Raw genomic sequence first — 56,684 nt, 5'->3', positions numbered from 1 at the left:
CGTCGACCTCCGACGGGGGAAGGCCGACGGAGTCGAGTCGACCGTCGGGCAAGGACGCCACAGGGTTGACGGCGATGATCGGCACCTCTGTCGTCCCGTACGCCGGGAGCCAGCTCACGCCGATCCGCGAGCTCACCTGCTCGGCGATGTCGCGGTTGACCGGGGTGGCTGACCAGTTCAGGTAGCGCAGGGAGGAGAGGTCGAACTCCTCGAGGTCAGGCATCGCGGCAAGCGCTGCCGCGATCGGGGCAACGGTCATGCCGATCGTGATGCGGTCGTCCTGGAAGCTCTCGACCATGCTCCGCGGGGTGAACTTGGGGAAGAGGCGGATCGTCGCCTCGCCGACGAACGTGGCGCCGATGTTGACGATCCCGAGGATGTGCGCGAGCGGGGTGAGGGCCTGGAGACGGTCGTCCTCAGTGATGTCCAGGGACTCGCGCCACTGGTGGGTCGCGACGACGAGGCTGCGATGGGTGTGGCGGACCGCCTTCGGCATCCCGGTCGTCCCGGAGCTGAACGGCAGGGCGAGCTCCCGGTCGCTCGGATCGAGGTCCAGGACCTCGGCCGGGAGCGCAGGCGCCGATTCAGAGAGCAGGTCGGCGATCTCGATCCAGCCCTCGAGGGTGTCGCCCGGGCCGGCCACCACCGAGAGTCCCGGGCGCTCGACCTCGTCGAAGATCGGGGCGACGGTGCGACTGGCCACCACGGCGCTGGGCCGGGTGAGCTCGAACGCGTGCCGGATCTCTGCCGCACGCCAGGCGCTCGGCAGCATGACGGCGCTGGCCCGCAGGCGGCACAGGGCGAAGAAGACGAAGACCCACTCCGGCTGGTTGCCCAGGCAGAGCGCGACCCGGTCGCCCGGGCGTACCCCGCGGGCGTGCAACGCCGCTGCGATCGCGTTCGCTGCCCCGCGGATCTCGGCGTAGGTGATCTGCCAGTCGCCGGCGAGCAGTCCGACGCGGTCCGGTGATCGCTCGGCCGTGTCGTCGAGGATGTCGGAGTAGTCGAAGGTCATGAACCCCACCGCCTGTGCTGAGATTTTTCCGCAGGCTATTACGTACGAAGTGCGGACACAATAGCCCGGAGCAATCTGTGCGCCGTTCCAGCACTTCCGTCTCAAACGGCTTGACAGTGACGTGAGCCACACCTACTTTGACACCGACGTCGAAATTAATAAGTGCGGCGGAACCATCAGGGAGAGGTCATGAGATCAATGCACGTGACACGAGTGACGGCCGTGGTGGCCTCGTTCGTGCTCGCCGCGGCTGTCGCGGGGTGCGGGGGCGGCGACGGCGGCGGCGCCGCGCAGGGAGATGCCGACGGCCCGTACAAGTGGGGGATCAACGCCGAGTTGTCCGGCCCGGTCGCCTTCTACGGGGAGTCGCTCCAGGCGGGCGTCCAGGCCTACGTCGACCAGGCGAACGCCGACGGCGGGATCGACGGCCACAAGATCGAGGTCACGTCGCTCGACAACGCCGGCGACTCGTCCCGGTCGGCGACGAACGCCACCCAGCTGGCGACCTCCGACCAGGTCAATGCGATCTTCGGGTTCGTCCTGAGCGCCAACTGCTCGGCCGCCACCCCTGTCGTGGAGCGCTACAAGGTGCCGCTCGCCTGCCTGTCGGTCGCCGAGCCGAACGACTACGTCTACAACCTCGGACCGAACAGCACCCGGATGGCCGGCGCGCTGCTCGGCGCCGCGAAGGAGGTCAGCGGGAAGGAAGACCCGAAGGCGGCGCTCGTGCACCTCAACACCCTGACCGTCCTGGCGCTCGCCGATGCCGTGAAGGAGCAGGCCGAGGGTGCAGGGGTGGACCTCGTGACCTCTCAGGAGCTCGACCTCGCTGCGACGGACGTCTCCCCGCAGGTCGCGAAGGTGGTGGCCGCCAAGCCGGACGTCATCATCGTGAGCAATTTCGGCCCCGGGTTCCTCGCGGTGCTCAAGGCGGTCCGCTCAGCCGGGCTCGACGTCCCGGTCGTCTGGGCCGACGGCACCGGCAACCTGACCTCGCTGGAGGAGTCGACCGACGAGAACGTCTACGCGATGACAGCGTACGAGCTCGTCGACCCGGACAACGCGACCGGCGCAGCCGCCGACTACATCGAGGCGATCTCGCCGTCGCTCGACACGGTCGACGCGGTGACGCTCAATGCCGGCTACACGGCGATGGCCTACATCACGGCGAACGCCTTCGGGCAGGCGCTCGGCTCGTGCGGCTACCCGTGTGGGGGTGAGGACCTCGCGGAGGTCCTGAGCACGGAGGACTTCGACCTCGAGGGGCTGGTTTCGGGGTTCTCGTACAAGGACGGGCACTATCCGTTCCCGGACTGGTACCTCTACAAGGTCGTCGGTCCGAAGTACGAGAAGGTCAGCACCTTCGACGCCGACTGATCTGCGCCCACGCGAGCCGGGTGCGTCCGAGCTTCCGTCGGGCGTGCCCGGCTCGTCGGGCTGCCGGCGAGCGTGCGTAGGATCGAGCCTATTGCGGACGGCCAGCGTACGTAATAGTCTGCGGGCGAGGCCTTCGTCACGGCCTCGCCCCATGAGCCAGGAGGGACCTTGACGACACAGGCCGTGTCCACCGCCGCCGCGGAGGGAGGTCTCGAGGAGTTCCGGGAGCAGGTCCGCTCCTTCCTCGCGGAGGCCCTTCCCGAGGACTTCCGCGGCGTGGCGGCGCTCGAACCGACGGCGCGCGAACGTTTCCTCGGCCCCTGGCGCGAGGCTCTCGTCCGCACCGGCTACCTCGCCCCCGAGTGGCCGGTCGAGTACGGCGGTGCAGGGCTGTCCGAGGCGAAGCGGATCGTCCTCGACGAGGAGCTCGCCCGCGTGGGCGCTCCGCTCTGGCCCCTGCCGACCGACCCGATCGGGATGGCGCTCCTCGGACCGATCGTGCTCCTGTGGGGCACACCCGAGCAGAAGCGGGAGCTGCTGCCGAGGCTCGTCGCGGGCGAGCACCGATGGGCCCAGGGATTCTCGGAGCCCGAGGCGGGCAGCGACCTGTTCAACCTGCGGACGCGGGCGGTCCGCGACGGCGACGACTGGGTGGTCGACGGTCACAAGGTCTGGCAGACCCAGGGACACCACGCGAACTGGATCTTCCTGCTCGCGCGCACCGACCAGGAAGCCCGCAACCGCGACGCGCTCTCGTTCCTCCTCGTCCCGCTCGACCAGCCCGGTGTCGTGGTCAGCCCCCTCCGCACGATGACCGGCGAGACCGAGTTCGCGGAGGTGCGATTCGACGGTGCGCGGACGGCTGCCGCCAACGTCGTCGGGGCGCCCGGTCGGGGGGCGCAGGTCGCGCTGAGCCTGCTCGGTCTGGAGAGGTCGTCGCTCGGCGTCGCACACCTGCACTACCGCGCCGAGCTCGAGCGGCTCGTCGAGCTCGCGCGGACGCAGGGCCTCAACGCCGATCTGGGGATCCGGCGCCGCCTGGCCGAGTGCCGGATCAAGATCGAGATGATGCGCATGATGTCGCTGCAAGCCCGGGAGCAGGCGGCGGCAGGTGCGGCGCCCGGGCCGGAGTCCTCGGTGTTCAAGCTGTTCGAGACGACCTTCGACCTGCAGCTGACGAACCTCGCGATGGACCTCCTGGGGATGGCGGGAACCGTCACGACCGGGCCTGCCTCGGCCACCGTTCTCGGCCCCGACCCGGTGGGCACCCCGAACTCGTCAGCGGCGTGGCAGGCGGCGTACCTGCGTTCGCGAGCGGCCGTGATCTACGGCGGATCGAGCCAGATCCAACGCAGCACGCTCGGCGAGCAGGTCCTCGGCCTGCCACGCGAGCCGCGTCCGGGCGGAGTCCGTGCATGAGCAGGATGGCAGACCTTGCGCAGGTCGAGGACCAGGACCACCGCGACTTCCGGCGCAGCCTGCGGGCCTACCTCGAGCAGCGGCTTCCGGTGAGCCGCGTCCGTGAGCTGGTGGTGGACGGGGAGGACGTGGGCGACGCGACGCAGCGTCGGGCCTTGTGGAGACACCTGTGCGGCGAGCTCGGCGTCGCCGGGTTGTGCGTTCCCGAGCAGTACGGCGGTCAGGGTGCACCTTCGACGTACGAGGCGGTCGTGATGGAGGAGCTCGGGCGTTCGCTCGCTCCGCTGCCGATGATCTCGACGGCTGTCCTCACGGTGGCCGCCCTCCTGGCGGCCGACGACGAGGACGCGTGCCGCCGGTGGCTGCCGCCGATCGCGCGCGGCGACCTCGTCGCGACGGTCGCGGCTGCGGAGCGCCCGCACGACTGGGACCTCCAGGCGATCGAGACGACGGCCGTGTGGAACGGGGCGCAGTGGCGGATCACGGGGACGAAGCCGTGGGTGGTCGACGGTGACTGCGCCGACGTCGTGCTCGTCCTGGCCGGCACCGAGGATGGCCCGGGACTGCTCGCCGTGGACCTGACGGACGAGACGGTACGACGCGAGGCCGGTGCGACCCTCGATCCCACGCGCCCGGTGGCGGTCCTGCGGTTCGTGGACGCTCCTGCGGAGCTCGTGGGCGCGCTCGGTCGCGGGCGGGACATCCTGGACGCGTCGTTCCGGCGGGCAGCCGTGGCGCTCGGCGCAGAGCAGCTCGGTGTCGCCGCGCGTGCACTCGAGATGGCCGTCGACCACGCCACCCAGCGGGTGCAGTTCGGGCGGCCGATCGGGTCGTTCCAGGCGATCAAGCACCTCCTGGCCGACCGATACGTGGAGATCGAGGGGCTCCGGGCCTCGGTGCGTCATGCGGCGCGTGCTCTGGACGACGACCCCGAGCAGGTTCCGCTGCTCGCGCACCTCTGCCAGGCAGTCGGGTCGGAGGCGGCACTCGAGGCGGCGGGTGCCACCATCCAGGTGCACGGCGGCATCGGCTTCACGTGGGACCACGACGCGCACCTCTACTTCAAGCGGGCGACGGTGAGTCGCCAGTGGTTCGGGACTCCCGAGCACCACCGAGACAAGGTCGCCGCGCTGATGCTGGGTGCGACCGCGTGACACAGGAGGAACCCATGGAACCCGTCGACATCGGCTTCCGCCCGACGATCGGAGACGCCGTCCGGCGCGCTGCCGACGAGTTCGGGGGACGTGACTACGTCGTGACCCTCGAGGACCGGCTGACCTACGCCGACGCGGAGGCCGCGTCGGCGAGTCTGGCCCGCCGGATGCTGGCCCGCGGCGTCGGCAAAGGAACCCGGGTAGGGCTGTTCTACCCCAACGGGACCGACTGGGTCGTCGCGTGGCTGGCGGCATCGCGGATCGGTGCCGTCGTCCTTCCGCTCAGCACGTTGTACGCCCCTGGTGAGCTCAGGAAGGTGCTGCGTCTCGGCGACGTCGACGTCTTGCTGGCGCCCGCGACCGTCCTCAAGGTCGACGTACCGGCCTTCCTCGAGGAGGCTCTGCCCGGGCTCGCCGCACACGCCGGGCCGGAGCTGGGCCTCGTGGATGCGCCGTACCTGCGACGCGTCTGGCTCGACGGCACCGATGACGTCCCAGCATGGGCGGTGCCGTTCGGGCTCCGCGATGAGACGAACGATTCAGACGTCGGCCCGGAGATCCTCGCCGCGGTCGAGGCGGAGGTGACGCCGGCGGACCCGGCGATCATCATCCACACGTCCGGGACGACCGCCGACCCGAAGGGCGTGGTCCACTCCCACGCGGTGCTGATGCGGCAGTCGGCGATCATCGCGCCGATCATGCGGGAGGTGGCGCCGGACGGACTGGAGCCCAAGTACTTCTGCGCCATGCCGTTCTTCTGGATCGGCGGGATCCTGGGCGTGACGGGCACGCTCCACGCCCCGGTCGCGCTGCTCGTGATGGCGCGACTCGAGCCCGGCGGCGCCCTCGAGCTGATCGAGCGGGAACGAGGGACCTCGGTCGCCGGGTGGCCGACGTTCACGCAGCGGATGCGGCTGCATCCCGACTTCGCGAGGCGCGACCTGTCCAGCGCTCCGACCCTGCTCGAGGGGCCCGCTGACCTCGCGCTCATGGGCGCGCCGGACACCGTGCCCCGCCATCGCAGCATGACCGAGACGGGGGGCAGCTTCCTGACGACCGACATCCTCGTCGTGGACGAGGACGGCAAGGAGGTGCCGATCGGCGAGGAGGGCGAGCTGCTGGTCCGCGGGCCGGGCTTCATGCTCGGCTACAACAAGCGCGAGGACTGGGAGGTCGTCGACGTCGACGGATGGTTGCACACCGGAGACCGGGTGTTCCTGCGCGAGGACGATCCCGCCGTCTACTTCGCCGGGCGGTTCACCGAGCTGATCAAGACCTCGGGCGCCAACGTCTCCCCGAAAGAGGTGGAGGCCGTCATCGACGAGCACCCCGATGTGCGGCACTGCTTCGTGGTCGGGGTGGGCGACGGAGAGCTGGGACAAGAGGTGGTGGCGGCCGTGGTCCCGCAGGACCCCGAGACGTTCGATCCCGAGAAGGTCGCGGCCCACCTCCGCACGGAGCTGTCGCCGTACAAGATCCCCAAGCGCTGGATCGTCGTCGACGACGTTCCGTTGCTGCCGACCACCAAGCCGGACAAGCGTGAGCTGCTGCGGCGGATCGAGGCCGGCGAGATCGGCTGATCGCGACCGGCGCCGTACCCAGCGCCGGATATTTCGTACGAAGTGCGTCTCAGGAGACTTCTGAGGCGCACTTCGTATGTGCGCGCTCGATTGCTATTCAGGGAGCGTAGACAGCAACGCTATTGCGTCCCGTGATCGTACGTATTAGGCTCCTCACATCCGTGGCCCCGTGCCTCAAGCCGACCTGCAGGGTGTGCGCAGATGACAACTCACCGAGGGCCGACCACCCTGACGACGGAGGGGCTGACCTTCCGCGTGGGAGGTGCCAGGATCGTCGAGGACGTCTCGCTGACGGTCCCGGCGGGCCAGTTCCTGGGCATCATCGGGCCGAACGGCGCGGGCAAGACGACCCTGCTCAACCTGCTCAGCGGGACGGTCCGCAGCACCGGCGGCCGCATCCTGCTCGGCGACACCGACATCACCCGGCTCTCTCCGCACCGGCGCGCACGGCTGGGCTTGTCGAGGACCTTTCAGACGTCGTACCTGCTGCTCGGGCTCAGCGCGCTGGAGAACGTCCGTCTGATGGCCCAGGCCCGTAGGGTCAAGGGCGCTGGCCTCCTCCGCGTCCTCACAGCGAAGGACCCGACGCTCGCCGAGGCGCGCGACGCGCTCGAACGGGTCGGGCTCGCCGCAGCCGCGGACCGTCCGGCCGGGGCGCTCTCGCACGGCGACCGCCGCAAGCTCGAGCTGGCGATCGTCGTCGCCGCGCGTGCGCCGTTCGTCCTCCTCGACGAGCCGATGGCAGGCGTGAACACCGAGGACGTCGACGCGCTCACCGAGCTGATCCGCGCGCTGCACCGCGAGACGGGCGCGACGTTCCTGATGGTCGAGCACCATCTCGAGGTCGTGCTCGGACTGGCCCAGCGCGTCGCCGTCATGCACAAGGGCGAGCTGCTGGCCGTCGACGAGCCCGGAGTCGTCACGTCCGACGAACGGGTCCAGACCGCATACGTGGGAGAGCTGCTGTGACCGACCCCGCGCAGGCCGAGTCCCTGCTCGAGCTCCGCGACGTCCACGCGTCGATCGGCGTCTCGCACATCCTGCAGGGGGTCACCCTCGACGTCCCCGCCGGCGACGTCACCGTCATCATCGGCCGCAACGGCGTGGGCAAGACGACGACGCTGCGGGCGGTGCTCGGCCTCGTCGACAGGACCGGCGCGATCCGGTACGCCGGTGAGCGCGTCGACGGGCTCGAGACGTCGCGCATCGCGAGGCGGGGTATCGCGTACGTGCCCGAGGACCGAGACGTGTTCGCCGACCTCACGGTGGCGGAGAACCTCGCGCTCGCCGAGCGCAAGGGGAGCGCGCACCACTACGACCTCGTCTTCGACCTCTTTCCCGAGCTGCGGACCCGCTCGCGGCAGCTCGCGGGAACCCTCTCCGGAGGGCAGCAGCAGATGGTGTCTCTGGCCCGGGGACTGCTCAACGACAACCCGCTCATGCTGATCGACGAGCCGACGAAGGGTTTGGCGCCGAAGGTCGTCGCCGAGGTCGTGGCCGTTCTCGAGCAGGTCAAGGGCAGATCGACCGTGCTGATGGTCGAGCAGAACATCGCCGCGGCGCGCCGCCTCGCCGACCACGTCGTGATCATGGCCGAGGGGCGCGTGGTGGCGCAGCACGCGCCCGACGTCCTCGAGGACGACGCGACCGTCCGCGCGGCGCTCGGCGTCGGCATCTCCGCCGCAGGCGGTCGCTGATGGAGACCTTGCTCGTCCTTGCGTTCACCGGCCTGAGCGTCGGGTCCCTCTACTTCCTGCTTGCCTCGGGACTCAGCCTCGTCTTCGGGCTCATGCAGGTGCTCAGCCTCGCCCACGGCGCGTTCCTGACGGTCTGCGCGTACGCGAGCTGGTTGGTGATGGAGCGAGCAGCGGGGGAGGACCCGTCGCTCGGGCGCCTCCTCGTCGCGACGGTCGTCGCCACCCTCGCCGGCGGTCTCCTCGCCCTCGTCACGGAGCTGGCGCTCCTCCGTCCGCTCTACACCCGCGACCACTTCGACGCCGTGCTCGTCACGCTCGGCCTCGGGTTCGTGCTCACGGCGCTGCTCGGCGGGATCTGGGGGCACCAGGAGCGCATCTTCCCGCTCCCGGAGGCACTGACCTCGACAACCGAGGTCCTCGGCGCGAACATCACGAACGACCGGTTCCTCATCGTCGCCGTGGCGGCGCTGGTCTTCGCCGCCGTCATGCTCTTCCTGCGACGCACGCGGCACGGCTTGATCGTCCGCGCGGGTGTCGACAACCGCAACATGGTGCGGGCGCTGGGCATCGACGTGCGGCACTCCTTCACGCTCGTCTTCGTCATCGGCGGCCTCCTGGCCGGCGTCGGTGGAGCCCTGAGCGGGGTCTACCTGCGGGCGATCACGCCGGCCACCGGGGAATCGTTCCTCCTGTTCGCGTTCATCGTCCTCATCATCGGCGGCCTCGGGTCCGTCCCAGGCGCGTACGTGGCAGCCCTCGGGATCGGGCTGATCCAGCAGTACGCCAACTACTACGTCAGCGGTGGCGCGGGCGACCTGCTGGCCGTGCTCCTCATGGCACTGACGGTGCTGATCCGCCCGCAAGGGCTGTTCGGACGAGAGGGGCGTGCGGTATGAGCGCGAGGCGGATCCTCCCCTGGGTCGTCGTCGCCCTCCTGGTCGTCGCGCTCGCGTGCGTCCCCTTCGTCAGCGCGACCACCGGCGGGTTCCTGCCGTACGAGCTGAACAGCCCGGGAAGCCTCCAGGTGCTGGCGCTGGTCCTCGTCACTGCCGCGCTCGCGGTGTCGTTCGACCTGGTGTTCGGCTACACCGGCCTCATCTCTTTCGGGCACGCGCTCTTCTTCACCCTCGGCGGCTACGGCTTCGTGATGGCGCTCGTCCACACCGACCTCGGGTTCGGTGCGGCGGTCGTGGTCGGGCTGGCAGCGGCGACCGTCGGGGGACTCCTGGTGAACTCGGTAGCACTGCGGGTCGCAGGGCTGTCCTTCGCGATGGTCACGCTGGCGTTCGCCGAACTCGTGAGCATCGGGATCGGCAGGAACTACTGGGGCACGGGAGGTGAGGAGGGCCTGACGCTCCCGTACCAGAAGATGCCCGAGCAGCTCATCGGCATCGTCAACACCCGCAACATCTACTGGCTGGCGCTGGCCACCCTCGTGATCGTGGTCGCGGTGGCGGTCTGGGCGACGTCCACGCGCCTCGGCCGGATGTGGCAGGCGATCCGTGAGAACGACCTGCGAGTCAACGTCATGGGCATCAACACCTACGCGTACAAGCTCGTCAGCACCGGGCTCAGCGCGTTCCTCGCCGGCGCCTGCGGCGTCGCGTACGTGATCGTCCTTGGCGGTGCGGTGCCCCACATGACCGGTCTGATGTTCTCGCTCAGCCTCATCGTGATGGTGGTGATCGGCGGACGTGGCCGGGTGTGGGGAGCGGTGCTCGGTGCCACGATCTATGTCTTCCTCGAGCAGCGCCTGCCGGTCCTTGCCGCGTCCGAGGGTGTCGCGGGTCTGCCGGAGGCGGTGCGGATCCCGCTCTCCGAGCCGCAGCTGCTCCTCGGGGTCGCGTTCATCGCCCTCATCTTCTTCTTGCCCGGCGGGATCGCCGGGATGTTCGCCAAGCTCCGGAACCGGGCCGAGTCCCGATGAACCAGGAAGGCTCCATGGACTACCGACACATCCAGTACGCGACCGAGGACGACGGGACCGTCGCCACGATCACCTTGGACCGCCCCCGCCAGCGCAACGCGCAGCACCGGGGACTGCTCGTCGAGCTCGGCGACGCCTTCGAGCGCGCGGAGCAGGACGACACGGTGCGCGTGGTGATCCTGCGCGGGGCCGGCAAAGCGTTCTCGTCAGGTCACGACATGGGCAGCCAGGAGCTCATCGACGAGATGACCCCGGGCCCGACCCTCCACCCCACGTATCTGGGTCACGGCGGCACGCGGGACGGCGTCGAGAAGACCTGGATGCAGGAGTGGCACTACTTCTTCACCAACACCCGGCGATGGCGAGACCTGCGCAAGATCACGATCGCGTCCGTCCACGGGCCGGTCTACTCCGCCGGGCTGATGCTGATGTGGGCCTGCGACCTCATCGTCGCCGACGAGACCGCGGTGTTCGCCGACGTCGTCGGGACCCGCCTCGGCATGTGCGGCGTCGAGTACTTCGCCCACCCGTGGGAGTTCGGGCCGCGCCGTGCCAAGGAGCTCCTGCTCACCGGTGACTCGCTCTCGGTCGACGAGGCGCACCGGCTCGGCATGGTCAGCAAGGTCTTCCCCGAGGGCACGCTCGAGGAGCGCACCCTCGAGCTCGCGCGGCGGATCGCGCAGGTCGACACCGCGGCGGCGCTGATGATCAAGGAGTCGGTCAACCAGACGCAGGACAACCAGGGCTTCTACAACTCGCTGCAGTCCGCGTTCACGTTGCACCAGCTCAACCACGCCCGCTGGGCGGTGGCGACAGACGGCCGGGCCCTCGTCCGTCCGCCCGAGGCCTCCGAGGCTGCGAGCTGGAACCGGGTCCTCGAGCGCAAGGAATCCCTCCCGACCGACGCGAACGGCGACGGGCCGGCAACTCTCACCCACGAGGAAGGCACACGAGAATGAAGACTCACACACACGCGGGGCGCTTCCTGGTGGGCGCTGCGGCGGCCTGCCTGGCGCTCAGCGCCTGCGGCGGAGGCGGTTCGGACGAGGGGGAGAGCGGCGACACGGTGACGGTGGGCATCGTCGTCTCCCAGACCGGCGTGTTCGCGACCCAGGCGAAGGACTTCGAGAACGGGTTCCGCGCCGCACTCGACCACCTGACCGACGGCACGATGACCGTCGACGGTCACAAGATCAAGATCCTCGTGGGCGACGACACCGGTGACGTCGCGGTGGGCACGGCGAAGGCGAAGGAGTTCCTCGGTCAGGGTGCGACGATCCTCGCCGGGACCACGGACTCGGCCGTCGCCGTCGGCGTCGCCGAGCAGGCGGTCCAGAACAACGCGCTGTTCATCGGCGGTACGGCGGGGACCACGGCCTTCGTCGGGATGGACAAGAAGGTCTTCGGAACCGCCGGCTCGTCGCCCGCGGGTCAGATGATCATCCCCGAGATCATGGGGGGCGACGTCGACGGCAAGACTCTCGTGACGATCGACCAGGACTACGCGTTCGGGCAGACGATGGCGGCCGCGATGAAGGCGCAGCTCGAACCCATGGGCGTCGACGTCGCGTCGTACCTCCTGCCTGTCAGCACGACGGACTTCACGCCGACGATGCTCAAGGTCGAGAAGGACGCGCCGGACTTCATCACCACGACGTGGGCGGGCAAGGGCTTCAACCAGCTGCTCGGCTCGCTCGACAGCCAGGGCCTGCTGGACGATGCGCAGTTCTTCAAGCCGCTCCTCCTGCAGGAGGGCTGGGCGCCCGTGGGCGAGGCACTGGGCGACAGCGTCGCGAGCTCGACGTTCTACCTCTCCTACTTCGCCGGGGCGACGGGCAACGAGGCCGACACGGCGCTCCAGGCCTTCTCGGAGGAGCACGACCACACGATCGAGTACGACGATGCCGTCGGGTGGCACGCCGGCCAGATGGTCGTGCGCGCGATCGAGGAGGGCGGGACGGACACCGACGCGATGGCCGGCGCGTTGCAGGGCTACTCGTTCGAGGGTCCCGCGGGTGAGGTCCTCATCCGCGCCGAGGACAACCAGGTCACGGTTCCCCAGTTCACGGTCCGTCTCGTGAAGAAGGACGGGGCATGGGGTGTCGAGCGCCTCGAGTCGTTCACCGCCGAGCAGCTCGAGCCTCCCGTGGTCAACCCGCTGAAGTAGCGCTGACCCCGCACACCGACGAGGGGTGCAGCGGCCGGGCCTCCGGCTGCTGCACCCCTCGTTCCCGTCGTACGGCGAGCGGCTGTCCGGAGTGTCAGCCCGGCAGCGTCACGACGACCGTCCCAGGCCCGACCGTGACGGCGTCCTCGACCAGGGTGCGCATCGCGATCTCGACCACGCCCGTCTCGCGCTCGCGGCGCTTGTCGACGACGGTGCCCTCCACGCGAGCGAGCGATCCGACCAGCGTGAACCGGCGCATTCGGAAGCCGCGCAGAGCACGCACGGTGCCCGCGCTGCCGATCCAGTCCCGTACGGCGCGCTCCCACATCCCCTGGAGCAGGATCGCGTTCGCGTACATGGCCGGAGCCCCGGTCGCCCGCGCGTACGCGTCGTTGTGATGGATCGCGGTGTAGTCCCGCGTGCCGCCGGCGGCGAGGACCAGCCGGTGGACCGGCAGCGGATACGTCACGACCGGCAGCGTGTCGCCGACCTCCACCTCCTCGTACGTGCGTTGCCGCGGCGAGGTGCGCTGCGGTGTCTCAGTCATGGACGGGCTCCTCGTCGGCGGGATGGGGGTCGTACAGGTAGATCTCGCCGGTCATCCGGCACACCCGCTCGCCCGACTCGACCACGACGTCGCGCTCGAACCGGACGAACGCGCCGCGGCCGACCTTCGTCTGCTTGGGAGTGCAGGCCACGAGCCGCCGCGGACCGGCGGCGACCCGCTCGCCGACGTGGAGCGGTCGATCGAACTCGAGCGAGAGGTCGCTGCCGAAGACCCCGCTCGTCGGCGGGGCACCGGGGATCACGTCGTCGCCGATCGGGCTCCACGCCGGCTGGGAGTCGCGTCCCGCGTCGTCGGGGTAGAGGACGCCGTGCGCGGGTGTCCAGGTCGGCGGCATCATGAACGTCCACACCGACGTGTACGGCGCGACGACGTCCGGCCAGCCGTGCTCCCTCGCCACCTCGCCATCGGTGTGGAGGGCGGAGTCGAGCTCGAGCGGCTCGAGGAAGCGCCGGATCGCGCCCGCTTCGACGCGATCGGGACCGAACCGCCACACGTCGTCGTCGAGCAGCTCGCCGACGCGGTTGATCACGGGCTGCCAGTCCTGCTCCCAGCTCGAGGAGTCGTTCTGTGGTGTCATCGCTGCTCCTCAGTAGGACTTGGGGAGGCCCAGGACGTGCTCGCTCATGTAGTTGAGCACCATCTCCTGGCTGACGGGTGCGATGCGCATGAGGCGCGACTCTCGGAAGTAGCGCTCGACGTGGTACTCCCGGGCGTAGCCGAACCCCCCGTGCGTCTGCAGCGCGGCGTCGGCCGCCTGGAAGCCTGCGTCGGCGCACAGGAACTTCGCCGCGTTCGCCTCACGCCCGCACGGCTCGCCCCGGTCGTACCTCTCGGCAGCGATCCGGGCCATGGCCTCGGCGGCGTCGAGGCGCATCGACGCCTCGGCGAGCGGGAAGGCGATGCCCTGGTTCTGGCCGATCGGACGGTCGAAGACGATCCGCTCCTTGGCGTACGCCACGGCCCGGCGCAGCGCGGCGCGTCCGATGCCGAGCGCCTCGTTCGCCAGCAGGATGCGCTCGGGGTTGATCCCGTCGAGGAGGTAGCGGAACCCCTTGCCCTCCTCGCCGACGAGCGCCGAGCCGGGGACCCGCAGGTCGTCGATGAACAGCTCGTACGACGAGACCGCGTTGCGGCCCATCTTGGGGATCGCCCTCATCTCGACCGCGTCGGAGCCGAGGTCGACGACGAACATCGAGAGCCCGTCGGTCGGTCGGCCCCCTGGCGGAGCCGCGCTGGTCCGCACCAGCATCACTGCCTTCTCCGACTGCCCCGCCTTGGTGATCCAGACCTTGCGTCCGTTGATGACCCAGTCGGAGCCGTCTCGGCGCGCGTGGGTGCGGATGCGGCTGGTGTCGGAGCCGGCATCAGGCTCGGTGATCGCGAAGCACACGTGGAGGCTCCCGTCCGCGGCGCGGGGGAGGAGCTCCTGGCACAGGGCCTCCCCACCGTGCTTGGCGACCAGGTTGAGCCCGAAGATCGTGAGGTGGAACGGGCTGCAGCCGTTCATGCCCGCACCCGAGGCGGCGATCTCGTACAGCAGCGCCGACGCAGCCGTGATGCCCATGCCCGCCCCGCCGTACTCGGTGGGGATCGCGATGCCCAGCCACCCTGCCTCGGCGAAGGCGTCGTAGAACTCCCAGGGGAACTCGGCTGCCTCGTCGAGCTTCGCCCAGTACGCGTCGTCGAAGCGACCGGCGAGGTCGCGCACGGCCGTACGGATCTCCTCCTCGCTGGGCAGGTCGTCGGCAGGAGGAACAGGGCTCACACCAGCCACCGCCCGCCGTCGACGTAGAGCACCTGCCCGGTGATGAAGCTCGAGCGCTCGTCGGCGAAGAAGAGCACCGCGTTGGCGATGTCCTCAGGCTGGCCGACGCGTCGCATCGGCATCCGGGCCGCGTACTCGGCGAGGCGCTCCTCCAGCGGCACGCCGACGCGCTCGGCGACGGCGCGGGTCATCTCGGTGTCGATGTAGCCCGGGGCCACGCAGTTGGAGGTGATGCCTCTCGGGCCGAGCTCGAGGGCGACCGTCTTCGTGAACCCTTGCAGGCCCATCTTCGCGGCGGAGTAGTTCGCCTGGCCGCGGTTGCCGAGGGCGGCGGTGGAGGAGAGGTTGACGATGCGGCCGTACTTCTGCTCGACCATCGAGCGCTGGGCCGCCCGCGTCATCGCGAAGGTCCCGCGCAGGTGTACCTGCATCACGGTGTCCCAGTCCTCGTCGGTCATCTTGAAGAGGAGGTTGTCCCGGGTGATGCCCGCGTTGTTGACCAAGATGTGCACGGCGCCGAAGGCGTCGACGACCTGAGCCACGGCGGCCTCCACCTGGTCGGTGTCGCCGACGTCGGCCCCCAGGCCGATGGCCTCGCCGCCGGCGGCGAGGATCTCCTTGACGACGGGTGCGGTCCGCTCCTCGTCGAGGTCGACCACGGCGACCCGAGCTCCCTCGGCCGCCAGCTCCTTCGCGATCTGCGCGCCGAGCCCTCGTGCCGCCCCGGTGACCACCGCGGCCCGGTCCTGGAATCTCCTCATGACGTCCTCTCCTATGAAATTGATATCGAAGTCAAAATAGGTCGACAGCCGATCATGGGTCAAGGTCGGCTGTCCGCGCGCTCGAGCAGTGCCGACTTCTGCACCTTCCCTGTCGCGTTGAGCGGCAGCTCGTCGATGATCCGGACCTGGCGAGGAACCTTGAAGTTCGCCATGTTCTCCCGCGCCCAGGCGATGACCTCCGCGGGGTCGAGCTCCTCCGCAGCGACGACGAACGCCATCCCGACCTCGCCGAGCCGCTCGTCGGGGACGCCGACCACCGCGACCGCGGAGATGGCCGGGTGTCGCATGAGGATCGCCTCGATCTCGGCGGGATAGGCGTTGAAGCCGCCGACGATGAACATCTCCTTCGTGCGGCCGACGATGGCCAGGTATCCGTCGTCGTCGACGCGACCGAGGTCGCCGGTACGCAGCCAGCCGTCGGCCGTCAGCACGGACGCGGTGGTGGCCGGGTCGTCCAGGTAGCGGCTCATCACCGACGGCCCCCGCAGAAGGATCTGTCCGACGTCGCCGTCGGGGACCGGAGCGTCGAACTCGTCGGTGACGCGGATCTCGAAGCCGGGGCGCGCCGTGCCGACGGTGGTCGCGATCTTCTCGGGCGTGTCGGTCGGGAGGGTGCTCGCCGCAGTGCCGGCCTCGGTCAGCCCGTAGCCGGAGACGACGAAGTCGAACGGCAGCTCGGCGTAGATCCGGCGGACGAGATCGACCGGGATGTCCGCGGCGCCGGTCACGGCGACCCGCAGTGTCGAGAGGTCGCAGGCAGAGCGCGACGGGTGGTCGAGGATCGACTGGTAGAGGGTCGGAGGGCCGGGGAGCACGGTGACGTGCTCTGCCTCGACGGCGCTCAGCACCGCGTCCACGTCGAAGACCGGGACGGGAAGCATGCATGCTCCGACCGAGACGCTGGTCAGGATGCCCGCCTTCAGACCGAACATGTGGAAGTACGGGTTGACCATCAGGTAGCGGTCCTCCTTCTGGAGGAGGGTCATCCGTGCCCAGTCCTGAGCGACCGCCAGCGTCTGGGCCTGGGTGGCGACGACGCCCTTGGGTGTGCCGGTCGTCCCCGACGTGAAGAGCATGTCCGCCGGATCGTCCGCGCCGATCGCGTCACGACGCAGGTCGATCTCGTGGAGCGTCTCCGCCGTCGCACGGTCGAGGAAGTCCGACCAGAGCACCGAGGGCGCGGTCGCCGGGCCTCGGGCGGCGACGATCGTGCGGAGGTCAGGGAGGTCGCCGGCCGTCCGCCGCAGCATGTCCACGTAGTCGGTCCCGAGGAAGTCGGTCACGGTCACGAGCACGCCGACCCCTCCGCGTCGCAGGAGGTCGCCGGCCTCGAGCCCCTTGAAGCGGGTGTTGATCGGGACGAGCGTGGCGCCGGCCTGGTGGATCCCCAGCACCGCGACGATCCACTCGGTGGAGTTGAACGCCCAGATGGCGACGCGGTCACCCCGCTCGACGCCGTCGGCGACCAGCGCCGCGGCGAAGCGGCGGGACTCCGTGAAGAGCTCGCTGTAGGTGAGCGTCCGGTCGCCGTCGACCACGGCGACCCGATCGGCGTGCTCGTGCGCGGACGCCTGCAGCATCGCCGCGATGCTCGGCCATCCGTCGTCGGGATCAGGCATTCGGGATCTCCTCCTCGAGGGGAAGGGTCGTATTTGACTTCGACGTCAATATAGACTTACATGTGGGTGCTTCGGAAGTGCGCCGGCCAAAGGCGTGCGCCGGCACGGAAACCGACGGAGGTGCAAGTGGACGTACGGCTCTCGCCGGAGCAGGTCGACCTGAAGGAGACCGCTCGCAAGCTGGCTCAGACCTGGGGTCCTCGCAACGTCAGCGACCTCGACGACACCGAGCGGGCCGCCAAGCTCGACGCGGCCGTCTCGTCGTCGGGCTGGCGTGAGCTGCGGCTGCCCGACGACGAGTCGGGCGCGCCGCTGGCTTCGGGGGTGGAGGCGGCCCTGGTGGCCGAGGAGCTCGCACGGTCCCTGGCGGACACGTCCTACCTGGGCCCGCTGGTCGCGGGCGACCTCGCCCGCCGCGCGGGGCACGTCGAGGTCGAGGGCACGACCGTCGCGCTCACCGCGAACCTCGCTGACCTCGCCGGCCGTGCAGGTGCCGTCGCGACGGACGACGTGATCGCCGTCGACACCGCCGGGAGCACCGCTGCGCTCGTCCTCGAGCCTGCCAGTGACGGGTACACGCTCGGGAGGGTCCCGCTGGACTCGGCCGTCGTCCGCCTCGACCTGACGCGACCGATCGCCTCGGTCCGGTGCACCCCGGAACCCCTCGGCGGTACGACCTCGCTGAGCGAGGACGACGTCGTCGCGTGGCAGGCCCTGGCGCTCGCCGTGCTCTCGGCGGACCTTGTCGGCGTCATGCGGGGAGCGGTCGAGCTCGCCCGCGACTACGCGCTGGTGCGCGAGCAGTACGGCACGACGATCGGTGCCTTCCAGGCCGTCCAGCACCTCATCGCCGACGCGCACGTCGCCGCGGAGGGGGCGTACAGCCTCGCGCTCCACGCGGCATGGGCCGTCGACGCCCTTCCGCCCGACGAAGCGCTGCTCGCCGCGCGGCACGCCAAGGCGTACACGAGCCGGGCGGCGCGGACGGTGTGCGAGACCGCGATCCAAGTGCACGGCGGGATCGGCAACACGTGGGAGTGCCTGGCGCACGTGTACCTGCGTCGAGCGTTGCACTCGAGCGAAATCCTGGGTGGGGCCGGCGCGAGCCTCGCGTTCGTCCTCGCCCGGCACGGACTCAAGGCTGGAGACGATGGACTACGGTGACTCGCGCGCCGAGGCGGAGTTCCGCCGCGGCCTCCGCACGTGGCTCGAGGAGAACAACCCGGGGCTGCCCGCCTCCTCGACCTCCGACGACTACTGGGCGGGGCAGCCACAGTGGCACCGCGCGCTGTACGACGCCGGCTACTTCGGCATGTCCTGGCCGGCATCGGTCGGTGGACGGGACCTGCCGTCGGTCTACGACGTCATCCTCGACGAGGAGCTCGCCGCGGCCAGCGCGCCCCCGAGGCCGAGCGTCGGCTACCTGGTCCAAGGGATCATGCGGCACGGCAGCGAGGAGGTGCGGCGCCGGTTCGTGCCCGGGATCGTCAGCGGTCGTGACCGCTGGTGCCAGGGCTTCAGCGAGCCGGAGGCCGGCTCGGACCTCGCCACGCTTCGGACGCGCGCCGAGCGCGACGGCGACGACTTCGTCATCACCGGGCACAAGGTCTGGACGAGCTACTCCGACCAGGCCGACTGGTGCCTGGTCCTCGCGCGTACGGACCCGTCCGCACCCAAGCACAAGGGCATCTCGGCCTTCGCGGTCCGCATGGACCAGCCCGGCATCCAGCAGCGGCCGCTGCGGATGATCAACGGCATCACGCGTGAGTTCGGCGAGGTGACCTTCGACGGTGCCCGCGCCCGAGCGGTCGACATGGTCGGCGAGCCGGGGGAGGGCTGGCCTCTCGCGATGACCGTCGTCAGCCACGAGCGCGAGCCTGGCGAGCTCGGCTTCGTCTCCCGCTACAGCAAGGCGACGAAAGAGCTCGTCCAGGTCGCACGGACCGACCCGTCCGCGTACTCCGAGGACGACCTCGGCACTCTCGGATGGGCCCTGGTCGGCACCGAGATGCTGCGGCTCCACGTTCGCCGACGGCTGTCGGACCGCCTCGGTGGGATCACGCACGGACCTGAGGGGTCGGTCGACAAGCTGCTGATGACCGAGGTCGAGCAGCAGGTCGGGCACGCCGCGCTCAAGGCGAGCCGTGTCCACCCCGAGCGGGAGGACGACACGTGGTTGAAGACCTACCTCTACAGCCGAGCTCAGAGCGTGATGGGCGGGACCGCCCAGATCCAGCGCAACCTGATCGCGACGCGGATCCTCGGGCTCCCGCCGTCCTGACGCACCGCCGACGACGCGGGGCCCGGCGCCGATCGGCGCCGGGCCCCGCGTCGTCGGGCCGATCGCGCTCCTACAGCGGCAGGTCCATGGGAACGCGCCTCGTCGCCAGCGTGATCTCGCCGACCTCGTGGACGAGGCTCCGGCTGGAGCCGAGGATGCGATCGAGGAGCAGCGTTCGGCGGAAGGAGCGGTGGAAGGGGTGCTCGGCGGTGAAGCCGATCCCCGCGAGAACTTGCTGGGCGTGGCGCGCAGCGGTCCGTGCGGCCGTCCCGGCCAACGCCTTGGTCATCGCTGCCTCCGACGGGCGAAGGGGCGTGGCGTCGCCGCACGCCTCCGCCGCGGCCGAGGCACCCTCGAGCGCGACGAACGCCTCCGCGAGTCGGTGGCGGACCGCTTGGAACGAGCCGATCGTCCGACCGAACTGGACTCTCGACGTCGCGTGCTCCACCGCGAGGTCCAGCATCGCACGGCCCACGCCCACGAGCTCGGACGCGAGCGCGAGCCGTCCCAGAGCAGTCGCGTACGACCAGTCCGCGTCCGACCCGCCATCGAGGTCTTCGTGCGGCACCTCGGCGGTGACCGTGCAGAGGTGCGCATCGGGGTCGAGGCCGCGGATCGGCTCTACCGTCAGGCGATCGGTCCGAAGGTGATGGACGCGCAGACCGTCCGGACCGCGGACCACGACGGCGGCGCGCTCGGCTCGGAGCACGCGCGCCGTCGCGGTCCCGTCCACCACGACCCGTGCGCCGGCGGTCGCCGGGGGTTCGTGGGCCCCCAGGCGGGGGAGGATGACCGCCTGGGAAGCCTCGAGGCCGAGTGCCGACCCGACCACGTCGTCGATCGCCCCCGACGTCGCGCCAGCCCGGCCCTGGGCGCCGAGGACGATCCCGATCGCAGGCCCGCCCCACGCGGCGAGCGCGTCGTGCCAGCCGACGGCCGCCAGATCGCCGTCGACGTCGTGGTCCGTCCCGTCTGGGGTGCGCTCGAAGACCTTCGCGACGGTCTCGGCGAAGAGCGCTCGCTCGCTGGTGTCGATCACGGTTCCTCCCCGAGTCCCAGCACACGGCGTGCCAGGACGTTGCGCTGGATCTCGCTGGTGCCGCCGTAGATGGTCGCGGCCCGCGAGTACAAGAAGTCAGAGCGCCACCGAGCGCTGGTGGAGTCGGTGCCGGCGACGACCTCGTCGGAGAGACCGGTCGCGACGAGGTCGAAGACCGCCTGCTCCGCCGTCCCGAGGAGGATCTTGTCCACCGACGTCTCCGGGCCGAGCCGGTCGCCGTCCGCAAGGCGGTGCTGGGTGCGTCGTGAGACCGCGCGCAGCGCGAACAGCTGGAGTGCGACGTTGCCGACGTCCGCCGGGTCGAGCGCGCCGGGGTCGGCGGTGTCCAGCAGCTCCTCGAACCGCCGCCGGACGTAGGCACCCCGGTGCCACAGAGCCGTGCTGCGCTCGTACGGCAGCAGGTCCATCGCGACCGCCCAGCCGCCGTCGACGTCACCCAGGAGGCGGTCGGCAGGGACGAGGACGTCGTCGAAGAAGACCTCGCAGAACTCGTCGACGCCGTGCATGGTCTCCAGCGGGCGCACGGTGATGCCGGGCGTGTCCATGTCCACGAACAGCGCCGTGATGCCGCGGTGCCGCGACTCACGTGTCCCCGTACGGGTGAGGAGGACGCAGCGGTCGGAGAGGTGTGCATGGCTGGTCCACACCTTCTGGCCGTTGACCCTCCAGCCGTCGTCGGTGCGGACCGCCCGGCACGACAGCTCGGCGAGGTTGCTCCCGGTGCCGGGCTCGGAGAAGCCCTGGCACCAGTGCTCCTCACCGCGCAGCAGCAGCGGCACCACCGCGGCCGCCAGCTCCGGCGGGGCGAAGTCGATCATCGTCGGGGCGAGGACCTCGGTCATCGACCATCCACCCGGCTGCACGATCCCCTCCGCCGTGAGGCGCTCGCCGAGGAGCGCGCGGTAGAGCGGGGATCCACCGAGCCCGCCGACCCGCTCCGGCCAGCCCCACCGGCCGAAGCCCGCGTCGTACGCGAGCCGCTTGACGACCGAGAGGTGAGCGAGCTGGTCCGCGAGGCTGCCCTCTCCACCCGGAGCGGGTGTCAGCTGCGCGCGATGCTCCTCAACCCACGCGTCGAGGTCGGTACGGAACGTCTGCAGGTCCACCGTGGTGCGCCTCAGCTCGCGCTGCTGGGGGCGGGACGTCGCGGATCGTGCGGCCGCCCCGAGTCGCGAGAGCCGTCGCGACGCAGGAACGTCATCGCCCGCGTCTGCAGCCGCCAGCCCGCGTCGGTGCGCGTGTAGGTGTCGGTGTAGTAGCCGATGCGCATCGCGTGGTCGGTCTGCGCCACGAAGGAGAGCGTCTGGACTCCCGTGGCGGTGTCGCCGTCGATCTCGAGCAGCGGGATCCCCGTGGTGTAGTGGCCACGAGGGGCCGCCTCCATGAGGAGCGGGAAGTCGGTCGTGCTGTAGACGTCACCGAAGGCGCTGTACGTCCCGCCCGGGGCGAAGACCTCGACGACTCCCTCGACGTCGTGCTGGGTCATGCGGACGGCGTACCGGGCCAGCAGCTGCTGGATCTCGATGATGTCCGCCATGGTGCTGGTGTCCACTTCTCACCTCTGTGCTCGGATTCGGTTGTGTGCGGGGTTCGTGGTGCGGGTCAGATTCCCAGTGACTTGGCGATGATCGTGCGCATGACCTCGCTGGTGCCGCCGTAGATCCTGGTGACCCGCGCATCGGCGTACAGGCGCGAGATCGGGTACTCGGCCATGTAGCCGTACCCGCCGAACAGCTGGAGGCAACGGTCGACCGTGCGGCCCTGCACCTCGGTCGCGAACAGCTTGATCTTCGCCGCGTCGACGGGCGTGAGGCGTCCCTCGTCGAGCTCGGCCACGCCGTGGTCGACCATGAGCTGAGCCGCGTCGAGCTCGGTCGTTGCCGACGCCAGCTCGAAGCGGGTGTTCTGGAACTCCGAGACGCGCCTGCCGAAGGCGGTGCGCTCGGTGACGTACCCCTTGGCCAGCTCGACCGCCGCCTTGGCGTTGGCCACTGCCGTCACGGCGATGCCGAGGCGCTCCTTGGGCAGGTTGTTGCCGAGGTGCTCGAAGGCACGCCCCTCCTCGCCGAGGACGTTGGCGGCAGGAACCCGGACCCCCTCGAAGTAGAGCTCAGCCGTGTCCTGCACGTGCATGCCGAGCTTCTTCATCGGGCCGCTGCGGGTGAAGCCGTCCGTGCCGGACTCGACGACCAGGAGCGTGAGCCCGTGACGGGGGTTCTCCTCGTCGGAGGTGCGGGCGACCACGATCGTGAGGTCGGCCAGCATGCCGCCGGTGATGAACGTCTTCGCGCCGTCGAGCACGTAGTGGTCCCCGTCGCGCCGGGCCCGGGTGCGGATGCCCGCGAGGTCCGACCCGGCACCCGGCTCGGTCATCGCGACCGCGGTCAGGAGATGCCCCGACGCGAGGCCGGGGAACCAGCGCTCGCGCTGCTCCGCGTCGGCGTAGGCGAGGAAGTACGGCAGCACGACGTCGAGGTGGCACCGCAGCGGGCCGGTGGCGACCAGCGCCGCCGACACCTCCTCGCTCAGCACCGCTCCGAAGCGGTAGCTCGCCTCGCCGGCGCCGCCGTACTGCTCGGGGATGGTCAGTCCCATCACACCGAGCTCGCCGAGGCGCTCGAAGAACGACCGGGGGACGAGTCCGTCGTCCTCCCACTCGGGGTAGACGGGAGCGACCTCGTCGCGGAGGAACTTGCGCACCATCAGGCGGAAGTCCTCGTGCTCCTGGTCGTACAACGTTCTACGCATGGCGTGTCCTTCCGTCGCTCGTCAGGCGGTCCGCTGCAGCACGATCGCCATGCCCTGGCCCATCCCGACGCAGAGCGTGACGAGTGCGAGCTCGAGGTCCCGCTCGTGCAAGATCTGCATCGCCTGCCCGATGAGCCGGGCACCGGTCATGCCGAACGGGTGGCCGAGCGCGATGGCCCCGCCGTGCACGTTGACCTTGTCCTCGTCGAGTCCGAGCGCGCGCTGCGACGCCAGCACCTGGGCGGCGAACGCCTCGTTGATCTCGACGACGTCCAGGTCGCCGGTCTTCAGGCCGCAACCTTCGAGCACGCGACGGGTGGCCTCGACCGGGCCGAGGCCCATGATCTCGGGGGAGAGCCCGGACACGGCGGTGCCCAGCACCCGCGCCTTGACCGGTACGTCGAGGGTGGCGGCGAGTGTGTCGCTCACGACCACGAGGGCGGAGGCGCCGTCGTTGAGCGGGCAGCTGTTCCCGGCAGTCACGGTGCCACCGGGGCGGAAGACCGGCCGCAGCCCCGCGAGGCCGTCCAGCGTCGTGCCGGGTCGAGGAGAGTCGTCGTGCTCCACCGACGTCCCGTCAGTGAGCTTCACCGGTGCGATCAGCCGCGAGTGGAAGCCGGCGTCGGCAGCCTCGGCGTAGCGCTGCTGGGAGCGCAGGGCGAAGGCGTCCTGGTCCTCACGGCTGATGCCGCAGTGCTCGGCGACGTTCTCGGCGGTCTGGCCCATCGGGATGTAGTAGTCGGGGAGCTCGCCCACCTCGCGCGGATCCCGCCATGCGCCACGGCCGCCGGTCGCCCGCTGCGCGGTCCGGTCCTGCGCGGCGGCGAAGTCCGGGTGCTCGGTGCCGGTCGGCGCCGGGAGATACCGCGAGACGCTCTCGGCCCCGACCGACAGGAACGCCTCACCCTCGCCGGCGCGGATCGCGTGGAAGGCCATCCGTGTCGTCTGGATCGACGACGCGCAGGCGCGGTTGACGGTGACGGCGGGGAGGTCGTCGCGGCCGAGCAGGACCGCGACGCGACGGCCGAGGTTCTGGGACTGCTCCCCGGTGTGGTTGGACGCGCCGAGGTAGAGGTCCTCGATGCGCTCGGGCTCAAGCCCGGGGACCTTGTCGAGCGCCGCGCGCACCGCCGTGGCGGCCAGGTCGTCGGCGCGTATGCCGACCAGCGAACCCTTGTGAGCCCGCCCGATCGGGGTGCGGGCGGAAGCGACGACGACCGCGTCTGGCACGTGCATCTCCTTGTGTCTGCGTGGGGTGACGACGAAACCGCGGGACCTGAGGGTCACGATTGCTAGTTTCGACGTCGAAGTCAATAATGAGCCGAGACCACTCCGCAGGGAGGTCCCGTACGCGTGGTGCGGCTAGCGGTGCGACCGCGAGACGAGCCGCTCCAGGTTCCCCTGGAACTCGGGCTCGTCGAAGGACTGCGTCTCGTCGGCGAGGACGTCGGTGAGGTTGCGGTCGATGAGGTCGCGCAGCGGCTTGTCGAGGGCGTGCAGGGTTCGGCGCACGGACTGCGGCGGCATCGCCGCGATGCGCTTGGCCAGCTCGACGGCCTGGGGGAGTGCCTCGCCCGACGGCACGACGCGGTTGGCGAGGCCGAGTCGGAGTGCCTCCTCGGCCGACATCTTGCCGCCGAGCAAGATCCACTCCTTGGCGCGCTGCAGACCCATGTGCATCGGCCAGGTCATGACCGATCCATCGCCGGCGACCAGGCCGAGCGAGACGTGAGGGTCGGCCAGGACGGCGTTCTCCGCCATCACGACGAGGTCGGCGAAGCCTGCGAGGCTCGCTCCCAGACCCACGGCCGGGCCGTTGACTGCGGCGATCAGGGGGAGCGGGAAGTCGATGACGGCGCGCACGATCTCCGCGGCCTCGGCCATCACGTCCTCGCGCAGCTGTCGATCCCGCACCATCCGGTCGAGGAACCCGAAGTCGCCGCCGGCGGAGAACGCGGGACCAGCGCCGGTCAGGACCGCCGCGCGGAGACCGTCGATCGCGGCAACCTCGCCCCAGATCGTCGCGAGCCGGGCGTGCAGGTCCGCATTCGACGAGTTCAGCGAGTCGGGGCGGTTGAGGGTGACGACGGCGACCGTGTCGTCGACCTCGACGGTGATGACGTCCTGGGGCATGGCGCGCCTTTCTCTGGGAGGTCCCCAGTCTGCGCCAAAACCTTAGTCGACGTCAATATTGCTTCTGTGGCTCAACCCTTGTCGGACGCGATGCCGAGGGCGTTGCACCACAGCAGGGTGAGCTGCTCGACAGCCTCGTTGATCTCGAAGTCGCCGCCTCGGATGAACATCTCCTCGGCGAAGCGCGCGACCATGCTGCCGAGAGCGGTGGCCGCGTACCTCACGTCCACGCGGGGGTCGGCGAGGCCCTTCTTCTGCAGCTTCGCGATCGAGGACTCCATCCGCGAGGCGAGATGGTCGTCGCGACGCTTGCGGACCGCCTGCACCTCGGCGTCGTAGCGACTGACCTCCTCGATCACCCGCATGATCTTCGCCTCCTTCTTGTACGCGCGAAGGTAGGCGCGGTTGGCCGCCCGGATCCGCTCGACAGCCGGCGGCTGCTCGCCCTCCAGGGTGAGGTCGTCCATACCGACCAGGCGGACCTCCACCTGCTCGGCGATCTCCCGGAACAGGGTCTCCTTGGAGTCGAAGTAGTGGTAGAACGAGCCGTGCGAGACGCCCGCCTCGGCGGAGATGTCGCTGATCCTGGCCTGGAGGAAGCCGTCGCGCTCGAACACCGTCTTGCCGGCTTCGAAGAGGCGCACGCGGGTGCGGCGGCCCTTCGCGGACCGCGGCGCGTTGTCGACCATCTCACGTCCTCCTTCGATTGCGACGTCAGAGTACACAGCGGGTCACGCCGCTGCAGCGCGGGCGGTGAACGGTGCAGGAGCGCAGTGCGTCGGCCGGTCCGTCACGCGCGTGGATGTGCCCGGGGGCCCTTCACGTGCGACACGATCTCGATCGCGCGCTCCGCGAGGCGCGCTGTCGTCCCGTCGTCGACCACACGATCGTGGTAGGAACCGGCGAGCATGCCGGAGCCGTCCGACGGGACGAAGACGAACTGCGAGCGCACCCTCAGCACGTCGCCGTCCTCGGTGATCGTCGGTGACCCGCCGAGGTGGATCCCCGGTGTCGAGGCCGCGCCGAACGCCACGAGCGCCTCGCGTCCCTCGACGCGGCGCCCCGCGAACGTGAGAACCCCGTCCGGCATGAACACGTCCGCCCATCCCTCGGCGTCACGCGAGTCGACCAGTACGGCGTAGTCGGCCATCAGCGTGCTCACCCGCGCGTACCGTGCGCCGGTCGTGTCGTCCACCCTGCTCTCCTTGCTGTTCGAAGAATCCCTCAGGCGTGCGGCGAGGAGTCGGCGTGCGCCACCCGTGGTGAGCGCCCTGCGCTGCACCTTGCCGGTGGCGGTGCGCGGGAGGGGAGCGTCCCAGACGACGACCTCCTCGGGAAGCTTGTGCGTGGCGAGCCCGGCGACCCGCAGGTGGTGCGTGACCCCGTCGAGGCTCACGTCCGTACCCGGTGCGGGGCGGACAGCCAGGGCGAGGCGTTCGCCGGTCGCGGCGTCGGGGACGGCGTACGCGGCTGCCTCTTCGATGTCCGGGAGCAGCCGCGCGGCTTCGTCCACCTCCGGCAGCGAGACCTTCAGCCCCTTGCGGACGACGACCTCCTTGAGACGCCCGGTGACGACCAGGCGCTCGTGCCCGTGGGCATCGTGCACGAGCCGTCCCAGGTCGCCGGTGCGGAACCAGCCCTCGTCGGTGAACGCCTCGGCCTGGTCCGTGGCGTCGGCGTACCCGAGGAACAGCATCGGGCCGCGGACGAGGACCTCGCCGGACGGGTCGATCGCGATCTCCGTCCCCGGACCGAGCGCGCCGTCGTCGACGAGTCGCGCGTCGCCGGTGTCGGAGGGGAGCGAGTACGTCGCCACCGGAGCCTCCGACGAGCCGTACACCCGGCTCGCGACGATGCCCCACCGGTCGGTCGCCAGCTCCAGCAGGTCACGCGGAATCATGGCGCCGCCGAGCGCGACGGCACGGATCGGCAGGCTGTCGAGCTGCTGGCGGCGAGCCTCCCGGAAGAGCTCCTCGGCGATGATCGGTGCGCCGCCGAGTGTCGTGCACCCGTGCTCGAGCACGCGCCGAAGGGACTGCGGCGGGTCGAACCTGTCCTCGAGCACGAGGCTGCCGCCGTTGTCGACGGCCAGGTGGACGTGCATGACGCCCGTGATGCTGGCAACCGGGCTGCTGAGGAACGCGGAGTCCCTCTCGCCGAAGCCGAGAGTCGTCGCCATGTTGCGGGCGCCGGCGCGCAACGTCCGGAGCGCGTGGAGCACCGCCTTCGGGCGGCTGGTGGTACCTGAGGTGAAGAACACCGCGGCCCGTGCCGACGGGTCCGGCTCGAGCCACGTCCGGTCCGGGTCGCCCTCGGTGCCGAGCCGGTCGAGGTCGCGCACCTCCGCGCCGAGCTGGTCAAGGCCCAGACGTGCGACGAGGTCCCGGGTCGAGACCACAAGGTCGGCCCCGTACGGCGCGACCGCGTGCCGGACGTCGGCATCGCCGCACCGGCGGTCGAGCAGGACGGCGGTGGCGCCGGTGCGGAGGACCGCGAGGTACGCGACGACCGCGGCGGCCGAGACGGGAGCGACGATCAGGACGGCGCTGCCCGGGCGTACGCCCGAGCGCCGCAGGCGTCCGACGGCGACCGCCACCGCCTGCTCGAGCTCGCCGTAGGACCACGACCGCACGGGGTCGACGAGCGCGGTGCGTGAAGGGTCCGTGGCAGCCCAGTGCTCGAGACCGTCGCGCAGGTGCTCGGTGCCGGACGACAGCCCGAGCTCGGCGAGGATCGCGTCGGTGTGCTCGCCGAGGCCGGGGACGCCGTTGAGCGGCTGCGCCCATGCCGGTGACTCGATGGGCGCGCGCAGGCTGGCGACCGGACCGACGGAAGAGTCGACTTGCGTCCAACGGTCACGCTCGACGATCTCGGGGTGCCGGGCCGCCTCCGGCACGCTCCGCAGGACGGCACTCCCGATGCCGGCCCGGTCGGCAAGGGCGCAGATCTCCTCCGCGTCGTGCTCGACCGTCCACCGCGCGATCTCGGCGTTGATCGCGTCCGTGTGGTTCCAGCGCCGGTCGTTGGTCGCGTAGTCAGGGTTCTCGGCCAGGTCGTTGCGGCCGACGAGGTCGCGTGTGAGCCGCTGCCACTCGCCGTCGTTGGTGGTGCCGAGAACCACTGATCGGCCGTCGCGGGTCGGATACGAGGCGTACGGGGCGACCGTGGGGGAGCTCATGCCGTGCGGCGGACGCTCCTGGCCGGTGTAGAGCGCGTGCAGGAGGGAGAAGCCGAGGAAGTCGGTGGCGACGTCGAACATGCTGATGCGCAGCGCAGCGCCACGCCCGTGCTCGTGACGGGCCTGGAGCGCCGCGAGCACCGACACGGCAGCCATGAGGCCGCTGCCCACGTCCGCGGACGGGATCGCCGGACGTGCAGGATGGCCGGGCCAGCCGGTCGAGGCGCACGACCCGGACTCGGCCTGGACCAGAAGGTCGTACGCACGTCGGTGCGCGTTCGGCCCGTCGTGCCCGTAGCCCGAGATGTCGACGGCCACCAGGTGCGGGCGCGCGGCGACGAGGCTCTCGGCGTCGAGACCGAGGCGGGCAGCCGCTCCGGGTGCCAGGTTCTGGATCACGACGTCGGCGCGGTCCAGCAGCGCCTCGAGCGTCGGGCGGGCGGCAGGGTCCTTGACGTCGAGGGCGATCGACTCCTTGTTGCGGTTGAGCCACACGAAATGCGTCGCAAGACCACCGGCGTCCTGGTCGAACCATCGGGTGAAGTCGCCGGTGCCCGGGCGCTCCACCTTGATCACCCGCGCGCCGAGGTCGGCGAGGACGCGCGTCGCGTACGGCGCCGACACCGCCTGCTCGAAGGCGAGGACGGTGATACCGCTCAAGGGTGCGGTCAGAGGGGGCACGTCTCATCCTCCAGGGCTGTTGCGCCGTACGGGACACGAACTATAACTTTGACGTCGATATCGAAAGATAGCCATTTCGCCAGGAGTTGTCATGCAGGTCGTCACCGGCACGGAGGAGGTGACGGCGAGCGTGGACGACGGCCTCCTCGTCGTCGTGCTGAACCGACCGGAGGTGCGCAACGCGCTCTCGCTCGCGATGCTCGAGGGCCTGGCCTCCGTCCTGGAGGCCGCCGCTGAGCGGCGAGAAGTCCGGGCACTCGTGCTGAGCGGAGCCGGCGGCGCCTTCTGTGCCGGTGGGGACGTCGCGATGATGGCGGCCGGACGGAGCATCTTCGGCGCGGCGGAGGACCCTGTCGGTCGTGCCGCGGTCCAGGCCGATCTCCAGCGCCGCACGGTGGTGCGGCTGCGTGATCTCGGCAAGCCCACGGTGGCGATGATCACGGGGCCGGCGGTCGGCGCGGGCCTTGCGCTCGCCCTGGCGTGCGACGTCCGGTACGCCGCGCGCTCCGCAGTGCTGATGAGCGGCTTCGGACGCGTGGGGCTGGCAGGCGACTTCGGCTGCAGCTGGCTGCTCCACGACCTCGTCGGGCGCTCGGTCGCCCGCGAGCTGCTCTTCTCCTCGGAGGCGGTCGCCGCCGACCTCGCCCAGGAGCGGGGGCTGGTCAACGGGGTCCATCCCGATGACGACCTGGAGGAGCAGACGCTTCGGGCCGCTCGCAGGTTCGCGCGGGTCTCCGAACCGGCGGCGGCGGTGATGCTCGAGACCTCCGCGCTCAGCCCGTCCCTCTCGTTCGCCGACGCCTGCGACCGGGATGCCGTCGAGCACGTGCGCCTCACGGGCACGCCCGAGCACCGCGCTCTCGTCCAGGCGCTGGCGGGCCGGGGCCGAGCGGGGAAGAGGGCCGCGCGGTGAGCGGCCGGCGTACGGCGCTGGTGACCGGTGCCGCGCGCGGTCAGGGGCTTGCGGTCGTGCACCGCCTCCTCGATGACGGGTACGCCGTGGTCGCCTGCGACGTGCTGGGGGACGACCTGGCCACGGCGGTCGCGCCGCTGGACGCCGACCGTGTCGTGGCGCGAACCCTCGACGTCGCATCGGCCGACGGGTGGCGCGACGTCGTCGGCGCGGCGCGGGAGCGGTTCGGGCGGCTCGACGGCCTCGTCAGCAACGCCGGGATCCTGCACCGTGCTCCGCTGCTCGAGGAGGACCCGGCGCAGTTCGAGCGGGCCTGGCGGGTCAACGCGATGGGGCTGCTGCTCGGGCTGCAGGCCTGCGTCCCGCTGCTCCGGGACGGGACGGCGCCGGCGGTGGTCGTCACGACGAGCAACACGGCGATGCGTCCGTTCGTCGGCCACGCCGGCTACGCCGCCTCGAAGTGGGCAGCCCGCGGCTTGGCGCAGAGCGCGGCGCTGGAGCTGGCCGAGCTCGGGATCCGCGTCAACACCGTGCTGCCGGGCGCGGTCGCGACGCCGATGCTGCCCGAGTCGAGCATCCCGCGCATCTCCTCCTGGGTCCCGCTGGGGCGGCCCGGCCGCGCAGACGAGATCGCGTCTGTCGTCTCCTTCCTGCTCTCCGAGCAGGCTTCGTACCTCGCCGGCGCCGAGATCCTCGTCGACGGCGGCCAGCTGATGAGGACTCACCTGTGAAGATCTCCCTCCACTCCTCGACCACCAACCACGGCACCGTCGAGCGCGTCGTCGACGAAGTCGCGCGCGTCGGCCGAACCGGCCTCGCGGGCTACTGGGCGCCGATGCTCAACGGCGTCGACACGCTCACCGCGCTCGCGGTCGCCGCGAACCGGGTGCCCGATGTCGAGCTCGCCACGGCGGTCGTCCCGATCCCGTTGCGCACGCCCTACGCACTCGCCCAGCAGGCGCTCACGGTCCAGGAGATCTCCGGCGGACGGCTGACCATCGGGCTCGGGACGTCGCACAAGGACCTGGCGGAGCGGCTGTTCGCGACGGAGTGGGGCTCGCCGATGGCCACGATGCGCTCCTACCTCACCGAGCTGCGCAGGCTGCTCGAGGGCGAGCACCCCGACAGGCTGTCGCCGAGGGCGCCAGCCCCGCAGGTGGTGCTCGGTGCGGTCAACCCGGTGATGGCTGCATTCGCCGCCGAGCGGGCCGACGGGGTCGTCACGTGGGCGTCCGGCCTGCGCACCGTCGAGCAGGTCATCGTCCCGGCCGCCTCGGGGCGAAGGGAGCCGTTCCGCATCGTGACCGCGCTCCCGCTGTGCGTGACTGACGACGTCGAGGCCGCCCGCGCCGCGATCCACCGCAAGCTCGGCGCCAACGACGCGCTGCCGTCGTACCAGCGCGTGCTCGCGCGTGAGGGCGCCGACGGGATCGCGGCCATGTCGCTGGTGGGGGACGAGGAGGCGATCGCTGGGCAGCTCCGTCGTCTCTCCGAGTCCGGCGTGACCGAGCTCGCGGCCCACGTCGTCGCGCGGGGAGGGGACGACGAGCGCACCTGGCGGTTCTTGGGCGAGGTCGCCGCGGACGAGCGGTCGTCGGTCTCGCCCCGTCGATCGATCGGTTGAGACACGTCGTTGACGGGATGTGACCTGCTCCATAAACTGACGCCGACGTCGAAGTCGTTTTCCGCGTCATCGTCGTACCCCGTCCGACCGAGGTAGGGAGATTCGCAACGTGGGCGTGTTCGCACAAGCCGTCTGGGGCTCGATAGTCACCGGCGCGCTCTATGGACTGGTGGGGGTGGGATTCGTCCTCCTGTTCCGAGCCTCGAAGGTCCTGAGCTTCTGCCAGGGAGGCTTCATGCTCCTCGGCGCCTTCCTCTTCTACGACCTCGTGAAGAACGAGGAGCTGGCGTTCCTGCCGGCCGCCGTGATCACGGCGACGCTGGTGGCCCTGTTCAGCGCCGTCGTCTACGTCGTGGTCTTCGCGAAGGTGGCCGCCCGAGAGCCCTTCGCCACCTCGGTCGCCACGATCGGCCTGGCAGGAGTCCTGCAGGCCGTGGTGGCGGTGCGCTACGGCACCAGCCCGCTCGCCCTCCCCGACGTCGTCGGCGACCGCTCCTTCCAGGTCGCCGGCGCCACCATCACCGTGGCCGACCTCGTCTCGATCGCCATCACCGTGCTCGTCGTCGGAGCGATCCTGCTGGTCCTCGCCAAGACTCAGCTCGGCCTCCAGATGAACGCCGTGGCCGACAACCCGGCGCTCTCCGTCCACCTGGGTGTGAGCGCCGCACGTATCGCGACGATCGCCTGGGGGCTGGCCGGGCTGACCGCGGCGTTCGCGGGCATCGCGTTCGCGCTGCGCGCGTCGGTCGACCCGGTGGGAGTCGCCAACATCGGGTTCTTCGCCTTCCCTGCGATCATCCTCGGCGGTCTCGACTCCGTGCCCGGAGCGCTCTTCGGCGGGCTGGTCCTGGGCGCCCTGCAGAACACGGTCGCGGCCACGCTCGGGACGGACTGGGTGGACCTCGTCGCCTTCTCCGTGATGCTCGCGTTCCTGATGGTTCGTCCGACCGGCCTGTTCGGCAAGGCCGAGGTCGTGAGGTTGTGATGGAGATGTCGTCCGCGCAGGTCCCCGAGGCCACCACCGCGACCACCGCCGAGTCTGTGCCGTCGTCCGACGGGTCCGGACCCTCGCGCCGAGGGGGCGGTTCGGGAGACGGCCTCCCTGGCCGGCTCCGCGAGGCACTCGCCCGCCCCGGCGCACCCACCCGTCTCGTCCTCACCCTGATGCTCGTCGCGGCAGCCCTGTGGGCCGCCGACGCAGGGCCGTACATCAACCTGATCGCGCAGTCGTGCGCGATCTTCGCCATCGCCTCGATCGGCCAGTCGATCCTCGTCGGCGGCGCTGGCCAGATCGCGCTCAGCGGTGGCGCGTTCATGGCGATCGGCGCTTTCACCGCCGGCATCCTGGTCGGCTGGGGGGTGGAGAGCTTCCCCGTGGTGCTGCTGGGATGCGCCTTCGTCGGCTGGCTGGTCGGGATCGTCTCCGGGCTGCCGGGGCTGCGCTTCAAGGGGCTCTACCTGCTCCTCTCGAGCCTGGCGCTGCAGTTCATCGTGACCTCGCTGACCCGCCAGTACCAGGCGGAGTACCACCCGGCGGGCCTGGTCCTGCCGCCGCTGCAGATCGGCTCGTGGGACCTGTCCTACGGGACGAACCTCTACTGGACGCTGATCGTCATCCTCCTCGTCATCTACGCGGCCACCGCTCTCGTCGAGCGCACAGGTGTCGGTCTCGCGTGGCGCGCGCTGAAGGAGAGTGAGGTCGCGGCCGCGATGAGCGGGGTGGACGTGGTCCGCTGGAAGCTGTACGCGTTCGCGGCCAGCGGCGCGGTCACCGCGATCGCCGGCTGCCTGTTCGCCTACTGGGTCGGTCGCGCCGACTACGAGTCGTACACGCTGACGCTCACCATCACCTTGGTCACGATGATCTTCATCGGCGGTGTCGGTTCGCGACTCGGTGCGATCCTCGGGGCGGTCGTCATCTCCGTGCTTCCGTACGTCCTGCAGAACCAGGTGTCGGTCTGGATGCAGAACGCCGGGATCAGCTTCGACTGGTACCTCAGCAACGTCAACACCGTGAACGCCGGCCTCTTCTCGCTGCTGTTCCTGCTGGTGATCCTCTTCGAGCCCGACGGCCTCGAGGGCATCCTGCGCAAGATCGAGTCGGGGATCCGCTCGCTCCTGCGCCGTTCGAGCTCGACGTCGAAGGAGGCGGCGCGATGAGCGCGATCCTGTCCGTCCGCGACCTGTCCGTCTCGTACCGCGGCGTTCCCGCGGTGAGCGACTACGCGGTCGACCTCGAGCCGGGGACGCTCACGATGATGCTCGGCCGCAACGGCGCCGGGAAGACCTCCACGCTGCGCGGGATCGTCGGCTTCCTTGCGGGGGAGACCGGACGGTCCGCCGGCCGGGTCGAGCTGCTCGGCAAGCCCGTACGCCGGCCCCACCCGCTGGCGCTCTCGCGCGCCGGGCTGGAGCTGATCGCGGAACGCAACAAGGTGTTCACGGGGATGACGGTCGACGAGCAGCTGCGTCTCGTCGCGCCGAGCAAGGCGCTCAAGCACCAGGTCCTGGAGTACTTCCCCCGGCTGCAGGACCGCCTCGCCGTCCGCGCCGGCCTGTTGAGCGGTGGTGAGCGCCAGATGCTCGCCACGGCGCTCGCGCTGCTGCGGACGCCGAAGGTGCTGCTGGTCGACGAGCTGTCGCTCGGGCTGGCGCCGGGCGTCGTCCGCGAGCTCATGCAGTACCTGCGGCGGCTCGCCGACGAGCAGGGCCTCGCCATCCTCGCCGCGGACCAGTCGGTCGCGGAGTCCCTCGCGGTGGCCGACCGCGTGCAGGTGATGGACGACGGCGTCGTGGTCGCCGAAGGCGCCATCGACGAGCTCGATGTCGAGGGAGTCCTCGACACCTACCTGGGTCGAGAGAAGGTGTGACCGTGCTGCTGGCACTCCAGAGCGTGGACGTCGAGCTCGGAGGAGTCTCGATCCTGCGCGACATCAGCTTCGAGGTGGCGCAAGGCCACACGTTCGGCATCGTCGGTCCGAACGGTGCGGGCAAGACGACGATCCTCAACGTCGTCAGCGGGGTCGTCCCCACCGTCCGCGGGGACGTCGTCTTCAAGGGCGAGACGCTCACCGGCATCTCGCCTCACAAGGTCCGCGGCCACGGCATCGGGCGGAGCCTGCAGTCGACCCAGTACTTCACCCATCTGAGCGTGCTCGACCTCGTGTCCCTGGGACAGCTCAAGAACTCGGTGTGGGGAGCGTTGAGGTTCTCCGACCACCGGCGTACGCGGTTCGCGCAGACGAGCCGGACCCGCGCGATGGAGGCCCTCGAGCTACTCGACCTCGGCGCGTACGCGCATCGACCGCTGGGCGAGCTGTCGAGCGCTGTGCAGAAGCTCGCCGACATGGCGCGCGCGCTCGCGGTCGGTGGCGAGCTCGTCCTGCTCGACGAGCCGACCTCAGGCGTCAGCGCCAGCGAACGCGGCGCGATCGCCGACGCGCTCTCCGAGATGCGAAGGCTCGGCCGGACGATCGTCCTCATCGACCACGACCCCGGCTTCGTCGTCAGCAACTGCGACCGGCTGATGGCGATGAACTTCGGCGAGGTCCTGCGCGTCGGGGATCCCGGCGAGGTGATGGCGAGCGCCGAGGTGAAGCGGTCCTACCTCGGGCAGTCAGCAGAGTGAACGGTCAGCAACAGCTCCCCCTAGCACGGAGGTCCACCATGAAGTCCACGCGTACGCGCGGGATCGTGTCAGTCGTCGCGACAGGAGTCCTCGCCCTCGTGGCCTCCGCGTGCAGCGGAGACGACGGAGCGAGCGGTTCGTCCGACGGCGACGGGACGTACAAGTGGGGCATCAACGCCGAGCTCTCCGGCGTCACCGCCTACTACGGCGAGGGCATGCAGGTCGGCATCCAGGCCTACATCGACGAGGTCAACGCCGACGGCGGGATCGACGGGCACAAGATCGAGCTCGTCACGCTCGACAACGCTGCTGACGCCTCCCGCACCGCCACCAACACCACCCAGCTGGCGACCGCGGAAGAGGTCAACGCGATCTTCGGCTTCGTCCTCAGCGCCAACTGCTCGGCGGGCACACCGGTGGCGGAGCGCTACAAGGTGCCGCTGGCGTGCATGTCGCTCGCCGAGAAGAACGACTACGCCTTCAGCCTGGGCGCGGACAACACGAAGGCCGGCAGTGCCATCCTGGCCGCGGCCGCGAAGGTCGCAGGCGTCGACGCGCCCCGTGCCGCGCTGGTCAACATCAACACGCTCACGTCCGTCGGCTTCGGCGACCAGGTCGAGGAGAAGGCCGCCGACGCAGGGGTCGAGATCGTCACCCGCCAGGAGATCGACATCGCCGCGAGCGACTCCTCGGCGCAGGTCGCCAAGATCGTCGCGGCCAAGCCGGACGTCGTCATGATGAGCAACACGGGCCCCGGGTTCCTCAGCGTGCTGAAGGGTGTGCGCAGCGCCGGGATCGGCGCTCCGTTCATCTGGGTCGACGGGACCGGCAACCTGCCCTCGCTCGCCGAGTCCACCGACAAGGACGTCTACGCCCTGACGGTGAACGAGGTCGTGGACCCAGCCTCCGCGGAGGGTGCCGCCACAGAGTTCCTCGCGGCGGTCGACGGGACGATGCCGTCGGACAACGTGCTCGAGCTCAACGGTGCCTACACGGTCCCCGCGTACATGACCGCCCGGCTCTTCGGCGCAGCGCTCGAGGAGTGCGGCTATCCCTGCAGCGGCGAGCAGCTGAAGGAACAGCTGGAGAAGACGACGGTCGAGCTTCCGGGCCTGGCTGACGCGTTCGGCTATGACGGGGACGACCACTACCCGTACGCGCAGTGGCACCTCTACCGCGTGTCGGGGCAGAGCGTCGACCACGTCGAGTCGTTCGAGTCGGACTGAGGGAGGTGCCCAGCATGAAGCTCGCCGTCGGGATCGACCCGAGGACGGACATCGGCTCGATCCGGACGCTCGCCGCCGAGTACGAGCGGGCAGGTGTCGACGTGATCTCGGTCCCCGAGTCGTACGGCTTCGACGCTGTCAGCATTCTCGGGCTGCTCGCCGGCGTCACCGAGCGGGTCGAGCTGATGTCGGGGATCGTGTCGATCTACTCCCGCACGCCGGCGCTGCTCGCCATGACCGCTGCCGGGCTCGACCAGGTCTCCGACGGGCGGTTCACGCTCGGGATCGGGGCCAGCGGGCCTCAGGTGGTCGAGGGCTGGCACGGGCTCGCGTACGACGCCCCGCTCGGGCGCACGCGCGAGATCATCGAGATCGTGCGCACCGTGTGGCGGCGCGAGCACCTCGACCACGCCGGCCGGCGCTACACGGTGCCGCTGCCGAAGGAGCAGGGGACCGGCGCGGGCAAGCCGTTGAAGCTGCTGCACCGTCCGCTGCGTCCACAGATCCCGGTGCTTGTCGCCGCGCTGGGCCCGAAGAACGTCGAGCTGGCCGCGGAGGTCGCCGAGGGCTGGATCCCGTTCCTCCACATCCCCGAGAAGGCCGACCGCGTGTGGGGTCCGGCGGTCGCGGCAGGACTCGCGAAGCGGGACGAGGGCCTGTCGCCGTTCCAGGTCGTGTCCGGCGGGCCGATGGCCGTCGGTGCCGACGTCGAGCACCTCCGTGAGCTCGACCGAGCGCACCTGACGTTCTACGTCGGGGCGATGGGCACGCGCGAGGCCAACTTCTACAATCGCGTCGTCCGGGGATACGGGTGGGAGGCGGAGGCAGAGAAGGTGCAGGACCTCTACCTCGAGGGTCACGTCGCCGAGGCGACGGCAGCGCTCCCCGCGCCGCTGCTCGAAGGCACGTCGCTGATCGGCGATGAGGCGTACCTTCGCGACAGGCTGCAGGCCTACCAGGACGACGGTGTGACGGTGGTCCAAGTGACGCCGGTCGGCGCCGATCCGATGAACGACCTCCGTCGCTTCGCCGAGATCGTGCACGCGCTGTGAGTCCCGGGAGGATGCGCGACGTCGTCGTCTGTGAGCCGGTCCGGACGGCGGTCGGCGCCTACGGGGGAGCGTTCCGCTCGATGAGCGCGGTCGACCTCGGTGTGAGCGCGATGCAGGGGCTGCTTGCCCGCAGCGGCATCGAGCCCGCGCTGGTCGACGACGTGATCCTCGGGCACTGCTACCCGACGGCGGACGCGCCGGCGATCGGCAGGGTCGTCGCGCTCGATGCCGGGCTGCCGGTGTCGGTCGGTGGCCAGCAGATCGACCGTCGCTGCGGCTCCGGGCTGCAGGCCATCCTGACGGCAGTCCTGCAGGTTGGTGCCGGGGTGAGCGACGTCGTCGTGGCTGGTGGCGCGGAGTCGATGAGCAACGTCGCCTTCTTCTCCACTGACATGCGGTGGGGCGGCGCGCGTTCCGGCGTGCGCGTCCACGACGCGCTCGCCCGCGGCCGGGTCACTGCCGGTGGACGGAGGCATCCGGTGGCCGGCGGCATGATCGAGACCGCGGAGAACCTGCGCCGCGAGTACGCCGTCTCCCGTGAGGAGCAGGACGCACTCGCGCTCGAGTCGCACCGCCGCGCGGTCGCCGCCCAGGCGAGCGGGATCTTCGCCGAGGAGATCGTGCCGACGACGGTCCCCCGTCGTGGCGCCGACACCGTCGTCGACCGGGACGAGCATCCCCGGTCCGACGCCAGCCTCGAGAGGCTGGCCGCGCTCCAGCCCATCATGCGCGAGTCGGACCCCGACGCCACGGTCACCGCGGGCAACGCCAGCGGACAGAACGACGCCGCCGCGCTCGCGCTCGTCACCACGCGCGACCGCGCCGACGAGCTCGGCCTGAAGCCGTGGGTGCGGCTCGTCTCGTCGGCGGTGGCCGGCGTTGAGCCGAGCAGGATGGGAATCGGTCCGGTCCCGGCGACGGCCGATGCGCTGGACCGGGCCGGACTGCGGCTCGCCGACATCGACGTCATCGAGCTCAACGAGGCCTTCGCTGCGCAGGCTCTCGCCGTCCTGCGCGAGTGGCGCTTCACCGCCGAGGACCTGGCGCGTACCAACGTCCACGGGTCAGGGATCTCGTTGGGGCACCCCGTCGGGGCGACGGGCGCGAGGATGCTCGGGACGATGGCGCGTGAGCTCGACCGTCGGGAGCAGCGCTACGGGCTGACCACGATGTGCATCGGGGGTGGGCAGGGACTGGCCGCGGTGTGGGAGCGAGTGGTCGCGGGCGGCTGATCCGACCGCGTGCGGCCGGGTCCGTTCGCCGTTAGGTTGGACGCGCCCGCTCGCTCGCCGACAAGGAGTCCCATGACCGTCCCCGAGCCGGCGGTGCCGGCGCCGTCCTCCCTACCCGGCTGGGTCCCGGTCGAACGCCGCTGGTTCGGCTTCGACCGGCGTACGATCGCACCCGCCCTCGTCGTCCTCGCCGTCGCCCTGTTCTTCAACCTCGCGCTCCCCGCGATCGACGACGCGGTCCCGTACGACGATCCGGTGGAGGCCGGCGACGTGATGGTCCTCCGCGACGGCGTCACGTTCGCGCCGCCGGTCGGCTGGGAGATCGAGGACGGCGTCCGGCGAGGGGAGGAGCCGGTGAACTCGAGCACACCGACGACCGCGACGGTGTCGAACGGCAGGGTCACCGTCCGCCTGACCACCGGTCCGTTCGACGGGACGCCGCAGGAGCTGCTGGACCAGCTGGAGAAGACCACCGACGCCCTCAACAAGTCGGGTCCGAAGGTGACCGGCGGCCGGGCGTCGGTCCGTACCGACTCCGGTGTCACCGGCGTGATGGCGCGCTACGTGAGCGCCAGCACCGACGGGGCGATCACGGCGTTCGTCGTGGACGGGGTCGGTCTGGAGGTCGAGGTCGTCGCGGCGAAGGCGGCGCCGACCGGCGACGCCCAGGCGGTCGCCTCGCTGATCCGCAGCATCACGTTCGAGAGCGAGGAGGGGCGATGAGCACCGAGTCCACCGTCACCGTGTCGGACGCGGACCTTCTCGAGGCGCGTCGGCGTGCGATCGCCGAGTCCGGCTGGTCTGCCGACGTCAGGGTCTTCCAGCCGCGTAACCTCGCGTTCTGGGTGTGGGCGGGACTGGTCGCCTGGGGTGTCTTCCTCCAGCTGCGGGGCTGGTCCACGATCGTCAGCATCTTCGGGCCGGTCCTGACCCTCGGGCTCGTCGTCTTCGGGTTGTACGCGCTGCTCTTTTGGTGGTTCACCCAGCACATCGACCGCTACTCGGCGATCCCGGCACGCCTGTACGTGGTCGCGTTCCTCTGGGGCGCCTTCGCGGCGACCTGGGTGATGGCGGCTCCGGCCAACGACGCGCTGCTCAGCCTGTACGGCAAGCTGTTCGGCCAGGACTTCGCGATCGACTGGGGCGCCTCGCTCGCAGCGCCCTTCACCGAGGAGATCAGCAAGGGGCTCGGGCTCGTCCTCGTCATCACGCTCGCACCACGCGTCGTCCGGACCGCGTTCGACGGGTTCATCATCGGTGCGTTCATCGGCCTGGGCTTCCAGATCCTCGAGAACGTCTCGTACGTCATCAACTCGGCGCCGTCGCACTTCGGCGCGGACCCGGTCGGAGCCGCCTCCGGCACGTTCCTGATGCGGATGGCGGCAGGCTTCGCCTCGCACACGCTGTACAGCGCGGTCTTCTGCGCCGGGCTCGTCTACCTGCTCGGTCGTCCGTCCGAGCCGCGACGGGTGGGGCGCGGCCTCGGGCTGATGCTGGTCGCGATGGCGATCCACTTCGTCTGGGACTCCGTCACCGCGATCACCGGTGTGATCGCCGGCAGCGGGACGGACGCGCAGGGACAGCTCACGATCGCGCTCCTCTTCGGCGTGCCGATCCTCGCGATCGTGATCGTCGTCCGGGTGTTCGCGATGACGGTCAAGCCAGAGCGGCGCTTCATGCGCGACCTGATGGCGCCCGAGGTGAGCAGCGGCATCATCACCGCGGCGGAGCTCGACGCGCTGGCCGGCAACGGCCGTGCGCGGCGACGGTTCCGCCGATCGGGCCACGGGCTCCACGAGCGGCGTCGCAACAAGCACCTGCTCGAGGCGGGCTTCGACCTGGCCGAAGAGCTCGGGCACGCCGGCGGCGAGAACACCCAGCGGGTCGACTTCGCCCGAAGCGAGGTGCTGCGGATCCGCCAGGGGTGAGGCACCTGGTGTGACAGCGACCCGTCCGCGACGCCGCTGCGGAGCTAGGCTGAGCGGCGTACGCGGGAGGTGCGCGATGCCAGACGAGCGGGTCGCTGAGTTCCACAGGCTGCACGCCTCGGGGTGCTTCGTCATGCCGAACCCGTGGGACGGGGGCACCGCGCGAGCTCTGGAGCAGATGGGCTTCGCGGCGCTCGCCACGACGAGCGCGGGACTGGCCTGGACGCTGGGTCGCAAGGACGCGCAGGTCACCCGGGACCAGGCGCTCGAGCACCTGCGTCTCGTGGCCGCCGCCGTCACGGTGCCGGTCAACGCGGACTTTGAGGGCGGCTACGCGGTGGAGCCCGCCGACGTGGCGACGAACGTCGCGATGGCGGCGGAGACGGGGGTCGCCGGGCTCTCGATCGAGGATGCGTCGGGCGACGCGGCCGACCCGTTGTTCGGGTTCGATCTCGCCGTGGAACGCATCGCTGCGGCACGGCGCGCGATCGACGACAGCGGCACGGGCATCGTCCTGACCGGCCGGTCCGAGGGCTTCGTGCACGGTCGGCCGGACCTCGACGAGACGATCCGACGGCTGCAGGCGTACGCCGAGGCCGGCGCGGACTGTCTCTACGCTCCGCGCATCGGACGCGAGCACGTCGCCCCGATCGTGGCCGCGGTGTCTCCGAAGCCGGTGAACCTGTTGATCAACGCGCCGTTCATCACGGTGGCGGAGGCTGCGGACCTGGGGGTCCGGCGGATCAGCGTCGGGGGCACGCTGGCGCGTACGGCGTGGGGCGGGTTCCTGAGGGCCGCGACCGAGATCGCAGACGCCGGGACATTCACGCGGTTCGACGAGCTCCCCGACGTCGACGGGCTGTTCCGCGGCTGAGGTCGACGAGCGTCACCCTGGCCGAGTCGCCGGTTCCCGAGTCGCCCGTGGCCCCGCCCGTCGCCGACGACTCAGCGTGACGCCGCCATGTGCCGCGCCCCGCGGAATCCGAACACCGCGGCAGGCCCGATGGTCGATCCGGGACCCGGGTACGTCCGCCCCATCACGGCGGCGGAGTTGTTGCCGGCCGCGTACAGGCCCTCGATGACCGAGCCGTCCTCGCGGAGCACGCGGGCGTCACCGTCGGTGACGACGCCGCCCTTGGTGCCGAGGTCGCCGATCACGATCCTGAACGCGGTGAACGGCCCCTTCTCCAGCGGGCCGAGGCACGGGTTCGGGCGGACCAGCGGATCGCCGTAGTAGCGGTCGTACGCGGAGTTGCCGCGGCCGTGGTCGCCGTCGACACCCGCCCTGGCGAAGCCGTTGAAGCGCTGCACGGTCGCGTCGAGGCGGGCGGGATCGACGCCGATCCGTGCCGCGAGCTCGGTGAGCGAGTCGGCCTTCACCATGATCCCGGCGTCTGCCATCTGCTTGTTCAGGCGCGGGTCCATGGCGTACGTCCGCAGGTAGCGTCGCGCGTGCCGGGCGTCGGCGACGAACCAGTACGGCCCGTCCTTGTCGTGCTCGAGCATGTGGTGGCCGAGATCGACGTACGACTCGGACTCGTTCGCGAACCGGTCGCCGTGCCGGTCGACGATGATCGAGAACGGGAACGACCGCTCGCCGACGATGAAGGCAGCGGGGTGACCGTCGAGCGGAGCGATCGAGGCACCCCACCACGCGTCGTCCATCAGCTCGAGCGCAGCGCCGGCCTTGTGGGCGATCTCGATCGGTCGACCGTGGTTGCCCGGGGCGCCGGACGGGCTGCCCTCGATGCCTTGGAGGGCGCGGCGCATCTCCTTGTTCTGGTCGAACCCGCCCCCGGCGAGCATCACGCCGCGGGTCGCGCCGACCGTGACCTGCTTGCCGTCGCGCGTGATCCGGACCCCGACCACACGGTCACCCTCGATGACCAGGTCCTCGAGCGGCGAGCTCAGCCAGAGCGGGGTGTGCTGCTGCAGCACGACGACGTCGAGGAACGAGGAGGCGAACGCCGCGCCGATGCCCGCGAGCTTCTTGCCGCGGAGGACGCCGCCCGCTGCGCGGAACACGAGCTCCGCCCCGCGACGGAAGCCCGCGGGCGTCGACCAGGCACGGCCGAGCAGCCACACGTCGTCGGTCTTCACCGGCAGGGCCGCGGGGGCCTGGCAGGTCTGCCACCACGAGCCGATCCGCTTCACGTCGAACGGCTTCACCTCCACGGCACGGCCGATCTTGCCGCCCGGCCTCTCGGGGTAGTAGTCGGCGTAGTCGGGTGCACGCACGAGCTCGACGCCGTACTTCTCCGCGGTGAGGACGAAGTCGTCCACACCGTCCACGAACGCCTCCTTGCGGGCACGGTTGCTCGCGGCGCCCGGCTCGCCGACCGTGGCCTCCAGGTACGCGAGCGCCTCCTCGCGGGAGTCGCCGACGCCGTCCCGCTTCATCAGCGGGTTGTTCGGCAGCCACATCCCGCCGCCGGACATGGCGGTGTTGCCGCCCCACTTCTCCGTGCTCTCCAGCACGACCACGCTCAGCCCGGAGTCGGCGGCCGCCATCGCGGTCGACAACCCCGCGGCCCCCGAACCGACGACGACGACGTCGTACGTGTGGTCGAACACGGACTCGGGCTGCGGCGTCGTGGGCATCGGGACCTCCTGGAACCGGATAACCGGACAATGTTGTCCGGAGTAGGATTCCAGCATGCCTCCCCAGCGCCGCCAGATCAACCGTGGACCTGCCGCGGCCGCGGAGAACCGGGCAGCGATCCTGGCAGCGGCGCGGCGCGTGTTCGCGGCGCAGGGCTACCACGTCCCGCTCTACAAGATCGCCAGGGAAGCAGGCGTCGGTCAGGGTGTCCTCTACCGACACTTCCCCGACCGGCTCGCGCTGGCCTTCGCCGTGTTCGAGGAGAACTTCGCCGAGCTGCGCGAGATCGCGGCGCGCGAGGAGGACAGGACCCTCGAGGAGCTGTGGGGTCGGCTGCTGGAGCTCACGATCACCGATGCGGCGTTCGTCGAGATGTTCGTCGACGCCCGCCGCGCGACCGCCGACTACGACGGAGCAGAGCGCCTGGCCGCCCTCCTCGAGCCGGCGCTCGACCGCGCTCGCCGGGCCGGCCGCGTCTCCCGAGACCTCACCACCGCCGATCTCGTCCTCGCTCACCGGATGGTGTTCGGCGTCGTCGTGACCTCGGAGGACGAGGACGCGGCGCGGGTGGCCGTCGCGGCGGCCGTCTCCCTTGTCCCGTCCCTGCCCTCGAGTCCGAAGGACCACCGATGAGATCCACGACCGGCAGGCTCCTGCGCGGCTCCGCGGTGATGCTGACGATCTTCTGGATGCTGCTCGTGGTGGGTGGCACGAGCATCGGCCCGATCGAGCTCGTGCCGCTGCTGGGCGTCCTCGTGGTCGGGCTCGTGGCGTACACGCGGCACGTCCGACGGACCTCCGGTCCGCCGCGGGAGCGGACGCCACCGATGGTTCGGCACCCGCGCGGTCGCAAGGCGACTCTGTGGGCCGTGATCTGCGGGATCGCCCTGGGAGCGACGGCCACGACGGCGGTCGGAGCGTACGCATGGGCGACCGCCGGCCCGCGGATCGACCCGGACGCAGGCCCCGGCGCGTGGGGCTCGATGCCGGTCGCCGCCCCGGCGACGGTGACGAGCGACGGCGGCGACCTGTGTCTCGACGGCGAGGGCACCGCCGAGATCCTCGACGTCGTGCCGGTCGGCGCGTTGAACGGGATGACGGTGACCGACTTCGGGCTCGTCGCGCCCGATCCGCAGCCCGACGGGAGCGTGGTCGTCCTCGCAGACGCGAGCGCGCCGCTCCACGAGGTCGTCGAGGGGCGTCGTGTGGTTCGGACGATCTCGCACCGCTGCCACGAGCGGGAGGGGTACCTCAGCTTCATGGTCGAGCTGCGCAAGCCCCGACCCGGAGAGGCTCGGGTGCGCGGGCTCGACGTCACGTACCGCAGCGCCGGACGCGAGCACACGGTGCGCATCGACGCGGACCTCGTCTACTGCGACCCGCGGCCCGGGCGGGTGTCCTGCGAGGAGGGGTGACCCGCCCGGGCCGGGGACGCGAGATCAGCGACCGGCGCGGCGTCGTGCGGCGCGGTGCTCCGCCCCGTCGATGATGCCGAGGATGTAGCCGTACCCGTGCGCGTACGCCTGCCGGCGGCCGGGATCGGCGTCCGTCTCAGGCACGTGATCCGGGTCGACGGCGCCGTCGTAGCCCTCGTCGGCGGCGATGTTGATGATCTCCGCGTGGTCGACGTCGCCCTCGTCGGGCCAGGTCTCGATCCAGTCGTTGCGCCTGCCCTTGATGTTGCGCAGGTGCAGGTTGAAGACGCGCTTCGTCCGGAACAGCTCCCGCGCGATCGGATAGATCTCCTTGCCCGGGTTCCACAGCATCTCCGCGAGCGTGCCGCAGCACAGGTTGAGACCGTGGTACTTGCTGCGGTGGAGCTTGAGGAACGTGAAGAGCCCCTTCCCGCCGGGCACGCTGAGCACGTTCTCCTTGACGCCGCGGTAGCCGCCTGGAGGCGTGCCCGGATCCTGCGGGTGGCAGGCGAGCTTGACGCGGTACTGGTCGGCGACCGGAGCGACCTGGGAGACGAAGTAGTCGATGCGCTCCCAGAAGGTGTCGGGGTCGACCGTGCCGGCGATCGTGTCCGGCAGTGAGTAGTCGAGATCGGCCGCGCGGAACTGCCGCAGGGTGGTGCCGCCCCGCCCGGCGACGTCGTTCGTGCTCAGGACGCCGAGGAGGCTCATGTTGTACTTGATCGTCCCGACGCCCGCGGCCGCGCAGACCTCGATCATCTTCTGGACGTCCTCGATGTCGCGTTCCCGCTCGGCGGTGCCGAGCATGATCGCGGGCCGGCTCTCGTTGTCGATGAGGGTGGACCCGAGGAACGGCAGGGCGACCATGTCCATCTCCATGCCCTGGCTCTCGATGACCTCCTTCTGCTGCTCGACCTCGGCGCGGGTCCAGTAGCCGCGTGTGCCGGTGCCCAGGTCGTACGGCGGGTCGACCGGGTAGCCGCAGACCCGCTCGACGCCGTGCCGACGGAACTCTCGGAGCGCTTCGGCCGTCGTCGCCCGACGTTGCGTGCCGAGCACCATCTTCGGCGCGCGTCCGGCCTCGCCTCCGCCACCTCTCCCGTGCGCTGCGGCGGGGGAGCCTGTGAGGCCCGCCAGTGAGACTGCCCCTGCGCCGGCCGCGGCCGCGCCCCCTCGGATCAACGTTCTGCGATCCACGTTGCTGCCCATCCCATGCCCTTCCGGGCGTGCAGGACCGCGGCTTCCCGTCGCGGTGAAGACGCCCTTGTCCGCGAGGCGACCCCGTCCGCGAGGTCGTCTCGGCCTGTTCGGTGGGCCCACGTTAGAGACGGTGGTGAATTCCTGTACAAGCCCGACTCGGCATCGTCTGATGCGCGCAGAGTATCGACGGCTCGATGCTGCAAAGGTATCGAGCCATGCGCAAGAGGGCTTGGACGGGTAACGCGGGTCACACCTAGCGTGCCGAGCATCCAAGCGAACGAGGGGGAGTACATGAGACGACGACGGCTTGTGGGTGGGGCCGCGACCATGGCGATGCTCGCGGCGGCGGCCACCGTGCCGGGAGCAGCGGACGCCTCGCCGAAGCCCCGGCACGACACGCGCTCCGAGGTCGGCTTCGTGATCGGCGCGGCCGAGGTGCGGACGCGCCCGGGTGGTGCCGAGGTCGCGGTGCCGGTGCTCGGCGACAACCGCCGGACGTGGGCGGTCACCGACACGGTGCCGGCCGCGACGGCTGCGTCGATCAAGGCGGCGGTGCGTCCAGGGACGCTCGTCGACTACCGCGTCTCGAGGGGCGAGGTCGTCGTCCCCGACGACGCGACGCAGACGTTCCACACGGTCCTCACCAAGGGCAGCACACCCGTCTTCGACACGATGAAGTACGGCCCGGAGCTTGCGCCGTACGACGGTGAGCCGGGCGACCTCGTCGCCGCCGGGTGGGTCTACGGGAAGGACAAGAACACCCTCACGCTCGGCGACGGGCGGAAGGTGACCGCCGACATCACGGGTCGCGCCCTGCCGAAGGTCTCGAAGCGGTACGAGGAGACCTACCGGGTCGCGCGGGACGTGGACGTCTACGAGGTGAACACGGCGGACTGGTCGCAGTCGCGTCCCTCGACGTTCTCCCGCGTCCCGGTGACCGAGAGCTACGACCATGCGAACACCGACCGCAAGGCTGCGTTCGTCGTCTTCGACCGCAGCTACCGGCAGGCGAAGGCCGCGAAGGTCCGCGCGATCTACTACTTCACGCCGAGCGACACCTCCGACGGCAAGCCTGTCTGGGACGTGCCGACCGGCAGCACGCTGCTGGAGGACAAGGGCGTCGACCCGGTGTCGGGCACGCCGTACGTGGACATCTCCGCGACCGGCGTCACCCAGGCGCCGTACACGCGCAGCACCGAGCCGTTCGAGATCGTGCCGGGCACGTTCTTCTACGTCGGCGACAACGAGGTGTCGCTCTACCTCTTCGACGCCGACATGGGTACACGGTCGAAGCGCGACGACCGCCTGGTCCTGATGGACACCGGGTGGCCGAACAGCGGCTACCAGTACTGGAAGAACATCGAGGCGATGGGCTACGACCCGCGCGACGTCGACGACATCCTGATGGCGCACGGCCACGGCGACCACTACGGCACCACCGACGAGCTCGTGACGATGATCGAGAACGCCGGAGGGTCGGTGCGGCTGCACTCGCCGCGCGAGGACATCGAGGGGCTGGCGCAGGACGCGGTCGGCAACACGTGGAACCTGCCGCCGGCGCTGCCCGCGTCCGAGACGCTGATCCGTGAGCGGACGGGCTTCTTCCAGTACGACGCGTGGATGGACTTCGGCAACGTCCGGCTGCTCCCGCTGTGGTCGCCCGGCCACACGCCGGGCTCGGCGTCGTTCGTCTTCTCCGTCGACGATCCGGACAGCGGCGAGGCCCTGACGTTCGGCTACATGGGCGGGTACGGCTGGAGCCCGAAGATCGTGAATGCCCGCAACGGCTGGCAGCGGCTCGGGTTCGCGCACAACCTGGCGTGGCTGCAGCAGCGCTACGGCGACGTCGACTACGCGGCTCCTCAGCACGCCAACCAGTTCCCGCTGGTCGAGATCTACCAGGCGCTCAAGGCGTACAACAACGATCCGGCGAACGCGCGGCGTCCGCTGTCGATGCTCGACGCGATGGTCAAGGACCAGTTCGTGAACCAGCTCGAGAAGCGGTACGAGGTCGCCACCAACGCCATCTCGGACACGATCCCCGGCTACCAGTCGATCGAGAGCTTCGGCCCCTTCAAGCCGGGTCGCGAGAACGGCGTGGTCGACGCGCAGGTGAGGCTCGTCGACGGGGGGAAGGTGATCCAGGGCTACGACAAAGCGATGAACGTCAATCCCCGCATCCCGCTCCTCGCCGACGGGGTGACGATCGACCTCGACAGCCACGTGCACGACCCGGAGGGCTGGTACGTGCAGTTCGAGCTCGACGTCCTCGACTCCTACGGCGGGTTCCTGCCTGGTGTCGGTCCGGTGGAGTCGATCCGACCGGAGGTCACCGAGGTCCTTCGCACGCAGCGGTTCGCATCGCGCGCCGAGGCTGAGGCGGTGCTCGCGACCGTCCGCGCCGGTGGCACGTACCGCGTGGACCTGACCAAGGCGTCGGCCATCGTCGTCCCGACGGACGGCCCGGTCTTCGAGGAGGTCCGATAAAGCGCGGGGTCACCCGGCGCGGAGCCGCCTCAGGGCGGCTCCGCGTGCACGCTCGTACGCCGAGGGCACGACCCCCATGCCCGCCGCGACCAGCGCCCCCTCGTGCAGGATCATCAGGTCGTCCGCCACGGCGTCCGGGTCGGCGGCACCGGAGTCCCGGGCCAGCTCGGCGAAGAGCGCGAGGGTCCAGCGCTTCTGCTCGATGATCACCGCGTACGCCGGGTGCGACGGGTCGCTGATCTCGGCGTGCGCGTTGATCATGCTGCAGCCCTTGCCGCCGTGGTCGTCGGACCAGCTCGCGAGGGCGTCGAAGATCGCGGTCAGGCGCGACCCGGGATCCGGGCCGGCCGCCTCGAGGCGGGGGAGGAGGACGTCGCGCCACCGCTGCTCGCGGTCGAGGAGGTACTCGACGACGAGGCGGTCCTTGGACCCGAACCGGTCGTACAGGGTCTTCTTGGTGACCCCGGCGCGCTCGGCGATCGCGTCGACGCCGACGGCGTGGATGCCCTCGGCGTAGAAGAGCTCGGACGCCGCGGCGAGGACGGCGCGGGCCTTGGGGGTCCACCCGATGGCAGAAGCTTCCACCTGGCAAGAGTACACCGATCGGTATAGCCTGAGCGGATGAGAGATAAACAGATCGGTATACCTCGGTCCGCGACTCTCCTCACCGTCGGCCTCGCCGTCGTCTTCGTCGTGTGCTGGTCCTCGGGCTTCATCGGCGCCAAGCTGGCCGCCTCCGACGCGTCGGTGCTGACGGTCCTCATGTGGCGGTTCGTGGTCGTCTCGCTGCTCCTGCTGCCGTTCCTGCGCGCGGGTGGTCGCGGCGCACTCGCCCGCTGGTCGCGCGCCGAGGTGCTCGGCCAGGTCGCCGTGGGGCTGCTCTCGCAGACCGGCTACACGTTGACGGTCTACTGGGCGATCGCCCTCGGCGTGAGCACCGGCACGACGGCGCTGATCGACGGGATCCAGCCGCTCGTCGTGGCCTCCCTCGCCGCGCCGCTGCTCGGCCTCGTGACGTCGACGCGCCAGTGGGTCGGCCTCGTCCTCGGAGTCCTCGGCGTCGCCGTCGTCACCTGGGCCGATCTGGCATCTCCGCGCACGGACGCCCCGCTGTGGGCGTACGCCGTGCCGCTCCTCGGGATGCTCAGCCTCGTCGGCGCGACGTTCGTCTCCCGGCTCGGCGTCGTCCGCACGACCGCGCGCCGCGCACTCGCCGTGCACTGCATCGCGTCGGCCGTCGTCTACAGCGTGCTCGCCCTGATCGCCGGCGACGCCGTCCCGCCGGCGACGGGGCAGTTCTGGTTCGCCGTCGGCTGGCTGGTCGTCCTGGCGACTCTCGGAGCGTACGGCGCCTACTGGGTGCTCATCGAACGCGTCGGCGTGACCTCGACGAACGCGCTCCTCTTCCTCGTCCCCGGAGTCACGACGCTGTGGGGAGCGGCGGTGTACGGCGAGCCCCTGACCGTGATGACGATCGCCGGCCTCGCGCTGGCCCTCGGGGCGGCCGCGACGGTGGTCGGCGGCGGGATCGCGCAGGAGAGCCAGGCATCGCGATGATGCCTGGCCCTCCGGCCGTCGGTCAGGAACGCGTCGCCACGTGGGAGCCGATCGCGTACGCACCGGAGGTGCCGGCGAGCGGCGAGTAGGTCGCGGTCGTGTACTGCTGGTGCGGCGCGACGCCGGCGCTCGTGACCGCGTTGGTGCCGTCGTTGGCGCAGATCAGGTCGCCGGTGTTGCAGACGTTGTAGACGAAGACGCCGGTCGGCCACGACGCGCGCTTCCCCCACACGCCTCCGCGGGTCGAGGGGTTCTTGCTGACCTTGCCCCGCAGCGCGGGGTTGAACATCGGGTCGCCGATGAGGCCGATGCCCTGCAGACGCGCACGCTGGGTGGACGACATCCCCACGACGACGTCACCCACGATGTGGGCGCCCTGGGAGTAGCCGAACAGCGCGATCTTCGTGGTCGGGCATCCCGACACGTAGCTGTTGATCTTGGACTTCAGCGCCGTGCGCCCGCTGCTCATCGAGGCGAGGTAGTTGAACGACGCCGGGTACGAGACGTAGTCGCTCGTGACGTTGGCCGTGCCCTTCTTCGCCCGGAACGCGCTGAGCGCGGTGGGCAGCCGGGTGCCCATCGACGCCTGGGTCCCGTCGGCGGTCCCGCGGACGCCGATGAACGTGTACGCGCGGCAGGTGACGGCGTTGGCCGCCGGCGCCGTGGCCGCCACGATGCCCGATGCCGCCATCGTCGCCGCGACGGCGCCGAGTGCGGCACGGCGCATGCTCCTCGATCCGAACATGTCGACTTCCTCTCCCCGAAGGCCCGCCTCGGTGCGGGCCGGTGCGTTCACCTTCGCGGCGGACGCCGTACGGGCGTAACCCCCGGAATCGGGGGGTCAGGATCACGCCTCGTCGAGGACGTCGCCCGGCGCGGTGCCGACCGCCCGCTCGATGTCACCGGGGCTGGCGTGCTGGAGGTAGTCGCGCAGCTTCAGGCACGCGGCCCGGTAGTGCTCACGAGCGGTGTCCTCGCTGATGAACAGCGACGCCGCGATGTCAGCCCAGTGGCGGCCACGCGGGCGAGCCGAGATGACCTGCCGCTGTCGCGGACTGAGGTCGAGCGAGGCGCCGCGCCGGTCCAGGAGCTCGGTGAGCCCGACGAGCGACTGCGTGATCGCCACCTGGCCGAGCCGGATGTCCTCGACGGCGCGTACCGCCACGTGCGGCGGGTCGGACTTGTGCACGACACCGCTCGCGCCCGCCCGCAGGCACAGCGCGAGGACGATCGCCCGGCGCTCGTCGGTGTAGAGGCACACCGGGCGCCCGAGGTCGCGCAGCGCGCGGATCGCGGCGCGTCCCTGCTTGGTCGAGGACGAGACCCCGTGCGGTCCGCGCAGGAGGAGGTCGAGGACGACGACGTCGCAGTCGACCGGCGCGTCCTCGAACTCCTCGACGCTGGCGTACGTCGCGACGACGTCGAGCCCGGGGTGGACGGTCGCGAACCCGCCGCGGATCACGGTGCTGTCGTCGATGACGACGACGCGGGGGAGCGGTGAGGCATCGCGGGCACCGAGCGGCTCGTTCACAGGGTCTCCTCCCCGGCCGTCACCAGTCCGACGATCGTGACCGAGGTGCCCCGGCCGGGCGACGAACGGATCTCCACCGTGGCGCCGCACTGCTCGATCGCCTCACGCACCTGGGTATCGAGACCGAACCCGTACGCCTCGTCGTCCTGGTCGAAGCCGACCCCGTCGTCGGACACGACGACCTCCCAGGTCGACCCGTCGGTGTCGGCGTGCACGACGACCTGGTGGGCCTCGGAGTGGAGCCGCGCATTGTGCAGCACCGTGGTCACGGCCCCGCGCGACGCGGTCCAGACCTCTCGGTCGAGCTCGACGTGGGCGCCGATCTCGACCGCCAGTTCGAGCGGCAGGTCGTCGAACCCTTCCAGGGCGGCGGCGAGCATGGTGCCCACCGTGCGCCGTGACCGGTCGGGCGATTCCTCGACCTGGCTGCCGAGGTAGTTGCGCAGCCGGCGTGCCTCACGGTCGGCCTGCAGCCGCAGTCCCGGCAGGACCGCGGCCGGGGTCTCCTCGTCGGACAGCAGCCGCAGGATGCTCGACGCGTCGTGCACGGTGAGCTGGTAGCGCTGGAGCTCGAGCGCCCGGGTCGCGGCGACCGCGTCCTCGCGCGACTGGTCGGCGTCGGCCGCGAGGTGCCGCAGGTAGTGCACGAGCAGCGCCACCACGATCGCGTAGCCCGGGATGGTGATGGCGTTGTTGAGGCTCGTCTCCCAGGACGCGACGTCGGCGGCGGAGGTCCAGGCCAGGTACCACCCACCCAACGCGACGCCGTGGACGACGGCGACCGCCGGGCGCAGCCAGGTCGCGGCCAGCGCCGCGACGTTGATCGCGTAGCCGGGTGCCCAGGACTCCCAGGTCCCGACGAGGTGGGTTGGTGGCAGCAGGAGGTTCATCGCCGGGATCGCCAGCCACGCGAGGACGAGGTCGGGGGAGTGCCACACCCCGGTGCGCACCGACCCCGAGACCAGGCACCGGGCGATGAGCGCGAGCGACACCACGACGACCGCCGCGGTCAGGACGGAGTAGGCCCGAGGGTGGTGGGACAGACGGGCGCCGGAGGCGGCGCTGACGAGGATCTGGAGCAGGACCACCCCACGCATCGCCGCTGCCACCAGCGCGATCCCGCGCTCGGCGCGGCGCGCAGAGCTCCGCTCGGGCACGCCCGCCGCGGCGACGGACGGCGACGTCACCGATGACTCCTCACGTCGGCAACCTCCCCCGACCACCACGCGACCCCTGCTGGGGCGCGATCAGCGTACGCCGTCCCGCGGGAGCATTTCGGCGATTTCGCCACGCGATGATGGGCGGTCGTCCTAGAGTCGTCGTGACGGCGCGGAATTCCCCGGCCGCACCGTCCTGCAAGCCCCGCCCTTCTCGTGGCGGGGCTTGTTGCGTCTCACATGCCGGCCGCGCCGGACCGGATCGCGTCGCGGATGCGCGGGTAGGTGCCGCAGCGGCAGATGTTGCGGATCCCGTCGAGGTCGTCGTCGGTGATCGCGCGCCCCTCCGACGTGACCTGCCGGACGAGGGCGACCGCCGCCATGATCTGACCGGGCTGGCAGTAGCCGCACTGGGCGACGTCCCGGTCCAGCCAGGCCTCCTGCATCGGGTGCAGGGGACGGCCGACGGTGTCCGGGAGACCCTCGATCGTCGTCACCTCGTCGGTCGCGTCGAGCGCTCCGACCGGCACGGCGCAGGGGTTGAACGCCTTGCCGTTGAGGTGGCTGGTGCAGGCCTTGCAGACGTTGATCCCGCAGCCGTACTTCGGCCCGGTGACGCCGAGGACGTCGCGCAGGACCCAGAGCAGGCGTACGTCGTCGGCGACGTCGACGGTGACCTGGCGGCCGTTCAGCCTGAAGGTGTGCTCGGGCACGAAGGGGCTCCTCTGTCAGCGGACGTGGTCCAGCCCGTTGGTGGGGGACTGCGGGATCGGGGGGACGGTGGGTTTTGGCTCGAACGAGAGCGTGCCGTGGTTGATCGGGAACGTGGTCGGCATGGTCCCGGTCGCCCGCCCGTACGCGCACGCGACCGCGGCCATCGAGGCGGCGACCCCGAGCTCGCCGGCGCCGCCGGGATCACCGGTCGTCGGCGGCATGACGATGATCTGGAGGTCCGGGGGTGTGTTCCACTGCCGCGTGTAGAAGTAGTTGTCCCAGCTGGCCTCGAGGAACGCGCCGTCGCGGAGGTGCAGGCTCGACGTCAGCGCGAGGGCGATGCCGTCCATCAGGCACCCCATCATCTGGGCCTCGAGGCCGCGGGGGTTGACCGCGAGGCCGACGTCGACCGCGATCACCGCCTTGGTGACCCGCGGTCCGGTGACGGCGTCCCGGATCGTGCGCCCGACCGTCTCGGGGCGGCAGTCGAGCTCCACCAGGACGGCGCTCACGGACCGGTACTCGTCGTGGAACGCGATGCCTTGGGCGACCCCCGCGGGGAGCCGCCGTCCCCAGCTGCCCGCCTCCGCGACCTTGTCGAGCACCGCCCGTGCACGGTCGGTGCGCAGGGAGTCTCGCCGCAGCTGGTACGGATCCTTGCGCATCCGCGCGGCGAGGCGGTCCACCACGAGCTCCCGCGCGCACGTCATGTCGGGGGAGTAGACGTTGCGCATGCTCCCGGTGTTGAAGCCCTTGTCGGTCTCGTTGAGGAGGCGGTTGCTGACGCCGAAGTCGTACGGCATGGTCTGCGACAGCTGGAAGAAGGTCTCGGAGAACGCCAGGTCACCGACGGGGATGCTCGCCGCCAGCGCCGTGATCATCTCGCCGAGGCCGTGGCCGAGGTCGGTGGCAACGCTCGTGTGGACCTGCTTGAAGCCGAGCACCGAGCTCCCCAGGTAGGTCGCCCGGACCCGCGAGAGCGCCATCGGGTGGGTCCGGCCCTGGCGGGAGTCGTCGGCGCGGTGCCACATGAGCTTGACCGGCTTCCCGATCTTCTGCGAGACCTCCGCGGCCTCGAGGGCGGCGTCGAAGAAGAGACGGCGCCCGAACGACCCGCCGCCCTCGGTGACGTGGACCGTGACGGCGTCGAGCGGGAGCCCGAGCCTCGCCGCGATCTTCTGCCTGGCGACGATCGGTGACTTCAACGACGACCAGATCTCGGCACGACCGCCGCGGACGTCGGCGATCGCGCAGTTCGTCTCGAGCGCGCTGTTGCTGCGGAAGTGGAACGTGAAGCGGGTGTCGATCGTGGGTGTCAGGGGCGGGAGACCCATCGGCAGCTCGGCCCGGCGCAGCGCGTCGAGCACGCTCGCGTCGGACTTGCCCTCGGCGGTGCCGGGACCCCACGCGACCTGCAGCGCGCGGACCGCGTCGATGCACTGGCCGAACGTCTCGGCGCGGACCGCGACGCCGGTCGAGATCGTGACCACGTCGGTGACCCCGGGCATCGCACGGACGGTGGCGAGGTTAGCGACGGAGCGTACGGTGCCGTTGATCGTCGGCGGCCGGCACACCATCGTCGGCTTCGCCTCAGGGATCTGCAGGTCCATCGCGAAGGTCTTGCGTCCGGTGACCGCGGCGAGCGCGTCGACGCGGTTGCGCGGGGTGCCGATCACGGTGAAGTCCTCGCGCGACTTGAGCGTGACCCGGACCTGCTCGGTGCGGGAGCTGGCGGCCTTCGCCGCGAGCGCGCCGATGTCCAGGCCGGCATGTCCGGGCGCCGTCACGACGCCGTCGCGCATCGTCAGGTCGGACGTGGCGACGCCGAGCTCGGCCGCCGCCGCGGCCAGGAGCCGCAGCCGCGCGATGGCCGCCGCGACGCGGATCGGGTCGAAGGTCGCGATGGTGGTGTTCGAGCCGCCGGTGAGCTGGTTGAACAGCAGCTCCGGACGTGCGTCGGCGAGCGAGACCTTCACCCGCTCGAGGGGGACGTCCATCTCCTCCGCGATCAGCATCGCCGTCGAGGTCGTGATGCCCTGCCCCACCTCGGCGCGGGGCAGGGCGAACGACACGGTGCCGTCGGTGTTGACCTGGACCGTGATCAGGTGCGAGGTGGGAAGCGCGGCGACCGTCATGAGGTCGTTCAGGTCGAGGAAGTCGGTCGGCTGCGGCGACACGACGCCCTCCGCGCTCGGGGCGATGCTGAGCTTCGCGGCCGTCGCCAACGTCGGTGCGGCCAGCACGTAGCCGAGGAACCGGCGCCGTCCGAAGCCTCCGTCGGACGGCACCGGCGCGTCGTCGCTCATGCCGACGGGAAGGTGCGGTTGCGGTCGGGGATCGAGATCACGGTCCCCTTCCCCTTGGTCAGGTAGAACATCAGGTACGCCCGCGCGATCTCGTCGATCGTCCATGCGAGGCGGGGGACGAGCGGCAGCTTGATCGCCCCCTCGCGCAGCGCGATGAAGGCGGGCCACACGGTCCGGATCGCGGCCTCCCACACGGGCTCGCGGTCGATCCCGTCCCAGTCCGCGATCTTGTCGCCCACCAGGAAGCGGGCGAGCGCGTCGACCAGCGGCCGGCTGACGCTGAACGGGCTCGTCTGCTCGGCGAGCTGCCCGAGCAGGATGTCGGTGAGGATGACCCCCTCGGGCGTCGGACCGAGGACCGGGTCGAACAGCTGCGTCGACTGGGCGTTGGCGGCCTCCCACGAGGCGGGGATGTACTCGTCGGGCACGCCGAGCATGTGCGCGGTGACCTGCCAGGAGTGCAGGTAGCCCTCCGACTCCTCGGTCGTGAGGCGGACCCTCCACTCGAGCAGCTTCTGCATCGTCCAGGTCGGCAGACTGTGCCAGGTGACCAGCACGTCCGCGATGCTGATCGGGATCTTCTGGCCTCCGCTGGTCCCCGCCCAGTGCGGCGACTGCGGGAGGAGGTGCCGCACGGAGGCGTGCACCATCCGGGTCTTGACCGCTTGGACGATGCAGTCGCCGTCGGGCTCGTACGCGTTCAGGTCGCCCACCGAGAAGCCGAGGATGCTCGTCTTCGCGACGCGGTCCTCCATGTCGGCGCCACCCTTGGAGTAGTAGACCGCGCGCGCCTCCCGCGGGATCGCCGTGCTCAGCATGCCGCCGCCCGGGCCGTTGCAGAGGTTGAGCAGGATGCCGCGCGACTCGTTGAAGCGTGCGGCGGCACGCAGCTTGGCCTGGTCCGCCCACGCCGGGAGCTGTCGCGCGCGCTCCATCCACGCGCGCACGTCGCTCGGGAGCC

52 protein-coding genes (2 of these 52 only partly in view) are annotated in these 56,684 nt (G+C 70.7%); 29 read left to right on the top strand and 23 right to left on the bottom strand.

Annotated elements, in window-relative coordinates; translation table 11 throughout:
• Positions 1-1,015, bottom strand: the 5' portion of a protein-coding gene (locus ACQSSQ_RS21160) for a class I adenylate-forming enzyme family protein (protein ID WP_431329118.1). The gene continues 515 nt to the left of window position 1, outside the view; the window shows 1,015 of its 1,530 coding nt (coding positions 1-1,015); it begins with the start codon at positions 1,013-1,015; the stop codon falls past the left edge of the window.
• A 204-nt stretch (positions 1,016-1,219) separates the two neighbouring features.
• Here ACQSSQ_RS21160 and ACQSSQ_RS21155 point away from each other — a divergent pair, with 204 nt between their 5' ends.
• The 10 genes from ACQSSQ_RS21155 (at position 1,220) to ACQSSQ_RS21110 (ending at position 12,336) form a co-directional block, all read left to right on the top strand.
• Complete coding sequence (locus tag ACQSSQ_RS21155) at positions 1,220-2,392, top strand: ABC transporter substrate-binding protein (RefSeq protein WP_431329117.1); 1,173 nt, start codon at positions 1,220-1,222, stop codon at positions 2,390-2,392.
• 168 nt (positions 2,393-2,560) lie between these two features.
• A complete protein-coding gene (locus ACQSSQ_RS21150; protein ID WP_431329116.1) occupies positions 2,561-3,811 on the top strand; it encodes an acyl-CoA dehydrogenase family protein in 1,251 nt (416 codons plus the stop codon).
• Positions 3,808-4,965 carry an acyl-CoA dehydrogenase family protein gene (locus tag ACQSSQ_RS21145; protein WP_431329115.1) on the top strand — a complete coding sequence of 386 codons (1,158 nt, stop codon included), beginning with the start codon at positions 3,808-3,810 and terminating at the stop codon, positions 4,963-4,965. Before ACQSSQ_RS21150 ends, ACQSSQ_RS21145 begins: the two co-directional genes overlap by 4 nt.
• A 14-nt stretch (positions 4,966-4,979) precedes the next feature.
• Positions 4,980-6,545, top strand: a complete 1,566-nt coding sequence (locus ACQSSQ_RS21140) for a class I adenylate-forming enzyme family protein (RefSeq protein ID WP_431329114.1) — start codon at positions 4,980-4,982, stop codon at positions 6,543-6,545.
• 201 nt (positions 6,546-6,746) lie between these two features.
• A complete protein-coding gene (locus tag ACQSSQ_RS21135) occupies positions 6,747-7,514 on the top strand; it encodes an ABC transporter ATP-binding protein (protein ID WP_431329113.1) in 768 nt (255 codons plus the stop codon).
• Complete coding sequence (locus tag ACQSSQ_RS21130; protein ID WP_431329112.1) at positions 7,511-8,242, top strand: ABC transporter ATP-binding protein; 732 nt, start codon at positions 7,511-7,513, stop codon at positions 8,240-8,242. The genes ACQSSQ_RS21135 and ACQSSQ_RS21130 overlap by 4 nt, the downstream gene beginning before the upstream one ends.
• The gene (locus ACQSSQ_RS21125; protein ID WP_431329111.1) at positions 8,242-9,138 is read left to right on the top strand and encodes a branched-chain amino acid ABC transporter permease; all 897 of its coding nucleotides are present in this window, start codon (positions 8,242-8,244) and stop codon (positions 9,136-9,138) included. Before ACQSSQ_RS21130 ends, ACQSSQ_RS21125 begins: the two co-directional genes overlap by 1 nt.
• Complete coding sequence (locus ACQSSQ_RS21120) at positions 9,135-10,169, top strand: branched-chain amino acid ABC transporter permease (RefSeq protein WP_431329110.1); 1,035 nt, start codon at positions 9,135-9,137, stop codon at positions 10,167-10,169. The genes ACQSSQ_RS21125 and ACQSSQ_RS21120 overlap by 4 nt, the downstream gene beginning before the upstream one ends.
• Before the next feature lie 14 nt (positions 10,170-10,183).
• Positions 10,184-11,128, top strand: a complete 945-nt coding sequence (locus ACQSSQ_RS21115; RefSeq protein WP_431329109.1) for an enoyl-CoA hydratase — start codon at positions 10,184-10,186, stop codon at positions 11,126-11,128.
• On the top strand, positions 11,125-12,336 hold the full coding sequence (locus ACQSSQ_RS21110; protein ID WP_431329108.1) for an ABC transporter substrate-binding protein: 1,212 nt from the start codon (positions 11,125-11,127) through the stop codon (positions 12,334-12,336). The genes ACQSSQ_RS21115 and ACQSSQ_RS21110 overlap by 4 nt, the downstream gene beginning before the upstream one ends.
• A gap of 94 nt (positions 12,337-12,430) precedes the next feature.
• On the opposite strand, the gene ACQSSQ_RS21105 is transcribed toward ACQSSQ_RS21110, so the two are convergent.
• From ACQSSQ_RS21105 to ACQSSQ_RS21085, 5 genes are read right to left on the bottom strand one after another with little or no spacing between them, the layout of a single operon-like run.
• Positions 12,431-12,883 (bottom strand): hotdog family protein, encoded by a 453-nt coding sequence (locus ACQSSQ_RS21105; RefSeq protein ID WP_431329107.1) that lies wholly within the window; start codon positions 12,881-12,883, stop codon positions 12,431-12,433.
• Positions 12,876-13,481, bottom strand: a complete 606-nt coding sequence (locus tag ACQSSQ_RS21100; protein WP_431329106.1) for an FAS1-like dehydratase domain-containing protein — start codon at positions 13,479-13,481, stop codon at positions 12,876-12,878. Before ACQSSQ_RS21100 ends, ACQSSQ_RS21105 begins: the two co-directional genes overlap by 8 nt.
• A 9-nt stretch (positions 13,482-13,490) precedes the next feature.
• Entirely contained in the window at positions 13,491-14,669 is a 1,179-nt protein-coding gene (locus tag ACQSSQ_RS21095) for an acyl-CoA dehydrogenase family protein (RefSeq protein ID WP_431329105.1), read from the bottom strand.
• Entirely contained in the window at positions 14,666-15,430 is a 765-nt protein-coding gene (locus tag ACQSSQ_RS21090; protein ID WP_431329104.1) for a beta-ketoacyl-ACP reductase, read from the bottom strand. Before ACQSSQ_RS21090 ends, ACQSSQ_RS21095 begins: the two co-directional genes overlap by 4 nt.
• A gap of 59 nt (positions 15,431-15,489) precedes the next feature.
• Positions 15,490-17,070, bottom strand: coding sequence for an AMP-binding protein (locus tag ACQSSQ_RS21085; RefSeq protein ID WP_431329103.1), 1,581 nt, complete (start codon positions 17,068-17,070; stop codon positions 15,490-15,492).
• Positions 17,071-17,196: 126 nt separating this feature from the next.
• On the opposite strand from ACQSSQ_RS21085, the gene ACQSSQ_RS21080 reads away from it, so the two are divergent.
• Positions 17,197-18,234 (top strand): acyl-CoA dehydrogenase family protein, encoded by a 1,038-nt coding sequence (locus tag ACQSSQ_RS21080; RefSeq protein ID WP_431329102.1) that lies wholly within the window; start codon positions 17,197-17,199, stop codon positions 18,232-18,234.
• On the top strand, positions 18,221-19,351 hold the full coding sequence (locus ACQSSQ_RS21075) for an acyl-CoA dehydrogenase family protein (RefSeq protein WP_431329101.1): 1,131 nt from the start codon (positions 18,221-18,223) through the stop codon (positions 19,349-19,351). Before ACQSSQ_RS21080 ends, ACQSSQ_RS21075 begins: the two co-directional genes overlap by 14 nt.
• 70 nt (positions 19,352-19,421) lie before the next feature.
• On the opposite strand, the gene ACQSSQ_RS21070 is transcribed toward ACQSSQ_RS21075, so the two are convergent.
• From ACQSSQ_RS21070 to ACQSSQ_RS21035, 8 genes are all read right to left on the bottom strand, one after another.
• Complete coding sequence (locus ACQSSQ_RS21070) at positions 19,422-20,390, bottom strand: acyl-CoA dehydrogenase family protein (RefSeq protein ID WP_431329100.1); 969 nt, start codon at positions 20,388-20,390, stop codon at positions 19,422-19,424.
• The gene (locus ACQSSQ_RS21065) at positions 20,387-21,517 is read right to left on the bottom strand and encodes an acyl-CoA dehydrogenase family protein (protein WP_431329099.1); all 1,131 of its coding nucleotides are present in this window, start codon (positions 21,515-21,517) and stop codon (positions 20,387-20,389) included. The genes ACQSSQ_RS21070 and ACQSSQ_RS21065 overlap by 4 nt, the downstream gene beginning before the upstream one ends.
• A gap of 11 nt (positions 21,518-21,528) precedes the next feature.
• Positions 21,529-21,963, bottom strand: coding sequence for a nuclear transport factor 2 family protein (locus tag ACQSSQ_RS21060; RefSeq protein ID WP_431329098.1), 435 nt, complete (start codon positions 21,961-21,963; stop codon positions 21,529-21,531).
• Positions 21,964-22,013: 50 nt separating this feature from the next.
• Complete coding sequence (locus ACQSSQ_RS21055) at positions 22,014-23,159, bottom strand: acyl-CoA dehydrogenase family protein (RefSeq protein WP_431329097.1); 1,146 nt, start codon at positions 23,157-23,159, stop codon at positions 22,014-22,016.
• Between the two features lie 21 nt (positions 23,160-23,180).
• Positions 23,181-24,395 carry an acetyl-CoA C-acetyltransferase gene (locus ACQSSQ_RS21050; RefSeq protein WP_431329096.1) on the bottom strand — a complete coding sequence of 405 codons (1,215 nt, stop codon included), beginning with the start codon at positions 24,393-24,395 and terminating at the stop codon, positions 23,181-23,183.
• Between the two features lie 126 nt (positions 24,396-24,521).
• Positions 24,522-25,292, bottom strand: a complete 771-nt coding sequence (locus ACQSSQ_RS21045) for an enoyl-CoA hydratase/isomerase family protein (protein ID WP_431329095.1) — start codon at positions 25,290-25,292, stop codon at positions 24,522-24,524.
• 71 nt (positions 25,293-25,363) lie between these two features.
• Positions 25,364-25,981 carry a TetR/AcrR family transcriptional regulator gene (locus tag ACQSSQ_RS21040; protein ID WP_431329094.1) on the bottom strand — a complete coding sequence of 206 codons (618 nt, stop codon included), beginning with the start codon at positions 25,979-25,981 and terminating at the stop codon, positions 25,364-25,366.
• 101 nt (positions 25,982-26,082) lie between these two features.
• A complete protein-coding gene (locus tag ACQSSQ_RS21035; RefSeq protein ID WP_431329093.1) occupies positions 26,083-29,151 on the bottom strand; it encodes a CoA transferase in 3,069 nt (1,022 codons plus the stop codon).
• A 91-nt stretch (positions 29,152-29,242) separates the two neighbouring features.
• On the opposite strand from ACQSSQ_RS21035, the gene ACQSSQ_RS21030 reads away from it, so the two are divergent.
• The 13 genes from ACQSSQ_RS21030 to ACQSSQ_RS20970 all read left to right on the top strand — a co-directional run bounded on the left by ACQSSQ_RS21030 (position 29,243) and on the right by ACQSSQ_RS20970 (position 41,628).
• A complete protein-coding gene (locus tag ACQSSQ_RS21030) occupies positions 29,243-30,064 on the top strand; it encodes an enoyl-CoA hydratase/isomerase family protein (protein WP_431329092.1) in 822 nt (273 codons plus the stop codon).
• Positions 30,061-30,795 carry an SDR family NAD(P)-dependent oxidoreductase gene (locus ACQSSQ_RS21025; RefSeq protein ID WP_431329091.1) on the top strand — a complete coding sequence of 245 codons (735 nt, stop codon included), beginning with the start codon at positions 30,061-30,063 and terminating at the stop codon, positions 30,793-30,795. The genes ACQSSQ_RS21030 and ACQSSQ_RS21025 overlap by 4 nt, the downstream gene beginning before the upstream one ends.
• A complete protein-coding gene (locus ACQSSQ_RS21020; RefSeq protein ID WP_431329090.1) occupies positions 30,792-31,688 on the top strand; it encodes an LLM class flavin-dependent oxidoreductase in 897 nt (298 codons plus the stop codon). The genes ACQSSQ_RS21025 and ACQSSQ_RS21020 overlap by 4 nt, the downstream gene beginning before the upstream one ends.
• A 109-nt stretch (positions 31,689-31,797) precedes the next feature.
• A complete protein-coding gene (locus tag ACQSSQ_RS21015; RefSeq protein WP_431329089.1) occupies positions 31,798-32,673 on the top strand; it encodes a branched-chain amino acid ABC transporter permease in 876 nt (291 codons plus the stop codon).
• A gap of 5 nt (positions 32,674-32,678) precedes the next feature.
• Positions 32,679-33,848, top strand: a complete 1,170-nt coding sequence (locus ACQSSQ_RS21010) for a branched-chain amino acid ABC transporter permease (RefSeq protein WP_431329088.1) — start codon at positions 32,679-32,681, stop codon at positions 33,846-33,848.
• The gene (locus ACQSSQ_RS21005; RefSeq protein WP_431329087.1) at positions 33,845-34,558 is read left to right on the top strand and encodes an ATP-binding cassette domain-containing protein; all 714 of its coding nucleotides are present in this window, start codon (positions 33,845-33,847) and stop codon (positions 34,556-34,558) included. Before ACQSSQ_RS21010 ends, ACQSSQ_RS21005 begins: the two co-directional genes overlap by 4 nt.
• A gap of 2 nt (positions 34,559-34,560) precedes the next feature.
• On the top strand, positions 34,561-35,316 hold the full coding sequence (locus ACQSSQ_RS21000; RefSeq protein WP_431329086.1) for an ABC transporter ATP-binding protein: 756 nt from the start codon (positions 34,561-34,563) through the stop codon (positions 35,314-35,316).
• Between the two features lie 38 nt (positions 35,317-35,354).
• Positions 35,355-36,542: an ABC transporter substrate-binding protein gene (locus tag ACQSSQ_RS20995; protein WP_431329085.1), complete on the top strand. Its 1,188-nt coding sequence runs from the start codon at positions 35,355-35,357 to the stop codon at positions 36,540-36,542.
• Positions 36,543-36,556: 14 nt separating this feature from the next.
• On the top strand, positions 36,557-37,594 hold the full coding sequence (locus tag ACQSSQ_RS20990) for an LLM class F420-dependent oxidoreductase (protein ID WP_431329084.1): 1,038 nt from the start codon (positions 36,557-36,559) through the stop codon (positions 37,592-37,594).
• Between the two features lie 11 nt (positions 37,595-37,605).
• Positions 37,606-38,826, top strand: a complete 1,221-nt coding sequence (locus ACQSSQ_RS20985) for an acetyl-CoA C-acetyltransferase (RefSeq protein WP_431329083.1) — start codon at positions 37,606-37,608, stop codon at positions 38,824-38,826.
• 72 nt (positions 38,827-38,898) lie between these two features.
• A complete protein-coding gene (locus ACQSSQ_RS20980; protein ID WP_431329082.1) occupies positions 38,899-39,549 on the top strand; it encodes a hypothetical protein in 651 nt (216 codons plus the stop codon).
• A complete protein-coding gene (locus ACQSSQ_RS20975) occupies positions 39,546-40,754 on the top strand; it encodes a PrsW family intramembrane metalloprotease (RefSeq protein ID WP_431329081.1) in 1,209 nt (402 codons plus the stop codon). The genes ACQSSQ_RS20980 and ACQSSQ_RS20975 overlap by 4 nt, the downstream gene beginning before the upstream one ends.
• 76 nt (positions 40,755-40,830) lie before the next feature.
• Positions 40,831-41,628 carry an isocitrate lyase/PEP mutase family protein gene (locus ACQSSQ_RS20970; protein WP_431329080.1) on the top strand — a complete coding sequence of 266 codons (798 nt, stop codon included), beginning with the start codon at positions 40,831-40,833 and terminating at the stop codon, positions 41,626-41,628.
• 71 nt (positions 41,629-41,699) lie between these two features.
• Here the strand turns inward: ACQSSQ_RS20970 and ACQSSQ_RS20965 are convergent, their stop codons facing one another.
• The gene (locus tag ACQSSQ_RS20965; RefSeq protein ID WP_431329079.1) at positions 41,700-43,355 is read right to left on the bottom strand and encodes an FAD-dependent oxidoreductase; all 1,656 of its coding nucleotides are present in this window, start codon (positions 43,353-43,355) and stop codon (positions 41,700-41,702) included.
• A gap of 55 nt (positions 43,356-43,410) precedes the next feature.
• Here ACQSSQ_RS20965 and ACQSSQ_RS20960 point away from each other — a divergent pair, with 55 nt between their 5' ends.
• Both ACQSSQ_RS20960 and ACQSSQ_RS20955 read left to right on the top strand, forming a co-directional pair.
• Positions 43,411-43,989 carry a TetR/AcrR family transcriptional regulator gene (locus ACQSSQ_RS20960; protein ID WP_431329078.1) on the top strand — a complete coding sequence of 193 codons (579 nt, stop codon included), beginning with the start codon at positions 43,411-43,413 and terminating at the stop codon, positions 43,987-43,989.
• Positions 43,986-44,771 (top strand): hypothetical protein, encoded by a 786-nt coding sequence (locus ACQSSQ_RS20955; protein ID WP_431329077.1) that lies wholly within the window; start codon positions 43,986-43,988, stop codon positions 44,769-44,771. Before ACQSSQ_RS20960 ends, ACQSSQ_RS20955 begins: the two co-directional genes overlap by 4 nt.
• A 24-nt stretch (positions 44,772-44,795) precedes the next feature.
• Here the strand turns inward: ACQSSQ_RS20955 and ACQSSQ_RS20950 are convergent, their stop codons facing one another.
• Positions 44,796-45,833 carry a mannonate dehydratase gene (locus ACQSSQ_RS20950; RefSeq protein ID WP_431329076.1) on the bottom strand — a complete coding sequence of 346 codons (1,038 nt, stop codon included), beginning with the start codon at positions 45,831-45,833 and terminating at the stop codon, positions 44,796-44,798.
• Positions 45,834-46,262: 429 nt separating this feature from the next.
• On the opposite strand from ACQSSQ_RS20950, the gene ACQSSQ_RS20945 reads away from it, so the two are divergent.
• Positions 46,263-48,458, top strand: coding sequence for an MBL fold metallo-hydrolase (locus tag ACQSSQ_RS20945; RefSeq protein ID WP_431329075.1), 2,196 nt, complete (start codon positions 46,263-46,265; stop codon positions 48,456-48,458).
• A 9-nt stretch (positions 48,459-48,467) separates the two neighbouring features.
• On the opposite strand, the gene ACQSSQ_RS20940 is transcribed toward ACQSSQ_RS20945, so the two are convergent.
• The gene (locus tag ACQSSQ_RS20940) at positions 48,468-49,043 is read right to left on the bottom strand and encodes a TetR/AcrR family transcriptional regulator (RefSeq protein ID WP_431329074.1); all 576 of its coding nucleotides are present in this window, start codon (positions 49,041-49,043) and stop codon (positions 48,468-48,470) included.
• 36 nt (positions 49,044-49,079) lie between these two features.
• Between ACQSSQ_RS20940 and ACQSSQ_RS20935 the strand changes: the two genes are divergently transcribed.
• Positions 49,080-50,015, top strand: coding sequence for a DMT family transporter (locus ACQSSQ_RS20935; RefSeq protein ID WP_431329073.1), 936 nt, complete (start codon positions 49,080-49,082; stop codon positions 50,013-50,015).
• Positions 50,016-50,037: 22 nt separating this feature from the next.
• Here ACQSSQ_RS20935 and ACQSSQ_RS20930 read toward each other — a convergent pair whose 3' ends face one another.
• The 6 genes from ACQSSQ_RS20930 to ACQSSQ_RS20905 form a co-directional block, all read right to left on the bottom strand.
• Entirely contained in the window at positions 50,038-50,760 is a 723-nt protein-coding gene (locus ACQSSQ_RS20930; RefSeq protein WP_431329072.1) for a cutinase family protein, read from the bottom strand.
• A gap of 102 nt (positions 50,761-50,862) precedes the next feature.
• Complete coding sequence (locus ACQSSQ_RS20925; protein ID WP_431329071.1) at positions 50,863-51,546, bottom strand: hypothetical protein; 684 nt, start codon at positions 51,544-51,546, stop codon at positions 50,863-50,865.
• On the bottom strand, positions 51,543-52,733 hold the full coding sequence (locus tag ACQSSQ_RS20920; RefSeq protein WP_431329070.1) for a sensor histidine kinase: 1,191 nt from the start codon (positions 52,731-52,733) through the stop codon (positions 51,543-51,545). Before ACQSSQ_RS20920 ends, ACQSSQ_RS20925 begins: the two co-directional genes overlap by 4 nt.
• Before the next feature lie 206 nt (positions 52,734-52,939).
• The gene (locus ACQSSQ_RS20915; RefSeq protein WP_431329069.1) at positions 52,940-53,416 is read right to left on the bottom strand and encodes a (2Fe-2S)-binding protein; all 477 of its coding nucleotides are present in this window, start codon (positions 53,414-53,416) and stop codon (positions 52,940-52,942) included.
• 15 nt (positions 53,417-53,431) lie between these two features.
• Positions 53,432-55,723: a molybdopterin cofactor-binding domain-containing protein gene (locus ACQSSQ_RS20910; RefSeq protein ID WP_431329068.1), complete on the bottom strand. Its 2,292-nt coding sequence runs from the start codon at positions 55,721-55,723 to the stop codon at positions 53,432-53,434.
• On the bottom strand, positions 55,720-56,684 hold the 3' portion of the coding sequence (locus ACQSSQ_RS20905; RefSeq protein ID WP_431329067.1) for an oxygenase MpaB family protein. It continues 274 nt past the right edge of the window; the window shows 965 of its 1,239 coding nt (coding positions 275-1,239); its start codon lies off the right edge, out of view; the stop codon is at positions 55,720-55,722. The genes ACQSSQ_RS20910 and ACQSSQ_RS20905 overlap by 4 nt, the downstream gene beginning before the upstream one ends.

This window comes from Mumia spirodelae (assembly GCF_050632745.1).
Classification (GTDB): domain Bacteria; phylum Actinomycetota; class Actinomycetes; order Propionibacteriales; family Nocardioidaceae; genus Mumia.
This window is presented reverse-complemented; position numbering and strand designations above follow the sequence as displayed.

Coding starts and splice junctions, on each gene's coding strand:
- ACQSSQ_RS20995 (WP_431329085.1), top strand. CDS start 35,355: ATGAAGTCCACGCGTACGCGCGGGATCGTGTCAGTCGTCGCGACAGGA.
- ACQSSQ_RS21005 (WP_431329087.1), top strand. CDS start 33,845: ATGAGCGCGATCCTGTCCGTCCGCGACCTGTCCGTCTCGTACCGCGGC.
- ACQSSQ_RS21045 (WP_431329095.1), bottom strand. CDS start 25,292: ATGCCCCAGGACGTCATCACCGTCGAGGTCGACGACACGGTCGCCGTC.
- ACQSSQ_RS21040 (WP_431329094.1), bottom strand. CDS start 25,981: ATGGTCGACAACGCGCCGCGGTCCGCGAAGGGCCGCCGCACCCGCGTG.
- ACQSSQ_RS20930 (WP_431329072.1), bottom strand. CDS start 50,760: ATGTTCGGATCGAGGAGCATGCGCCGTGCCGCACTCGGCGCCGTCGCG.
- ACQSSQ_RS21030 (WP_431329092.1), top strand. CDS start 29,243: ATGCAGGTCGTCACCGGCACGGAGGAGGTGACGGCGAGCGTGGACGAC.
- ACQSSQ_RS21140 (WP_431329114.1), top strand. CDS start 4,980: ATGGAACCCGTCGACATCGGCTTCCGCCCGACGATCGGAGACGCCGTC.
- ACQSSQ_RS20965 (WP_431329079.1), bottom strand. CDS start 43,355: ATGCCCACGACGCCGCAGCCCGAGTCCGTGTTCGACCACACGTACGAC.
- ACQSSQ_RS20975 (WP_431329081.1), top strand. CDS start 39,546: ATGAGCACCGAGTCCACCGTCACCGTGTCGGACGCGGACCTTCTCGAG.
- ACQSSQ_RS21110 (WP_431329108.1), top strand. CDS start 11,125: ATGAAGACTCACACACACGCGGGGCGCTTCCTGGTGGGCGCTGCGGCG.
- ACQSSQ_RS21125 (WP_431329111.1), top strand. CDS start 8,242: ATGGAGACCTTGCTCGTCCTTGCGTTCACCGGCCTGAGCGTCGGGTCC.
- ACQSSQ_RS21055 (WP_431329097.1), bottom strand. CDS start 23,159: ATGCGTAGAACGTTGTACGACCAGGAGCACGAGGACTTCCGCCTGATG.
- ACQSSQ_RS21100 (WP_431329106.1), bottom strand. CDS start 13,481: ATGACACCACAGAACGACTCCTCGAGCTGGGAGCAGGACTGGCAGCCC.
- ACQSSQ_RS20980 (WP_431329082.1), top strand. CDS start 38,899: ATGACCGTCCCCGAGCCGGCGGTGCCGGCGCCGTCCTCCCTACCCGGC.
- ACQSSQ_RS20970 (WP_431329080.1), top strand. CDS start 40,831: ATGCCAGACGAGCGGGTCGCTGAGTTCCACAGGCTGCACGCCTCGGGG.
- ACQSSQ_RS21135 (WP_431329113.1), top strand. CDS start 6,747: ATGACAACTCACCGAGGGCCGACCACCCTGACGACGGAGGGGCTGACC.
- ACQSSQ_RS21050 (WP_431329096.1), bottom strand. CDS start 24,395: ATGCACGTGCCAGACGCGGTCGTCGTCGCTTCCGCCCGCACCCCGATC.
- ACQSSQ_RS20960 (WP_431329078.1), top strand. CDS start 43,411: ATGCCTCCCCAGCGCCGCCAGATCAACCGTGGACCTGCCGCGGCCGCG.
- ACQSSQ_RS21010 (WP_431329088.1), top strand. CDS start 32,679: ATGTCGTCCGCGCAGGTCCCCGAGGCCACCACCGCGACCACCGCCGAG.
- ACQSSQ_RS21145 (WP_431329115.1), top strand. CDS start 3,808: ATGAGCAGGATGGCAGACCTTGCGCAGGTCGAGGACCAGGACCACCGC.
- ACQSSQ_RS21105 (WP_431329107.1), bottom strand. CDS start 12,883: ATGACTGAGACACCGCAGCGCACCTCGCCGCGGCAACGCACGTACGAG.
- ACQSSQ_RS21075 (WP_431329101.1), top strand. CDS start 18,221: ATGGACTACGGTGACTCGCGCGCCGAGGCGGAGTTCCGCCGCGGCCTC.
- ACQSSQ_RS20955 (WP_431329077.1), top strand. CDS start 43,986: ATGAGATCCACGACCGGCAGGCTCCTGCGCGGCTCCGCGGTGATGCTG.
- ACQSSQ_RS20910 (WP_431329068.1), bottom strand. CDS start 55,723: ATGAGCGACGACGCGCCGGTGCCGTCCGACGGAGGCTTCGGACGGCGC.
- ACQSSQ_RS21090 (WP_431329104.1), bottom strand. CDS start 15,430: ATGAGGAGATTCCAGGACCGGGCCGCGGTGGTCACCGGGGCGGCACGA.
- ACQSSQ_RS21085 (WP_431329103.1), bottom strand. CDS start 17,070: ATGCCTGATCCCGACGACGGATGGCCGAGCATCGCGGCGATGCTGCAG.
- ACQSSQ_RS20950 (WP_431329076.1), bottom strand. CDS start 45,833: ATGGTGCTCGGCACGCAACGTCGGGCGACGACGGCCGAAGCGCTCCGA.
- ACQSSQ_RS21120 (WP_431329110.1), top strand. CDS start 9,135: ATGAGCGCGAGGCGGATCCTCCCCTGGGTCGTCGTCGCCCTCCTGGTC.
- ACQSSQ_RS20935 (WP_431329073.1), top strand. CDS start 49,080: ATGAGAGATAAACAGATCGGTATACCTCGGTCCGCGACTCTCCTCACC.
- ACQSSQ_RS20985 (WP_431329083.1), top strand. CDS start 37,606: ATGCGCGACGTCGTCGTCTGTGAGCCGGTCCGGACGGCGGTCGGCGCC.
- ACQSSQ_RS20990 (WP_431329084.1), top strand. CDS start 36,557: ATGAAGCTCGCCGTCGGGATCGACCCGAGGACGGACATCGGCTCGATC.
- ACQSSQ_RS21115 (WP_431329109.1), top strand. CDS start 10,184: ATGGACTACCGACACATCCAGTACGCGACCGAGGACGACGGGACCGTC.
- ACQSSQ_RS20945 (WP_431329075.1), top strand. CDS start 46,263: ATGAGACGACGACGGCTTGTGGGTGGGGCCGCGACCATGGCGATGCTC.